Source organism: Kibdelosporangium aridum, assembly GCF_900176515.1.
Lineage (GTDB): Bacteria > Actinomycetota > Actinomycetes > Mycobacteriales > Pseudonocardiaceae > Kibdelosporangium > Kibdelosporangium aridum.
The window spans coordinates 1257612-1315282 of the sequence record NZ_FWXV01000001.1 but is presented as its reverse complement, the minus strand read 5'-3'; the positions used below and the strand labels follow the sequence as shown (position 1 = coordinate 1315282).

37 protein-coding genes and 1 pseudogene (1 of these 38 only partly in view) are annotated in these 57671 nt (G+C 66.8%); 11 read left to right on the top strand and 27 right to left on the bottom strand.

Going from position 1 to position 57671, the window contains the following annotated elements; translation table 11 throughout:
• The 8 genes from B9C43_RS05510 to dapA all read right to left on the bottom strand — a co-directional run.
• Positions 1-8456, bottom strand: partial view of a non-ribosomal peptide synthetase gene (locus B9C43_RS05510; protein WP_084424930.1) — the 5' portion only. It extends 3655 nt beyond the left edge of the window; 8456 of the gene's 12111 nt are visible here — the first part of the coding sequence; its start codon is at positions 8454-8456; its stop codon lies off the left edge, out of view.
• Positions 8457-8485: 29 nt separating this feature from the next.
• Positions 8486-9571, bottom strand: coding sequence for an SAM-dependent methyltransferase (locus B9C43_RS05505; RefSeq protein WP_084424929.1), 1086 nt, complete (start codon positions 9569-9571; stop codon positions 8486-8488).
• 15 nt (positions 9572-9586) lie between these two features.
• Positions 9587-18883 carry a non-ribosomal peptide synthetase gene (locus B9C43_RS05500; RefSeq protein ID WP_084424928.1) on the bottom strand — a complete coding sequence of 3099 codons (9297 nt, stop codon included), beginning with the start codon at positions 18881-18883 and terminating at the stop codon, positions 9587-9589.
• A 30-nt stretch (positions 18884-18913) separates the two neighbouring features.
• Entirely contained in the window at positions 18914-19126 is a 213-nt protein-coding gene (locus B9C43_RS05495; RefSeq protein ID WP_084424927.1) for an MbtH family protein, read from the bottom strand.
• Complete coding sequence (locus B9C43_RS05490) at positions 19123-20151, bottom strand: class I SAM-dependent methyltransferase (RefSeq protein WP_084424926.1); 1029 nt, start codon at positions 20149-20151, stop codon at positions 19123-19125. The genes B9C43_RS05495 and B9C43_RS05490 overlap by 4 nt, the downstream gene beginning before the upstream one ends.
• A 217-nt stretch (positions 20152-20368) precedes the next feature.
• A complete protein-coding gene (locus tag B9C43_RS05485) occupies positions 20369-21223 on the bottom strand; it encodes an ArsR/SmtB family transcription factor (RefSeq protein ID WP_084424925.1) in 855 nt (284 codons plus the stop codon).
• Positions 21220-22479, bottom strand: a complete 1260-nt coding sequence (locus B9C43_RS05480; protein WP_084424924.1) for a serine hydrolase domain-containing protein — start codon at positions 22477-22479, stop codon at positions 21220-21222. Before B9C43_RS05480 ends, B9C43_RS05485 begins: the two co-directional genes overlap by 4 nt.
• A 136-nt stretch (positions 22480-22615) precedes the next feature.
• The gene (dapA, locus tag B9C43_RS05475) at positions 22616-23479 is read right to left on the bottom strand and encodes a 4-hydroxy-tetrahydrodipicolinate synthase (RefSeq protein WP_084424923.1); all 864 of its coding nucleotides are present in this window, start codon (positions 23477-23479) and stop codon (positions 22616-22618) included.
• Between the two features lie 70 nt (positions 23480-23549).
• Here dapA and B9C43_RS05470 point away from each other — a divergent pair, with 70 nt between their 5' ends.
• On the top strand, positions 23550-24434 hold the full coding sequence (locus B9C43_RS05470; protein ID WP_084424922.1) for a LysR family transcriptional regulator: 885 nt from the start codon (positions 23550-23552) through the stop codon (positions 24432-24434).
• Positions 24435-24438: 4 nt separating this feature from the next.
• Here the strand turns inward: B9C43_RS05470 and B9C43_RS05465 are convergent, their stop codons facing one another.
• The 6 genes from B9C43_RS05465 to B9C43_RS05440 form a co-directional block, all read right to left on the bottom strand.
• Positions 24439-24918, bottom strand: a complete 480-nt coding sequence (locus B9C43_RS05465) for an iron chaperone (RefSeq protein WP_084424921.1) — start codon at positions 24916-24918, stop codon at positions 24439-24441.
• Between the two features lie 79 nt (positions 24919-24997).
• The gene (locus B9C43_RS05460) at positions 24998-25936 is read right to left on the bottom strand and encodes a formylglycine-generating enzyme family protein (protein ID WP_084424920.1); all 939 of its coding nucleotides are present in this window, start codon (positions 25934-25936) and stop codon (positions 24998-25000) included.
• A 33-nt stretch (positions 25937-25969) separates the two neighbouring features.
• Positions 25970-26806: a DUF4097 family beta strand repeat-containing protein gene (locus B9C43_RS05455; RefSeq protein ID WP_084424919.1), complete on the bottom strand. Its 837-nt coding sequence runs from the start codon at positions 26804-26806 to the stop codon at positions 25970-25972.
• A gap of 38 nt (positions 26807-26844) precedes the next feature.
• Positions 26845-27330 carry a hypothetical protein gene (locus B9C43_RS05450; protein ID WP_084424918.1) on the bottom strand — a complete coding sequence of 162 codons (486 nt, stop codon included), beginning with the start codon at positions 27328-27330 and terminating at the stop codon, positions 26845-26847.
• Between the two features lie 108 nt (positions 27331-27438).
• Entirely contained in the window at positions 27439-28656 is a 1218-nt protein-coding gene (locus B9C43_RS05445) for a glycosyltransferase 87 family protein (protein ID WP_160096337.1), read from the bottom strand.
• Positions 28657-28803: 147 nt separating this feature from the next.
• Positions 28804-29646 carry a helix-turn-helix domain-containing protein gene (locus B9C43_RS05440; RefSeq protein ID WP_084424916.1) on the bottom strand — a complete coding sequence of 281 codons (843 nt, stop codon included), beginning with the start codon at positions 29644-29646 and terminating at the stop codon, positions 28804-28806.
• A gap of 104 nt (positions 29647-29750) precedes the next feature.
• Between B9C43_RS05440 and B9C43_RS05435 the strand changes: the two genes are divergently transcribed.
• Positions 29751-31217 (top strand): MFS transporter, encoded by a 1467-nt coding sequence (locus B9C43_RS05435; RefSeq protein WP_084425600.1) that lies wholly within the window; start codon positions 29751-29753, stop codon positions 31215-31217.
• On the opposite strand, the gene B9C43_RS05430 is transcribed toward B9C43_RS05435, so the two are convergent.
• Positions 31198-32700 carry a carotenoid oxygenase family protein gene (locus B9C43_RS05430; RefSeq protein WP_084424915.1) on the bottom strand — a complete coding sequence of 501 codons (1503 nt, stop codon included), beginning with the start codon at positions 32698-32700 and terminating at the stop codon, positions 31198-31200. The two genes, B9C43_RS05435 and B9C43_RS05430, sit on opposite strands and share 20 nt — an antisense overlap.
• Before the next feature lie 160 nt (positions 32701-32860).
• Here B9C43_RS05430 and B9C43_RS05425 point away from each other — a divergent pair, with 160 nt between their 5' ends.
• The gene (locus tag B9C43_RS05425; RefSeq protein WP_084424914.1) at positions 32861-33790 is read left to right on the top strand and encodes a winged helix-turn-helix transcriptional regulator; all 930 of its coding nucleotides are present in this window, start codon (positions 32861-32863) and stop codon (positions 33788-33790) included.
• On the opposite strand, the gene B9C43_RS05420 is transcribed toward B9C43_RS05425, so the two are convergent.
• Together B9C43_RS05420 and B9C43_RS05415 are read right to left on the bottom strand one after the other, a co-directional pair.
• On the bottom strand, positions 33768-34415 hold the full coding sequence (locus B9C43_RS05420) for a response regulator transcription factor (RefSeq protein ID WP_084424913.1): 648 nt from the start codon (positions 34413-34415) through the stop codon (positions 33768-33770). The two genes, B9C43_RS05425 and B9C43_RS05420, sit on opposite strands and share 23 nt — an antisense overlap.
• Positions 34400-35599 (bottom strand): sensor histidine kinase, encoded by a 1200-nt coding sequence (locus B9C43_RS05415; RefSeq protein ID WP_084424912.1) that lies wholly within the window; start codon positions 35597-35599, stop codon positions 34400-34402. The genes B9C43_RS05420 and B9C43_RS05415 overlap by 16 nt, the downstream gene beginning before the upstream one ends.
• Before the next feature lie 144 nt (positions 35600-35743).
• Here B9C43_RS05415 and B9C43_RS05410 point away from each other — a divergent pair, with 144 nt between their 5' ends.
• Both B9C43_RS05410 and B9C43_RS05405 read left to right on the top strand, forming a co-directional pair.
• Positions 35744-36136 carry a hypothetical protein gene (locus B9C43_RS05410; RefSeq protein ID WP_084424911.1) on the top strand — a complete coding sequence of 131 codons (393 nt, stop codon included), beginning with the start codon at positions 35744-35746 and terminating at the stop codon, positions 36134-36136.
• Positions 36137-36265: 129 nt separating this feature from the next.
• On the top strand, positions 36266-37723 hold the full coding sequence (locus tag B9C43_RS05405; protein ID WP_084425599.1) for an MDR family MFS transporter: 1458 nt from the start codon (positions 36266-36268) through the stop codon (positions 37721-37723).
• A 50-nt stretch (positions 37724-37773) separates the two neighbouring features.
• Here the strand turns inward: B9C43_RS05405 and B9C43_RS05400 are convergent, their stop codons facing one another.
• On the bottom strand, positions 37774-39267 hold the full coding sequence (locus B9C43_RS05400) for an amidohydrolase family protein (RefSeq protein ID WP_160096335.1): 1494 nt from the start codon (positions 39265-39267) through the stop codon (positions 37774-37776).
• A 123-nt stretch (positions 39268-39390) separates the two neighbouring features.
• Here B9C43_RS05400 and B9C43_RS05395 point away from each other — a divergent pair, with 123 nt between their 5' ends.
• Positions 39391-40371 (top strand): methyltransferase, encoded by a 981-nt coding sequence (locus B9C43_RS05395; RefSeq protein ID WP_084424909.1) that lies wholly within the window; start codon positions 39391-39393, stop codon positions 40369-40371.
• A 73-nt stretch (positions 40372-40444) separates the two neighbouring features.
• On the opposite strand, the gene B9C43_RS05390 is transcribed toward B9C43_RS05395, so the two are convergent.
• The 3 genes from B9C43_RS05390 to B9C43_RS05380 form a co-directional block, all read right to left on the bottom strand.
• Entirely contained in the window at positions 40445-44923 is a 4479-nt protein-coding gene (locus B9C43_RS05390) for a polymorphic toxin type 4 domain-containing protein (protein WP_084424908.1), read from the bottom strand.
• Between the two features lie 176 nt (positions 44924-45099).
• Positions 45100-45486, bottom strand: coding sequence for a VOC family protein (locus tag B9C43_RS05385; protein ID WP_084424907.1), 387 nt, complete (start codon positions 45484-45486; stop codon positions 45100-45102).
• The gene (locus B9C43_RS05380) at positions 45473-46240 is read right to left on the bottom strand and encodes an arsenate reductase/protein-tyrosine-phosphatase family protein (RefSeq protein WP_033385573.1); all 768 of its coding nucleotides are present in this window, start codon (positions 46238-46240) and stop codon (positions 45473-45475) included. The genes B9C43_RS05385 and B9C43_RS05380 overlap by 14 nt, the downstream gene beginning before the upstream one ends.
• 67 nt (positions 46241-46307) lie before the next feature.
• Between B9C43_RS05380 and B9C43_RS05375 the strand changes: the two genes are divergently transcribed.
• Positions 46308-47537, top strand: coding sequence for an APC family permease (locus tag B9C43_RS05375; protein ID WP_084424906.1), 1230 nt, complete (start codon positions 46308-46310; stop codon positions 47535-47537).
• Here B9C43_RS05375 and B9C43_RS05370 read toward each other — a convergent pair.
• Positions 47521-47805 (bottom strand): hypothetical protein, encoded by a 285-nt coding sequence (locus B9C43_RS05370; protein ID WP_084424905.1) that lies wholly within the window; start codon positions 47803-47805, stop codon positions 47521-47523. The genes B9C43_RS05375 and B9C43_RS05370 overlap by 17 nt on opposite strands.
• A gap of 304 nt (positions 47806-48109) precedes the next feature.
• Positions 48110-48583, bottom strand: a pseudogene (locus B9C43_RS60080) (NACHT N-terminal Helical domain 1-containing protein); the annotation flags it as partial.
• 224 nt (positions 48584-48807) lie between these two features.
• Between B9C43_RS60080 and B9C43_RS05360 the strand changes: the two are divergent.
• The 3 genes from B9C43_RS05360 (at position 48808) to B9C43_RS05350 (ending at position 52984) form a co-directional block, all read left to right on the top strand.
• Positions 48808-50154 carry an FAD-dependent oxidoreductase gene (locus tag B9C43_RS05360; protein ID WP_235038443.1) on the top strand — a complete coding sequence of 449 codons (1347 nt, stop codon included), beginning with the start codon at positions 48808-48810 and terminating at the stop codon, positions 50152-50154.
• A gap of 85 nt (positions 50155-50239) precedes the next feature.
• Positions 50240-51805 (top strand): class I adenylate-forming enzyme family protein, encoded by a 1566-nt coding sequence (locus tag B9C43_RS05355; RefSeq protein WP_084424902.1) that lies wholly within the window; start codon positions 50240-50242, stop codon positions 51803-51805.
• A gap of 3 nt (positions 51806-51808) precedes the next feature.
• Positions 51809-52984 carry an iron-containing alcohol dehydrogenase gene (locus B9C43_RS05350; RefSeq protein WP_084424901.1) on the top strand — a complete coding sequence of 392 codons (1176 nt, stop codon included), beginning with the start codon at positions 51809-51811 and terminating at the stop codon, positions 52982-52984.
• Here the strand turns inward: B9C43_RS05350 and B9C43_RS05345 are convergent, their stop codons facing one another.
• The 4 genes from B9C43_RS05345 to B9C43_RS55415 form a co-directional block, all read right to left on the bottom strand.
• Positions 52985-54136, bottom strand: coding sequence for an acyl-CoA dehydrogenase family protein (locus B9C43_RS05345; protein ID WP_084424900.1), 1152 nt, complete (start codon positions 54134-54136; stop codon positions 52985-52987). It abuts the gene before it with no gap.
• A 9-nt stretch (positions 54137-54145) separates the two neighbouring features.
• Positions 54146-54880, bottom strand: a complete 735-nt coding sequence (locus B9C43_RS05340; RefSeq protein WP_084424899.1) for an SDR family NAD(P)-dependent oxidoreductase — start codon at positions 54878-54880, stop codon at positions 54146-54148.
• A gap of 1 nt (position 54881) precedes the next feature.
• A complete protein-coding gene (locus B9C43_RS05335; protein WP_084424898.1) occupies positions 54882-56060 on the bottom strand; it encodes a thiolase family protein in 1179 nt (392 codons plus the stop codon).
• A gap of 67 nt (positions 56061-56127) precedes the next feature.
• Positions 56128-56409, bottom strand: a complete 282-nt coding sequence (locus B9C43_RS55415; protein ID WP_143446132.1) for a hypothetical protein — start codon at positions 56407-56409, stop codon at positions 56128-56130.
• 153 nt (positions 56410-56562) lie between these two features.
• On the opposite strand from B9C43_RS55415, the gene B9C43_RS57440 reads away from it, so the two are divergent.
• A partial coding sequence (locus B9C43_RS57440) for an HNH endonuclease signature motif containing protein (RefSeq protein WP_200825425.1) occupies positions 56563-57671 on the top strand: 1109 nt, incomplete at its 3' end.

Sequence of the window (57671 nt, the reverse complement as noted above, 5' to 3'; positions counted from 1 at the left end):
TGGGTCGCCGCGGCGAGGGTCATGAACAGGGTGCTGTCGCAGGACCTGCCGATCTCCTTGAGCCTAGCGAGCAGCGCCGCGGACACCTCGAACCGGTGCACAGCGCCGTTGGACGTCTTGATCGGCGGTCGTGGCCGGTCCGTGGGCAGCTCCAACGGCTCAAGCGCGGCGAGTTTGTCCTTCCAGTAATCGAGGTGGTCCGCACCGACCTCACGATCCCGTTGCCACACGGCGTAATCCGCGTACTGGATCGGCAGCGGTGCCAGTTCACGGCCCGCGTAGAGCGTGGCGAGCTCGTCGGCGAGTATGCCCATCGACCACCCGTCGGTGACGATGTGGTGCATGCTCAGGACAAGCAGGTGGTCCTGTTCGGACAGACGCACGAGCAGCGCACGGAACAACGGCCCAGTGCGCAGGTCGAACGGAGTCTGCACCTCTGCGGCAAGGATCTCGCGTGCGTGGGTCTCGTCCGATGCCTCGACAGTCCTGATGTGCACGTTGTAGGGCTCGTGCACACGCTGCACGCCGTGGCCGTCCAGCGAATCGAAGGTGGTCCGCAGCGATTCGTGCCGCTCCACCAGGGCGTTCAACGCGTCACCGAGAGCTTCGACGTCCAGCTTTCCGGTCAACCGCAGGCCGGAGCAGCTGTTGTACTCGGCACTGCCTGGGGAGAATTCGTCCAGGAACCACAGCCGCTGCTGCGCGAACGACAACGGCAGGTCGCCGTCACGTGGCGCGACGGGGATGACATCTGCCTGCTGGGCCTTCGGGAGGGCCGCGGCCAGTCCTTCGATCGTCGGAGTCGTGAACAACGCCCTCGGCGTGAGGTCCGCACCGAGTGCCGAGCGGATCCGGGACACCACTCGGATGCTCAGGATCGAGTCGCCGCCGAGGTCGAAGAAGTTGTCGTGCACTCCGATCTCGTCCAGACCGAGTACCGCACCCCAGATCTCGGCGAGCGTTTGCTCCACCTGGTCACGCGGCAGCACCTTCGTCACACCTGTCTCGGCGCGGCCTGGTTCGGGCAACGCCTTGCGATCGACTTTCCCGTTCGGCGTCAACGGAAGGGCCGCAAGCTCCACGAACAAGGCCGGTGTCATGTAGTCCGGCAGGGACTGCTTGAGATACGCCCGCAGCTCGGACACCTGCGCGGTCGTCACGACGTAGGCCACGAGCCTGCGGATGTCCCCGTCCTGCCTTGCCACCACGGCCGCCTCAGCGACCTGCGGATGCCGCGACAGCGCGGACTCGATCTCGCCGAGCTCGATCCGGAATCCCCGGATCTTCACCTGGTCGTCCATCCGGCCCAGGTACTCCAGGTTCCCATCGGCGAGATACCGGACCCGGTCCCCGGTCCGGTACAGCCTGCCGAAGCGGGTACGGACAAAGCGTTCCTCGGTCAGCGCGGGCCGGTTCAGATAACCACGAGCCACTCCAGCCCCACCGAGCCACAACTCCCCCGGCACGCCGATCGGAACGGGGTCGCCATCGGCGTCCAGGACATGCGCGCGAACGCCGAGCATCGGCTTGCCGATCGGCGTGAAGGACCTGCCGTTCACCTCGGAAGCGGTGAACAGCAACGAGTCGATCGTCGCCTCGGTGACACCGTACGAGTTGACGACGATGGCATCGGGGCTGACCCGAGCCAGCAGTGCCTCGCAGTCCGCGCCACGCCAAGTCTCCGACCCGATCGACAGGATCTTCAGCTGTGCCAAGGTGTCGTCGGTCAGCTCGGCCAGCACCGCGTTGGCCATTGTCGGCACGAGCTCCAAGGCTGTGGCGCCGGTCCGGCGTAGTTCGGCCAGCAGCCGCCGGGGATCACCGGTCGCGTCGGCCGGGCACACGATCAGCGTTCCGCCGAAGCACAGCGCGCGCAGCAAGTCCCCGTGGAACACGTCGAACGACACGCTGGCCACCGAAAGGTGCCGTGGCCTGCGTTCGCGCAAGCCATAGCGGGCATCCCAGGCCACCGCGACCGAGGCGAGGTTGCGGTGCTCGACCAGCACGCCCTTCGGCCTGCCGGTCGATCCGGACGTGTATATGACGTACGCCAGGCTCTCCGGACCGGTGTCCCGGGCCGGTGCGGTCACGGGGAATTCCGACGAGTCCACCTCGACGGCTACCCGGCCGTCGAACTGGGCTCCGATGACCACCGACGCTCCGGTGTCGTCGAGCATGAACGCCAACCGGTCAGCCGGATAGCCGGGATCCAGCGGAACGTATGCACCGCCCGCCTTCCACACCGCGAGCAGAGCGACGACGAGGTCCATTCCACGCGGCAGGCACACGGCGACCAAGCTCTCGGCACCGACGCCGTGCCCGATCAGCTTGTGCGCCAACTGGTTGGCGCGAGCGTCCAACTCGGCATAGGTCAGCTGCGAATCACCGAAGACCAGCGCTACGTGGCCCGGGGTGTGCCGGACGTGCTCGTCGAAGAAGTCCAGCACGTGCCGGGCCACGCCGGTCTGTGGACCGTGCCAGGTTTCGAGCAGTTTCACGTCGCTGTCGCTCAGCGCGGGGAGTGTCCCAATACGACGGTCTGGTTGCTCGGTCATCGTGGCCAGCAAGGCGTCCAGGTGCGCGAGCATCCGCCGGATCATCGACGCGTCGAACAGGTCACGGTCGTAGGCCAGCTCCAGCCCGAACCGTTCGCGGGGATACGCGCTGAGGGTCAACGGGAAGCTGGTCTCGTCCAGCGCGGTGATGTTCCACACCGACACGCCGTGCCCTGTCGCGCTGCCGTCGAAGGGGAAGTTCTCGAACACCACGATGCTGTCGAACAGGTTCGTGCCCGCGTCGAGGTCACTCCAGCCCTGCATCTGGGCCAGTGAGACGTGCTCGAACTGACGGGACTCCACCTGCGCTGCTTGAAGGTCACGCAGCCACGGCACCAGTTCGGCATCGCGATCCACACGCACACGGACCGGGATCGTGTTGATGAAGATGCCGTCGATCTCATCGGCACCGGGCAAGTCAGCTGGGCGTCCGGACACCGTGGCACCGAAGACCACGTCCGATCCCCCGCCATAACGGGACAACAGCAGCGCCCATGCGCCCTGGACCACCGCGTTGACCGTCAGTCGGTTCCGTTTGGCGAACTCGGTCAGCTGCGCGGTCCGGGCGGGCGACAGGTCCACCTTGGTCTTGTCGGTGGAGCGGCTGGTGTGCGCGGACTTCGGCGGCCGGTCGTACGGCAGCGGGGTCGGCGAGTCGAATCCGTTGAGCACCCCGCGCCAATGCCGCTCGGCCTTCGCCGGATCCTGCGCGGTCAGCCAATCGAGATAGGCCCGGAACGGCTTCCTGGCGGGCAGGTTTCGCTGCCTGCCGTCACGAATCGCCGCGTACTCCTCGAAGACGTCCGTCAGGATCTGCGCGTTGCTCCAGCCGTCAAGCAAGATGTGGTGCGACGTCCGCACCAGCCACACGCTTCGGTTGTCCGTCCGGATGATCGCCACGCGCAGCAGCGGTCCAGCGCTGAGATCCATTCCGACGGCCGCGTCCTCGTCCAGCAGGCGCCGCAGTTCACGCTGCCGCACGACCTCCGAGAAATGCCGCCAGTCATGGTGCACCACAGGCACTTCGACGTGCCGGTGCACTGCCTGCAACGGCTCGTCCACGCCTTGCCAGTGGATCGATGTCCGCAGGATCGCGGTCCGGTCGACCACCCGCTGCCACGCCACCGCGAGACTGTCCGGATCGGACACTCCGTCGAGCAGCAACGTCATCTGGTCGAAGTACGTGTCCGCACCGGATTGGTCGTCGACCAGGCTGTGGAAGAGCATCCCGTGCTGCATCGGGGTGAGCGGATACAGGTCTTCCAGGTCACGGCCGCCGCGGAACACCTCGTCCAGCGTTCGCTGGTCGATCCCGGCCAGCGGGAAGTCCGACGGGGTCCGCCCGCCCGCGCCGGGACGCCCGCAGTGTTCGACGATTTGCCGGAGGTGGTCGGCGAACCGGTCAGCCAGCTGCTGGATGGTCTGCTGCGCGAAGACGTTCGGCGAGTAGAACCAGCTGACTTCGAGGCGGCCGGCGTTGGTGATGCCCACGACGTCGATCAGGTACGGCCGGGCCTCGTCGGGTCCCATGTCCTGTCCGAGATCCCCGAAGTCAGCGGCCCGCGCCAGTCCGGTCGTACTGCCACCGTCCCATTGGCCGTGGTAGTTGAAGCTGATCTGGGGAACTGCCTCGTCGCCCAGCGACCGGCGAAGGTAGCGCAACGCGTCGAACCCGAGCCCACGCCCGGGCAGCGCCCGTAGTTGTTCCTTGACCGACTTGAGGATCTCGCCCCAGTCCTCGACCCGCCGGGACGCGGGAACGGTCAACGAGACCGGGTAGTGCGTGGTGAACCAGCCGACCGTGCGAGACAGGTCGACGCCGTCGACGATCTCCTCCCGGCCGTGGCCCTCCATGCCGAGCAGCACGTTCTGCGTGCCCGTCCAGTCGGCGAGCACCGCGCCCATCGCGCTGATCAGGACGTCGTTGACCTGTGTGCGATAGATCGGAGGCACGGTGTGCAGCAACGCTTGCGTGGTCTCGGCGTCGAGTGTCACAGTCAGGCGCTGTGCCGAACCCGATGTGTTCGGCCCGTCGTGGTCGACCGGCAGGCTCGGATGTCCGCCAATGGCCGACCAGTACTCGAGTTCGTGGTCGAGCCCGCCACCGCGCACGTGGTCGTTGAGCCTGCGGGCCCACTCGGGGAACGATGTCGACTTCGGGCCGAGGTCGACCGGCTGTCCCGCATGCGCCTGCTGGTAGGCACGGTCGAGGTCGTCCAGCAGGATCCGCCATGAGACGCCATCGACCACGAGGTGGTGGATGGCCAGGAACAGCACCGCCGGCCGCGAGCCACGGTCGAACAGGATCGCCCGGGTCAACCGCCCGGTTTGAAGATCCATGCCTGACTGCGCGGCCAGTGCCGCGTCTGACATGTCCGCGCGCTCGGACGCTTCGACCCGGGAGAACACCGCGTGTTCGTCGACCGGGGCGATGTCCTGCTGCCACTCGCCGTCGATCTTCCGGAACCGTGTCCGCAAGGCGTCGTGGTGTGTCACCACGGCCAGAACGGCGACTCGCAACGCGTCTTCGTCGACGTCCTCGGCGAGTTCCAGCGAGGCCGACATCGCGTAGTGATGCGGCTGTTCGGTGTGGGTTTCGAGGAACCAGTGCTGTACCGGCGTCAACGGCCCGGAGCCGACCGCGTTCGTCACGGTACGCGTCGGTGCCGTGCCCACCACCGCTGCCAGTGCACTGACTGTCTGGTGGACGAAGAGGTCCTTGGCCACCAGGCGCAGTCCCGCGCGGCGGGCCTTGGAGACGACCTGGATGCTCAGGATCGAGTCGCCGCCGAGCTCGAAGAAGTTGTCCTCGACGCCGACCCGGTCGGCCTTGAGCACCTCGGCCCAGATCTTCGCGAGTTTCTCCTCGGTAGCCGTGTGTGGTGGCACGTAACCGGTCTCGCTGCGGGTTTCCGGGTCCGGCAGCGCACGCCGGTCGATCTTGCCGTTCGGGGTGGTCGGCAGGTCGTCGAGAACGACGAACGCCGACGGCACCATGTACTCGGGCAGCCTCTGCTCCACAAAGGACCGCAGCGGCGCCGTGCCGCGGACATCGCCGACGACATACGCCACCAGCCGTGGCCGCCCGGACTCGTCGTTGCGGACAACGACCGCGACCTGGCGCAAGGCCGGGTGCTCGGCGAGCACGGCTTCCACCTCGCCGGGCTCGATCCGGAAGCCCCGGATCTTGACCTGGTCGTCCACCCGGCCGAGGAATTCCAGTGTGCCGTCAGGCAGATGACGGCCCCGGTCGCCGGTCCGGTACACCCTGGCGCCCGGTACGAACGGGTCCTCGACGAACCGCTGCGCGGTCAGGTCCGGGCGCCGCCAGTAGCCACGGCCGACCCCGTCACCGCCGATCACCAGCTCACCTGGAATGCCCGCGGCCACCGGCCGCAGATCCCGGTCCACCACGTAGACGCGGGTGTTGGGCAGCGGACGACCGATCGGCACGATCGGAGTGCTGACCTGACCGTCCTTGTCCAGCACGTGCACGGTCGAGTCCACAGTGATCTCAGTGGAGCCGTAGGCGTTGACCACGACCGAACCCGGCTCGACGCGCTCAAGCAGACGGGCGCAGTCCTCAGCCCGCCAGCCCTCGGAGCCCACCGACACCAGACCCATCCGCGGCAGCTTCGCGTTCCGCTCGTGCAGTTCGCTCACCAGTGCGTTCGCCAGAGTCGGGACGAGCTCGATCGCGGTGCCCGACTTCTGGTCGATCAGGTCGAGCAGCCTGGCCGGATCGGTGACGACGTCCGCAGGCGCGATGATCATCGTGCCGCCGAAGAACACCGAGCGCAGCAGGTCCGAGAAGAACAGGTCGACCGCGAGCGTGGTCACTGAGACGAAGCGCAGCCGCTTGGCGGCGAGGTCGTACTTGCGGTTCCAGGCGTCCGCGATGTACGCGAGGTTGCGGTGCTCGATCATCACCCCCTTCGGCGTCCCGGACGAGCCGGAGGTGTAGACGACGTAAGCCAGATCGTCCGGTCCCACAGTGGTTTGTGGTGCCGTCACCGGATGCCGTCCGGCCGCTGGCCACAGCTCGTCCAGGCACAGCACCTCGCATTCGGGCTCGGGCAGCCGTTCCAGCAGTGGTCGTTGGGTGAGCAGGACCGGCGCCGCCGAGTCGGCCATCATGAACGCAAGCCGGTCGCCGGGATAGCCGGGATCGAGCGGCACATAGGCGGCACCCGCCTTCAGCACGCCAAGCAGGCCGACGACCATGTCCAGTCCCCGGTCGACGCACAGTCCGACCAAGCTGCCGGGCTCGACACCGCGGCTGACGAGTTCGTGCGCCACCTGGTTGGCGCGCGCGTCGAGTTCGGCGAACGTCAGCGAGCTGTCCTGATAGGACACAGCGACCTGGTCCGGCCGCAGTCGCACCTGCCGCTCGAACAACTCGTGGATGGCGTTGGGCTTTTCGTAGTCGACGGTCGTCTCGTTCAGTTCGACGACCAGCCGGTGCTGCTCGGCGGTGGTGAGCCAAGGCAGGTCGCTGAGCGGTCGCGCCGGATCGGCGACGATCCCTTCGAGCAGAACGTGCAGGTGTTCGGTGAACCGGTGGATGGTGCTCTCGTCGAACAGGTCCGTGCTGTACTCCAGTGCACCGAGGACACCGTCGTCGCCGTCCTGGAACTCCAGGCTGAGGTCGAATGGGGACGACTCACGCGGCAGGTGGTACTCCTGCACGGTCAACCCAGGCAGATCCAGCACGGCCTGCTGAGCACCCCGGTATGCGAGCATCGCCTGGAACAGCGGCGTCCTGCTCGGGTCACGGTCCAGGTGCAGCGCGTCGACCAGCCGGTCGAAGGGCACTTCGTCGTGCGCGATCGCGTCCAGCGTGGTCGTCTTGACCTCGCTCAGGAAATCCAGGAACGTCCGGTTCCACGCCAGTTCGGACCGCAGCACCACAGTGTTGGTGAAGAACCCGACCGTGTTGTTGAGCTCAGGCCGGTTGCGGGCGGCGGTCGGCATACCGACGGCGATGTCGTCCTGACCTGAGTACCGGCCGAACAACACCTTGCAGGCGGCGAGCAGAACCGTGAACAGAGTCGTGTCGTGCTCTCGGCTCAGCGCCCGCAGACCGGCGGTGACCGAGTCAGGAAGCCAGAACGTGTGCAGCGCGCCTGCGTCCGTGCGGACGGGTGGCCGCGGCCGGTCGGTGGCCAGTTCGAGTGGGGCGATCGCGGCCAGCCGTTGCTTCCAGTACGCCAGTTGCTGGTCCAGTGCCGCACCCGACATCCGGTTTCGTTGCCAGACGGCGTAGTCCGCGTACTGCACCTCGGCATCCGGCAGCTTCGGCGCGACCCCTCGCACGCGCGCCGAATAGAGGGAACCCAGTTCCCGCAGCAGGATCTCCAGCGACCATCCGTCGATCGTGATGTGGTGCATGCCGAGCACCAATAAGTGCTCCGCTTCGGACAGTCTGAGCAGCATGGCACGGAACAACGGGCCACGCCGCAGGTCGAACGGCTGGTAGAACTCCTCGATGACCGGACGGACCTGGTTCTCGTCCACATCGCGCACGGTCACTTCGAGGTCGTACGGCGGCTGGACGATCTGGACAGCGGACCCGTCGACCGTGTCGAACGTGGTACGGAGTGCTTCGTGCCGGACCACGAGTTCGTTCAGGCTCGCGGTCAGCGCGTCGAGGTCCAAGACTCCTTTGAGGCGTGCGGCGAAGCCGCTGTTGTACTCGATCCCGCCACCGTCGAGTTCGTTGAGGAACCACAGGCGCTGCTGGGCGAAGGACAACGGCAGCGGGCCGGTGCGTTCACCGGCACTCACCCGGCCGATCCGGTCGCCGTCCGGGCCGCCTTGACCGGCCAGCCGCTGCCGCAGCCGCTCCTGCAGATGGGCGGGGAGCGCGGCGATCCGATCGGCGCGTGACGTGCTGTCCACGTGGTCCTCCTCGTGGTGCGGCAGGTTCTTCAGGTGGTGGGGAACAGTCGGCGGTACACCGGGTGCGCGCCGAACGTGCCCGGCTGGTGCGGGACGTGGAACTCCGCGGTCTCACCGGCGAGCCGCGCGGTGACGAAGTAGTCCGGATGCACGCCGTCGCCAGACGGCTGGTAGGTGAAGTCGATGTGCATCTCGTCGCCAGGCTTGACCGCGCGGGGCGGGTCGAACAGCGGCAGGTACACGGGCATCCAGTTGGTACGCATGGTCAACGAGTTCACCGGGTCGGTACCGGGCAGGCACCACAGCTCGATCCACAGCAGCAACCCGTCCACCCGGCCTGGACGCGACACCGTCAACGTCGCTGACGTGTCGCCATCGACCGCGAGATCACCGTTGAAGTACAACGATTCCACCGGCGCGTAGTCCGTGAGCAGGTGCTCGGGGCCGACATTGGCCAGCCCGAGCAGGACGTCGAACGGTCCGCTGTGGACAGTGAAGGCCTGCGTCAGCAGATCTGTCGACTGGGCGAGAAAGCCCGCGCCGTCCGGGAAGATGTCGGCGAAGCAGGTGGCACCGGCGTAGGTGATGCAGCTGTCCGGCACGAACACCGCGTCGGGCGTGGTGAGCCTGCGGCGCGCGTCGGCGAGCACCGCGGCCGCGCCTTCCGCGCCACCGATGTCGCCGATGATCTCCGAGACGCACAGCTCGGCCCGGCGATCGAGGGTGACGTCGGTGGACAGCCCGTGGCACAGCTTGATCCGGCTGCTCCACTCGATCTCGGCGAGCCGCTGCTTGGCCATCTGGTAGGTCTCCGGCATGCCTTCGATCGCGACAACTTCAGTCGCACCGCTGGTGACGGCCTCGATCGCCCAGTTCAGGTCCCGGCCGGTGCCGATGTCCAACGCGATCCGGCCGGGTGCGGTGCGCTCCAACGCCTTGCGGTACGCGCTGTTGCGCACCTCGTCCATGGACATCAGGTCGTACAGCAGTTCGTCGTAGCACGGGTACATCCCCACCGACGGCCACAACTGCGGCCGATCGGCGCCCCAGCCGGAGTGGTCGACGACCACACTGACTGCTCGGCCGGCGATGTCGAGCCGGTCGTTCTGCAGCAACTTCGGTCCTTCCGCTCAGGTCCGGCCGGTGTGCACGGACCGCTCGATGTCCTCGAGGACGGCCAGCTCCACGGCTTCGGACAAGGCACGTACGGTCGGCCTGTCGAACACCACACGCGGGGACAGCCGGACGCCGAACAGCCCGCGGATCTCCGACAGCAACCGGATGGTCAGAATCGAGTCCCCGCCGAGGTCGAAGAAGTCGTCCTCGGCGCTGACCCGGTCGACACCGAGTACCGAGCCCCACAGGCCCGCGATGCCTTCCTCGGTGGGTGTGCGGGGTGGGACGTAGTCCGCCGCCGCCAACTCCGGCCTGCCTTCCGGCACGGGTAACGCCGCGCGGTCGACCTTGCCGGTCGAGGTCAACGGCAGCGCGTCGAGCACGACGAAAGCGGTGGGCACGAGGTATTCCGGCAGCCGTTCGGCCAGGAAGTCCCGTACCTTGGCCGCGTCACACGCCCCGACGAGGTAACCGGTCAACCGTTTGCTGCCCGGTTGATCCTCACGGACCACAACGCTCGCCGCGGTCACGTCCGGATGGGTCAGCAGCACGGTCTCGATCTCGCCCGGTTCGACCCGGTGGCCCCTGATCTTGACCTGCTCGTCGACCCGGCCGAGGATCTCCATCGTCCCGTCCGCACGCCAGCGCACCAGGTCACCGGTCCGGTACAGCCGGGATCCGGGCGGTCCGTAGGGATCGGCCACGAACCGCTCGGCGGTCAGGTCCGGCCTGCCGAGGTAACCGCGTGCCAGGCCGTCTCCGCCGATGTACCACTCCCCCGCCACGCCGACCGGAACCTGCCTGAGGTTCGCGTCCAGTGCGTAACCGCGGGTGTTGGGCATGGGTCCACCGATCGGGATCAACGGTCCCGTGTCCTGGTGGGTGATTTCGTGCGTGTGCGCGAAAACCATGCTCTCGACGGGGCCGCACCCGTGCACCAGCTTGAGGTTCGGATGGCGTTGCCGTGCCGCGCGGATGTGCGGTGTCGACGCTGCTTCACCGCCCGTCGCGACCTGCTTCACGGTGTCGAGGACGTGCGGGTGGTTGTCCACGACCGCGTTGAACAGGCTGGCCGACAGCCACAGCGTGGTCACGCGGTGCCGCTCGATCAGCTCGACGAGCAACGGCAGATCCAGGGAATGACTGGGGCACAAGACGGTCGTGCCGCCGTGCAGCGGACCGCCCCAGAGCTCCATCTGCCCCGCGTCCCACGACACCGGCGAGTACTGCAGGAACACCTCGTCCGGCCCGAAGTCCAGGAAATCCTGCCCGGTGAACGTCCGGACCATCGCGCGATGCGACGCGCTCACACCCTTGGGGCGCCCGGTGGAACCGGACGTGAACATGATGCACGCGAGGTTGTCCGGCGATGCCTTGCCGTCCGGCCTGTCGCTTGGCCGTGTTGCGATCCGGCCGGCGTTGTCAGCCAACCACTCCTCGGTGACCACAGCTGCCGGGACGAGGTCGTCCAGCATTTGCCGGACGCGGTCCTCGGGGTACTGCGGATCGATCATGGCGTACGCGCCACCGGCTTTGTGGGTGGCGAGCATGCTCACCACCATGTCGATGCTCCGCCACATCTTGATCGCGACAACCGAGTCCGGCCGGACGCCTTCGGCGATCAGGTGATGCGCCAAGCGGTTCGCGCGCTCGTCGAGCTCGCGGTAGGTGATCGCGCCAAGACTTCCGGGCAGCCGTCGTCGCGACTCGCCAGGGGGACCCCCGAATCTCACGTTACCAGTGGGGTACGACAGTTCCGGGTCGTCGCAGATCAGCGCCGTCCGGTCAGGTGTCCGAGCCGCCTGTGCCTCGAACAACTCGTGCATCGTGCGATCGGCCGGGTAGTCGGCCTTCGTGTCGTTCCACCGCGCGAAGGTCGCGCGCTCGGTCTCGGTCAGGATGTCCAGCCCGGCCAGCGTGCCGGTCTTCTTGTCGACAATGGACTCAAGCACCGTGGTGAGGTGACCTGCCATGCGTTCGATCGTGGCGACGTCGAACAGCTCGCTGTCGTACGCCAGCATGAAGGACGGTTCCTGCGCGGTCATGTAGACCAGCGTCAGCGGGAAGTTGTTGGCGTCGGCGGCATTCAGGTCGCGAATGGCGAGGCCGTTCTGCGTCGCGACGTCGTAGCGGACTGGGTAGTTCTCGAAGACGACCGCGCTGTCGAACATCTCCGCAGCGGGCTTGTCCCCGCCGATCCAACCGGCCATCCGGGACAGTGACACGTATCCGAATTGCCGGGACTTCGCCTGCGCTGCTTGCAGATCCGTCAGCCAGCCGAGCACGCCACGGGTGTCGTCGCAGTCGACCCGGACCGGGATCGTGTTGATCACCATGCCGCAGACCTCGTCGACGCCAGGCAGGTCACCGTCTCGGCCGGACACCACCGACCCGAAGACCACGTCCTGCTGACCGGAGTACCGCGACAACAGCAGCGCCCACGCGCCCTGCACCACCGCGTTCACCGTGAGCAGTTCGCGTTTGGCCAGCGCGGCCAAGCCGTCCTTGAGTCGTTCCGGCAGGATTCGCCGGACTTGCGCGGTCCCCCTGGCCCGGTGGGCTTGGACCGGCGGCCGGTCATAGGGCAGTGCGGGAGCGTCCGGCAAGTCCGCCAGAGTGCTCTGCCAGTGTTCTTTGGCCGCGTTCTCGTCCTGTTCGGCAAGCCAGGCTACGTAGTCGCCGAACGACCGCCGCGTGGGTGCCACGCTTCCCTGTGCGTAGGCGGCGAACAGTTCGGCCAGTACGTGCTGCACGCTCCACCCGTCCAGCAGCACGTGGTGGAAGGTGAACACCACCGCGACGCTGTCGGCGGAGAGCTTGCCGATCGCCACCCTGGCCACGGACGGCTCGGCCAACGTGAACTTCGCGGCCCGGTCATCGGCGAGGTAGTCCTGCAGTCTCCTGTGTTGCTCGTCCGCGGGAAGCGCGGACCAGTCGAACGTCCTGACCGGCAGCTCCACCCCGCGCCGGACCACCTGGACCGGGATGTCGACGTCCTGCCACACCAGGGAAGTACGCAGGATGTCCAGCCGCGCTGCCACCGTTCGCCACGCGTCGGCCAGCCGTCGCACATCGGAGACACCGTCGAGCACGAAGTCGACCTGCGCGTGGTACACGTCCTCCTGCGGCTCGGCCAGGCTGTGGAAGAGCATGCCGCGCTGCATGTCGGTCAGCGGGTAGATGTCCTGCACGTCCCGCCCGGTCCCGGCGATCCGGTCGACGGCGTCCTGGCTCAGCTTGGCCAGCGGGAAGTCCGATGGCGTACGGCCGCCCGCATCGGGGCGCGCGCAGTGCTTGATCACGCCGCGCACCGTGTCGAGCATGCCGTTGGCCAACTGCGCGACCGTAGTCTCGTGGTGCACTCCGGGAGAGAACGTCCACCGCACGGTCAGCTGTCCTGATTGGACGGATGCGACCACGTCGAGCAAGTGATCGCGTTCGTGGTCAGGGTGCTGGTTCAAGCCCATGGTCAGCGAGGAACCGACGTAGAGCTCGTTGTCCTGCTCGGCGTTGTCCCACTGGCCGAGGTAGTTGAAGCTGATCTCCGGGTTCGTGCTGACGCCGAGCGCACCGAAGCCGATGCCTCGGTGCGGGATCGCGCGAACCTGCTCCTTCACTGCCTTGAGCAACGCCCCCTTGTCACTGTTTGTGGGCAGGACGAGCGCGACTGGGTAGAGCGTGGTGAACCAGCCGACGGTCCTGGAGAGGTCCGCTGCGGCGATGTCCTCGCGGCCGTGCCCCTCCACGTCGACGATCACACTGCGGTCGCCCGTCCATGACGCCAGCGTCGAGGACAAGGCGCCGAGCAGCACCTCGTCGGTGCGTGTCAGGTAGGCCGCCGGGACCTGGCGCAGCAGGGCCTCGGTCTCGGTGGCGTCAAGGCTGACTGTGATCGTCCGCGCGGCGCCTGCGGTGACGTCGCCATGTCCGTCCTGTGGCAACGGCTGCGGTTCTGGCAAGGCCTGCCAGTAGCCGAGTTCGTCGTCGAACCGGCCTGGTTCAGCGACGATCTCGGCCCACGCCCGGAACGACGTCGTCTTCGCGGGCAGCTCAGGCGTCTTGCCTGAGACGATCGCGCTGTACGCGGTCACGAGGTCCGCAAGGAGGATCCGCCAAGACACCGCGTCGATCACCAAGTGGTGTGCTTCCAACGTCAAAGTGCCATCGACCAGCTCGGCCCGCAGCAACGGTCCGGACGCCAGGTCGAAATCAGTCGGTCCCCAGTGGACAGTGTCGCCGTCAGCCGTCTGGCGCTGGTTGTTGCCCGGGAAACGAAGGCGCAACGCGTCGTGATGCTCGCCGACGACCCGCAGAGCCTGCTGGAGCGCGCTGGCGTCCACGTCCGGCGAAAGCTCGACACTGACCCATTGGTTGAAGCGCTCGGGGTGGTCGGGATGCCTGTCGAGGAACCACTTCTGGATGGGCAGCAACGGCACCGGGCCAGGCGGGACGCTCTTCTCGGGCGTGGTGACCGCGATTCCGGTCACGCCGGCGAGCTCGGCGATGGTCTGGTGGCGGAACACATCCTGCGAGCTGAGCGAGAACCCGGCCTGCCGCGCCTTGGCGACCACCTGCAGGCTCAGAATCGAGTCACCGCCGAGCCGGAAGAAGTTGTCCGTGACGCCGACCGAGTCCGTGCCGAGCACCTCGGCCCAGATCCGGGCAAGCTCCGACTCCTGCGTGGTCCTCGGCGCCGCATAGTCGTCAGCACCGACGGACCGGCCGGGCACTGGCAGCGCGGCCCGGTCGAGTTTCCCGTTGCGGGTCAACGGGATCTCCGGCAGCACCACGATGTCCGCGGGCACCATGTAATCCGGCAGTCGTGCCGCGGCCATTTCCCGCAGACCGGCCACATCCAGGTCCGGCGGCGCGACCACGTACGCGGTCAGGCGCTTGACACCAGGCGTGTCCTCCCGAACGATCACCGCGGCCTGGCCGACCCGCTCGTCGGCGGCCAGCACCACCTTGATCTCCCCCGGCTCGATCCGGTAGCCCCGGACCTTGACCTGCTTGTCGGCCCTGCCAAGGAATTCCAGGATGCCCCCGGCGGTCCACCTGACCAGGTCACCGGTCCGGTACAGCCGGTCGCCGGGTGCGCCGAACGGGTCGGCGACGAACCGCTCGGCGGTCAGGCCCGGGCGGTTGACGTAGCCGTACGCGACACCAGGGCCGCCGACGTAAAGCTCGCCTGCCACACCGATCGGGCATGGCTGCAGCAAGCCGTCGAGAACGTACAGCCGCCGGTTGCGCAGCGGTGGTCCGATCGGAACCATCGCACGGTCCTCGGCGACATCCTGGCCGCGTATCTGGTGGCACGCGACCACGACCATCGTTTCCACCGGCCCGTAGCCGTTGACCAGCCGCAGATCCGGATGCGCGCGGACGATTTCGCGCAGGTGTGCCATCGAGGCGACGTCACCGCCGACGAGCGCCTGGGACACCGAGCCGAACACCTCGGCGTTGCTCTCAGCGAGGACATTGAACAGACCGGCCGCCAGACACATCGTGGTGACACCGTGCCGCCGTACCTCGGCGGCCAGAACATCGGCGTCGATCGAGTCCCCGGGGTAGAACACGAGAGAAGCGCCATGCAGCAACGCCGACCACAGTTCGAGGGAGAGCCCGTCCCAGGACGTGCCCATGCTCTGCAGGATGACCTCGCGTGGGCTCAGCTCGAAGAAGTCCGTCTGGCACAACGCGTGCACGGTCGCTTTGTGCGGGGACGCGGCGCCCTTCGGCTTACCGGTCGATCCCGACGTGAACAGCACACACGCCACGTCCTCGCCAGTCACGGTGACAGCCGGGGCATCACTCGGCATGTCCGGCCAGTCGGTGTCCAGGACGACCGGATCGCGGTACCGCCCAGCGTGTACGCCGCGGACCAACGTCGTTGTGGCACCGGCCTCCTCGAGCATGAACGCGGTGCGTTCGTCCGGCTGGCTCGGGTCGATCGTCAGGTAGGCCGCGCCAGTCTTGAGGATGCCCAGCAGCCCGACCGGCAGGTCCAGTCCGCGCTCGGCGTGGATCGCGACGACGTCACCCGGTCGTACCCCGAGCGCTTTGAGGTGGTGGGCAAGCCGGTTCGACTTGGCGTCGAGCTCGCCGTAGGTCAGCAGGCCGCTGTCGAAGATCACCGCCGTCGCGTCGGGGTTCCTCTGCGCGTGCTGGGCGAACAGCTCGTGCAGGGGTACGTCAAGCGGTTGTGGTCCCGCGGAGTTGTTGTACTGCACGGTGATCCGGTCGAGCTCGGTCGGGTGCACCAGCGGTGAACGTGAGACCACGGTGTCGGGCTGCCGGGTCACCGCTTCGAGCAGGGTCAGCAGGTTGGCGGCCATCCGCTCGATGGTCGCGGCGTCGAACAGGCTGGTGTCGTATCCCAGGTGGCCGGTCAGGACGCCTGAGCTCTCCTCGAAGTCGAAGATCAGGTCCGTGACGGCCGTGACGTCCGGCAGCGGCTCGCGGCGGACCTGCATCCCGGCCACTTCGCGGTCGGTGAACCAGGCGTCCTGCAGTACGACGAAAGCCTGGAACAGCGGCGTCCTGCTGGTGTCCCTCGGTACGCCCGCGGCGTCGACGATCCGGTGGAACGGCACGTCCTGGTGCGCGAACCCGTCGCGGATCGTGCCTTTGACCGAACGCAGGAACTGCGTGAACGTGGCCTCGGGGTCCACATGGGAGCGCAGCACGAGTGTGTTGATGAAGAAGCCGAGCATCCGCTCCAGCTCGGGCCGGTTGCGGCCGTCGGTCACGGTGCCGACCGCGATGTCCTGCTGGCCGGTGTAGCGCGCGAGCAGCACCTGCACCGCGGCCACGAGTGTCGCGAACAACGTCGTGTCTGTCTCGGAGCTCAACGCCCTGAGACGTTCGGTGATCTCCTGCGGGATCTCGTAGGTGTGCCTGGCGCCTGCGCCGCCGCGCACCGCTGGCCGTGGGTGATCAGTCGGTACCTCGACGACCTGCAGGTCGGCGAGTTGCTCGCGCCAGTAGTCCACATGCGGGGAATCGCTCCACTGATTACGTTGCCAGACCGCGTAATCCGGGTACCGCACCGGCTGCTCCGGAGGCCTGACACCCTCGTAGCGTGCGCACAGTTCGTCGGCGAGCAGCCTGATCGACGTGCCGTCGGTGACGATGTGATGCACCGAGAACACCAGCACGTGTTCGTTCTCGGCGAGCCGAACCAGCCACCATCGGCTCGGGTCGTCGTGCCGCAGGTCGAACGGGCGGGTCAGTTCGGCCCGGATCCACCGCTCGAACTCCGCCCGACGGCCAGTGAAGTCCTCATTGGACAGCGCGACCGGCCCGGGTGCGGACACGAGCTGGTAGCCGGTGCCGGAGTCCGCGTCGAACTTGGTGTGCAACGAGTCGTGCGCCGCGACCAAGTCCTCGATCACGCCGTGCAGCCGGTCGACGTCCAGGTCACCGGTGAACCGCAGGCCGCCGGCGACGTTGTACTCGTAGGACCCTGGGTCGTACTCCTGGAGGAACCACAGGCGTTCTTGGACCGGGGACAACGGGATCGGGCCGTCGAGCGCGACCGGCTCGATCGTGGACATCGCGTTGCCTGCGAGTGCGTCGACGGCAGCGGCGAGTCCGGCGACGGTCGGCTCGTCGAACAACACGGCGGGCGAGAGCTCGACGTCGAAGATCGACATCGTCCTGCGGAGCACCCGCAGGGCGCGCAGGGAATCACCGCCCAGTGCGAAGAACCCGTCCTCGGCGCCGACCGAGTCCAGTTCCAGGACCTCCTGCCAGATCTCGGCGATCTGCCGTTCGGTGCCGGTCCGCGGCTCGACCCGGGCGACCTGGGCCGTGAGCAAACGGGCGCCCGACGGCTCAGGCAGCGCTTCCCGGTCGATCTTTCCGTGCGGGGTCAACGGAAACTCGTCGTGCACGGCGAACAGCGCGGGCACCATGTACGCGGGCAGTCGTTCGCCGAGGAAGTCCCGCAGTTCGTCGCGGTCGACGTCGCCCACCGCGACGAGGTGCGCGACCAGCTGTGGATCGCCCTGGGCGTCCCGGTGCACCACGACCGCAGCCCGGTCGACGCTCCGGTGTGCGGCCAACGCGAGCTCGATCTCCCCGAGCTCGACGCGGAACCCGCGGATTTTCACCTGGTCGTCGGCGCGGCCGACGAACTGCCACTCGCCTTGCCCGGTCAGCCGGACCAAGTCCCCGGTCCGGTACATCCGCGCCCCTGGCGTGGGGTCGAAGGGGTTGGCCACGAACCGTTCCGCGGTGAGGTCGGGCCGGTTCACGTAACCACGGGCCAGCCCGGTTCCGGCGAGGTAGCACTCGCCGATCTCACCTGGCTGGACCGGCCGCAACGCCGCGTCCAGGACGTACATGTCGGTGCCGTCGACCGGTGTGCCCAACGGCGGCACGATCGCGCCCTGCAGCGGACGGCTGACCGTGGTGCAGATCGTCGCCTCGGTCGCGCCGTAGCCGTTGACCACGATCCGGCCTTCCGACCACTTCTCCAGCAGGGTCGGCGCGAACGCCTCGCCTGCCAGGTACAGCGCCACGTCCGGCGGGAAGCTGCCGGGTGACATCGCGGCAAGGGCGGCAGGCGGAATGGTCGCGTGCGTGACGCCCTGCTCGGCCAACAGCCTGGCCAGCGCGATGTCCGAGTTTGTCCGCTCGGCGGGCGCAGCGACGATGGCACCGCCGGTGAGCAAAGGCGTGAAGATGTCCCATAGCGCGGCGTCGAATCCGGTCGGGGCGAACTGCAACGCCCGGCTGTGTTCGTCGAGCCCGAACCGTTCGGCCAGCTTGATCACGGTCGGCGCGCCGGCATGGCTGATGATCACGCCCTTGGGACGGCCGGTGGACCCGGACGTGTAGATCACGTACGCCATGTTGTCCACAGTGGCCGGACGGCTGCGGTCGGCGTCGGTCAGGTCGTCCGCCGGATATCCGTCCAGTTCCAGGTCTTCAAGCCGGATCCGGTTCACGCCCGCAGGCGCCGCGTCTTCGGTCGTGGCGGTGCACACCGCCAGCCGGGGCGCGGCGTCCGCGAACATGAACCGGATCCGGTCGGCCGGATAGCTCGCGTCGATGGGCAGGAAGGGCGCGCCTGCCTTGAGCGCGGCCAAGACGCTCACGACGAACTCCGGCCCGCGCGGTAAGACGAGAGCTATCAGGTTCTCCGGTTCGGCTCCCTGCGCCACGAGGGCCCGTGCGAGCCGGTTCGCCCGTGCGTTCAGGTCCGAGTAGGACCAGGAGGTGTCCTCGTACACCAGTGCGGTCGCGTCACCGGACCGCGCGACCTGCGCTTCGAACAGCTCTGTGAACGAACGGGCGGTGCCCACTCCACACCTCCGGGACGATTTCTCGGGCTTTTATCGGTCGGCCATGCGGGTGACGAGACTGGCCGGCCGCAGATCGGTCCAGTTCTCGTTCACGTAATCGAGGCAGGATGCCCGGCTCGCCGAGCCGTGCACGATCTGCCAGCCGTGCGGGACGTCGACGAAATCCCGCCACAAGGAATGCTGGTTCTCGTCATTGCAGAGCACGAAATAGCTGCCTTCTTCGTTGTCGAACGGATTCGTCATGCGTGTTCCAGTTCGAAGACGACGGACAGCGTCAGCGATTCGATGAGGTGCTTTTTCACACAGCGCCATCCGCCTTCTGCGAATACGCCGTCCCATTCGTCCATCGTCGGCAGGTAGACGTCCATCATCGCGTGGCCGAGTTCGAAGCCCAGCGTGAAGACGGGCACGTCGTCCTCGTTCACCGCGTGCTCGGAGCGCACGCCGTCCAGCAGGATCCTGGTGGCGTCGCCAAGCAGGAACCGGCGGACCTTCGGGAAGGCCTCACGCAGCCGCCGCAGCGTGGCGACGCAGTTCTCCCGTGGCCAGAAGTCGTGCCCCATCATGAAGCACGTCAGCAGGTCGACCTCGGCGAACTCGTCGCGGTAGCCGATCTGGCGCACGTCGCCCTCGGCGAACGAAAGCCGGTCGCCGAAGCCGCGTCCGGCCGCCTCCGCCGCGGCCACCTTGATCGCCGGACCGGCCAGGTCGACGCCGATACCGGTGGTGCCCGGGTAGCGGTCGAGGATCTGCATCAGCCGCTCGCCGCTGCCGCAGCCGAGGTCCACGACCGAGGAGAACGTGTAGTCCAGGCCGTCCATCGCGGCCCAGAACGCCGGGTCGAAGTACTGGCGGTTGATGTCGCGGCAGGCGTAGGCGATCGCCGCGGAGTCGCGGCGGTAGAAGTCTCCAGTGCGGTTCTCGTTGCGCAGCACGTACTGCATCCGCGAGAACAGGTCGCCCGAACCGAGGCTGAGCCAGTGGAACAGCGACTTCGTCCGGTACGCCTCGTCGAACAGCGGCCCCGCCACCACGGTGTCCCTGGCCCGCTCGACCACGTCGACGACGGCCAGCGCGGTGACCAGGCCCTGTGTCGAGCGGACGTCGAGGTCGTGCTGCAGCGCGAAGCTCTGCACGTCCAGCTTCTTGTTGTCCCGCAGTTCGTCGAGCACCCCGAGTTCCCACGCGGCACCGATCGCCGCGGCCGCGACCGCCGAGTTGAATATGTTCGCGACGGCGCGTTCTGAATTGACAATCGTAGAAGTCATCTGCACTCACTCCAGTAACGGGAAATTCATCGAGTACGGCAGAAACAGGAGTGACCAGCCCGACTCCCCAGCTCCGTGGTCAATCCTTTGGCTACTTCGACCATAGGATTGCCACCTGGCCGTGTCAAAGACATTTAGACGTGCCTAAAAAGCCGAAAACCCGGCCTCGCTAGGGCAAGGCCGGGCGTATTCGGAGTGAACAAAACGGGAAAAACCGTCAGACGCGGGCGAGCACCAATTGCTCGCCGAGGACGGTCAGGCTGTGCTGCACGGTGTTGCGTTCCCGCGCGGTGGTGATCAGGCCGGCGTCGCGCAGCACGCCGATGTGCTGGCTGACTGCCCCAGCCGACACCCCAGCGCGTTTGGCCAGCTCACCGGTCGAGCACGCGTCGCGCAGCAGTCTCAGCAACGTTGCTCTTGTCTTGCCTAGCAACGCGCTCAACGCGGTGCTGGACAAGTCCTCGGCACGCCACCACTGCGTGGACATCGGCGGCACAGCGGACACGATCAGTTTGGGCCGTTCGGCATCGACCACCACAGCCGGTCTCGACGACAGGAACGCCGAGCGTGCGATCGCCAATCCGTTGCGCCCCAGCCGGATGTCGGCCCTGTCACCGTCCATGATGTGCAGAACGGTGTCCTGCAAGCGGACTTGTGGGTGCAACGTGCTCAGCAATCCGTGGACATCCTGGTGCTGCGTCCGCTCGACAGCCTTGAGATGACCGCGGATCGCCGTCCAGCACGGCACCACCGCGATCTCGGCGAACGCGTCGACCAGCTCGACCATGTGCCGTCTGGTCAACCCGAAACCGACTGGCCGGTGATCGTCCTCGACGGAGCCGTCCAGCAGCCACAACAAGTCCGGGACCGGCCGCAGCACGCGGAACACACGCGCGATGTCACGGTTCATGTCGCCAAGCCGCCGCACGGCTTCCCTGCGCCAGGGCGCGAGTGCCATGTTCCGCTCGTCGGCCAAGGCGTTGAGCGCGAACACCGCTTCCGCACGCGGTGTCAGTGATTCGACCGGATGAGTCCGTGCGATGTCGTCGAAAGTGAAGTGGATCCTCGTCATGACCTCACCCGCCGGGCGATCCGCCCACTGAACTGCAGCGCGGCGACCCGGCCGGCATCGTCCCGAAGGAACCTCCCGACGTGCGCGAACCCGGTTCCAGCCGAGTCCACGAGCTTGAACAAGTCGTCATCGCCCACCGCGAACGCGGCGGTGAACCCCGTCCCATCGGTGAGTTCGAGACCGTCCGACTGTTCGCGGACCGTGAAGCACGTGCTGTCGTTGAAGTACTCGCCGAGCAGTTCGGACGCGTCGACTGGACACTCGTCGACCGAGGGCGGCGCGTAACTGCCGATCCCCCAAGCCCCAGCGAGCTCGGTCCACAGATCCAAGCCCGTGGAACCGTTGGTGACCAACGCGACCACAGTCCGGCTCTCGGCGTGCGCCCGGATCGAACAGCTCGTGCCCGCGAGCGTGCCGTCGTGCCCGAACCACGAACCATGCGTCGCCCAGCCGAGTCCCCACCCGTCGGCGATGCCGAACGGCTTCGCCGCAACAGGTTCCCGCATGAGCCGGGCGTACTCGTCCGGCAGGACACGGCCATCCAGATGAGCGAGGACGAACTCGACCAAGCTCTCGGCCGTCGCCGCGAGTCCACCGGCAGGTTCCCAGCCTGCGGGCAGATCGACATCCACCGGGTTGGTCAGCACGTGCGGAACTGCCATCCCGGATGCGTCGAGCCGGGCGACCCGAAGGCCCAGCGGTTCGACCACGAACGACTCGACGGCCTCCCACCACGACAGTCCGGTCAGCTCCTCGATCAGGGATCCGACGAGGACATATCCCGTGTTGGAGTAGGAAAAGCCGCTGCCCGGCACCCAGACGTCCGGCCGGTCCAGCAGCGCACGGACGTAACCCCTCAGCGAGACGACGTCGGTGGCCTCGTAGTCGGACACCAGGCCACCTGTGTGGCTCAACGCCTGCCTCAGCGTGATCTCCCTGAGCGCGCGCGAACGGGCCCGCGCGAGCTCCGGCATGTGATCGGCCATGGGCACGTCCAGCTCGACGTCCCCGTCCGCCACCAGTTGCATGGCAACCGTGGCGGTGAAACTCTTCGTGGCCGAGCCAAGGGGGAACATCGTCCCCGGCCCGACCTTGTCACCCCCCGTGTGCTCAACCAGCCCGTACGGCACCGAGACGGTCCCACCGTCGGTGTGCACGGCCAGTTGGGCCCCCGGAACACCACTCCTCTCTGCGGAAATGCCGAACAGCTCACCCACCCCGGTGCCGCTGTCCCCCCACCACTGTGTCGGTTCCATGCCCCAGCGCAAGGACCACCCTCGCCTTCGAGTCCCCAGTCGCGGCCGGATCGGCCACACGTTGCTTCAGCGATGTAACCCCAGTGTTACGACACGCTCTGTATCCACGCTGTAGCAATCCTGTAAGCCCAGGCCATCAGCACGATTCGAGAGCGGCCGATGTGGCTGCCGCGCTCGCGGCGAGCAGCGGAAGGCGGACGTCAGGGGTGGGGATCCGGCCGTGGGCCGCCAGAACGGCTTTGATCACGGCGGGGTTCGGCTCGGCGAACAGGGCGCGGGCCAGTGGCACGAGCCGATTGTGCAGGTGGCGCGCGTGGTCGGTGGGACCGTCCCGCCACGCGGCGATCAGCTCGACATAGGCCCGCGTTGCGACATTGCCGCAGGCCAGGATCGCGCCGGTGGCACCGAGTGCGACCAGTGGGCCGGCGTAGAGGTCGTCGCCGGAGAGAACCGCGACGTCGTCCGGCACGCTGCTCATGAACGCCACCGTGGCGTCGTCAATGCCGCCGACAGCGTGCTTGAACCCGGCGACGTTCGGTATTTCGGCAAGGCGGACGAGGGTGTCGGCCGCCAATGCCCTGCCTGTGCGGGCTGGGACGTTGTAGACGAGCAACGGCACCGGGCTGGCGGCCGCGAGGCGACGGAAGTGCTCGACCACGCCGTCCTCGGATGGGCGGGTGTAGTAGGGAACGACGGTCAGTGTGGCGGTGGCTCGGGGATCGAGATCGGCGAACACATCGAGCGAACCAGCTGTCGAGTTCGACCCGGCGCCGATGATCAACTGCGCGCCGCGTTGCACGCATACGTCGGCACAGATGTCGACGACCTTGCGGCGTTCCTCGGGTGCCAGGGTCGCGGGTTCGCCAGTCGTGCCCAACGCGACGATTCCGGCCGCGCCCTCATCGATCACGTTGTGAGCGAGCGCCTCCAACGCGTCGGCAGCGAGTTCGTCGGACGCAGTGAACGGTGTGACAAGCGGAACGAAGAGACCCGTGAACATGACTCGACCATCGCGCGCCCAGCTGTTCAGGTCCAGTTCGCGTTTCTGTCGTGGAGCATAAGGTGTACTTATGCTCGACGTACGCAAGCTCCGCCTCCTGCGGGAACTGTCCCGGCGCGGGACGATCGCGGCAGTCGCCGAAGCGCTCACCTTCACCCCATCGGCGGTGTCCCAACAGCTCACCGCCCTGGAACGCGAGACCGGCGTACCGCTGCTGGAACGCACTGGTCGACGCGTGACGCTGACCCCGGCGGCCCACCGGCTCGTCGAGCGCACCGAGGAAGTCCTCGCGACGCTGCACGAAGCAGCCGCCGAACTGGCAGCGACCACGACAGCGCTCACCGGCACCCTGCGTATCGGCGTCTTCCCCACCGCGATACCCACGATCCTCACGCCGGCCCTCGTCGCGCTGAGCACCGACCATCCGGGGCTGGACCTGACCGTCACGGAACTGGATCCGGTGTCCGTGCCCGATGCGCTGCGCGACGAAAGCCTGGACATCGCTCTGATCCAGGAATACGACTACGTGCCGGCCGCCGAAGATCCGGCGCTGCAGACGGAGCCGTTGCTGGAAGAGACCGTCCACCTCGCCGCACTGTCGGCCGAACCGTTGGCAGTCCGACGCGACGCCCCCTGGATCGCTGGCACGCCAGGCACTCTCTGCCACGCCATGACGATCAGGGCCTGTGAGGCCGAGGGGTTCACACCGCACATCCGCCACCACGCCGACGACTTCGGCACCGTGCTCGCGTTGGTGGCGGCCGGCCAAGGCGTCGCTTTCGTTCCCGATCTGGGTGTTGTCGCGCCGCATGCTGCTGTTGTGCTGACTCCGTTGCCTATCCGGCGCAGAACACATCTTGCCTACCGCCGGGGCACACGCGACCATCCGGCGATCTCGGCCGCACGAACCGCCTTGCATGACGCCGCCGAGGTACCGCCGATCGACGGCATTTAGTCCACTATGGACGTGCGGCTGCCTTCTTGATCAGCTTGGTGATCAACGCCGCGTGCTGGTCGGTCATGGCCGTCAAGGCAAAGGATGTCGGCCACATCGTGCCGTCGTCGAGGGTTGCCACAGCGTTGAACCCCAGAGTGCCGTAGCGTTCCTTTTCCTTCTCCGCACTCAGGTAGAAGCACAACACCTTCCCCTTCAGCGCGTAGGCGGGCATCCCGTACCACAGCCGCGGCGCCAGATGCGGGGCTTCGGTGGTGACGATGGCGTGGATGCGTTCCGCGATCTCGCGATCCGGTTGCGACATCGTGGCGATCACATCGAGCACGTCCTGAGCGTCGGCGGCCGCCTTTTGTTTGCCACTCCCCCGGCTTGCGGCCTTTCTGACCTCCGCGGCACGCTCCTTCATCGCGGCTTTTTCCGCGTCGGTCCAGCCACCGTCCGCTGGTTCGACCCGCTTGCCGGACTTCTTCTCATGCGGTGTCATGTCCCAACGCTAGCCGCGGCGGACACAGGCTGGCTTCTCGATTCCTGATCGGTTCGCCGAGGCTCCACTTGGGACAGGGTCAGCCGTCGGCGCCGCAGCGGAAGCCGATGTGGTGGTGTCCGGCGAACGGGTCGCGTGAGTATCCGTCACGGTCGGTCGAGCGCATGTTCACCGCGCGCTCGTCGTGGGCGCCGCCGCGGGTGATGCGAAGGTCGCGCGATTGAGCGTCCTCGCGCCCATCGTCGGCGACATACGGGTAAGGGCGGTCGAGAGAACTGGTCCACTCGTAAAGGTTTCCGGCGAGGTCGTAGACGCCTTGCGGTGTGGTGCCACGGGGATGGGCTGTCACTGGACTGGTTTCTCCGTAGCGTTTGCCGAACTGGGCGCGTGATGCGTCCGGTTCGTCGTTGCCCCAGGGATACGTGCGGCCCTCAGCGCCCCGGGCCGCGGCTTCCCATTCCGCTTCGGTGAGCAGGCGCGCCCCACGTGCCTGGCAGTAGAGGTGCGCGCCCCACCAGTAGACCTCGTTCACGGGGTGGTCCGCGAAGCCGTCTTCGACGGCGAATCGGCCATCTCGCCGGACGATGTGGGAATCGTCGTCACTGTCGTCGGTCGTGAAGATCTCACGTCCACTTTGGTCACGAACCGCGTCGCTTTCCGCCGGATGCAGTGGCCCGTCCCAGCGTTGACGATCCCCGCCACGTGCGTTGATCAGCGTCTGACCGTTGGCCCAGTCGACGAACTGCTGGGTCGTCACGGGATAGGCGTCGATGTAATACGGCTTGATGGTGACCTGATGCGCGGGCCGTTCCTCGGCCGGACCGTCATTACGCCCCAGCGGGTATGAGCCCTGCGGTATCAGCACCATGCCTGCCCGCGGCTGCTGCGGGGACGGCGTTGACACACCAGTGACAGCCGGAGGTTGCGACGGGGCGACTGCCCCGTCTTGGGCGGTGCACCCTGCGGTGATGATCGCCGCCATGGCGATCACCGTCTTCACGTGCGAATTGCGGTTCACAGATCACAGCATATAGGTATGCGTATACACGTTCTAGTGAGTGGCGCGATGGATGACGATGTCGTCGAGCCGGGTACGGGCGTAGATCTTGACCTTGTTGTCGAACCCATCGGCGTTGTCCTGCGACGGAAGAGCGCTGCGCACCGCACCTTTCGTGCTCTTGGCGTCCACCCAGGCAACGGTGCCCTCGCTGATGCCGACCTCGATGCCGCCGGAGGCGTTCAACAACTCCGCCTGGCCACGCGTCATCTGGCCGACCCGGATAGGACAGTCGCTCCCCCTGGCGACGACACTGCTCTCAGCACAGTCGATGTCGAACCTGCCGCCGGAGCCACTGAGATCCACGTCGGACAAGGCATGCCCGACCCAGACCTCTCCGCTCGATCCTTGGTACCGCACGACACCCTCGACCTCACCGATCCGCACCGAAGCCGCGCCGCCCTCGATGTCGACGGTCCCCGCGATGTGCCCGACCTCGACCGAACCGGCCGCGAGGTTCCCGCGCAGCGCGGCGATCCGGTCAAGCTCCACTCGCCCCGATGCCATGTGCAGTTCACAGTCGCCGAGCAGGCCATCACTGTGCACGTCCGTCCACGCCGTGTTCAGCACCAGTTTGGAACCGACCGGCAGTTCGATCGTGATGGCGACCGACCCGGCCTGGTCCCCCGCTTTGACCGTCTCGACCGACAGCGCACCGGCGGAAAATTCGACCTTCGTCTTCTCGACCACCTTCGCGTCCGTCTTGCTCGCCGCATTGACCGGCTCGACCAGCACCACCGTGTCCGACCGCTCGCTCGCGGCGATCCGCACCTGGGCACCACCGGTGGTCAACCTGGCCGTGATCGGCTCAGGCGTGGCGAATGTGGGCATGACAAATCTCCCCATGTTCGTGTGTGGCGGCGGGCGGCTCAGCCGACCCAGCCGGTGAAGTGCCCGTCCTTGCGCCCGCGTCGCTTCCGCTGGTCACCGGCGAGTGCCGCGCTGACCACACGGACCAGCCAGGCGTTGGTCGACAGCCCTTCTTGGTTGGCCGCCGCCTCAATGCGTTGCTTGAGTTGCTCCGGCGGCCGGAAGTTGATCCGCGACACCGCGCCGTCCATGCCGGTGAGCGGAACCTGATGCTCGACGACCGGCTCTTCGTCCGGTCCCTCGTCGACCTCCGGCGGGGTGACCACGAAGACCGGTTCACGCCCGCGGAGCCTGACCTCGACCGAACCCGGCGCCATCTCCCTGGTGACCTCGTCCATGGCCGCCGTCAGGACATCCAACATGGTCAAGCGGGTCGCGGACACGACCGAGGCGGCCAGACGCTGCGCCAGCGCCGTTGCCTCGCCCGGCTCGGCAGCCGCCAGCAGCTCCTGGCGAAGGCTCTCGACGTATGGCGTGAGGTCCATGCGCCAACTATGACGCCATAGTGGCGCCATGTCAACCGTGTGGCGCCACAGGAGGCAAAACAAAAGAGGCCGCCCTGGTGGACGGCCTCCTCGAGCGATTATCCAAGCTTACCGCAGCGCTGACTCCAGCTCGGCCAGCCGGGCGTTCTCCCTGCGGATACGCAGCAGGACCACGACGAAGATCGCGACCACCAGCCATACGTAAACGTTGTGATAGATGACGCCAAGATGGCGCCACGACGGGAAGTCCATCACCGTGGGCACGGGCGCGCCGAGAAGCGGGAGCACACCGCCCATGCTGGCCACCCAGGTCACCGCCAGCGCGAACCGGTCGAACACGGCGCCGCGCCGCAACGACAGGTGCAGCAGGTACACCAGCAGCAAGCCCAGCCACACCCAGTGGTGCGGCCAGCTGAACGGCGACACCGCAGTCGACACCAGGCCGCACACCAGCACAGCCGCCAGTTCCCGGCCGCCGAGCGACAGCCGGCGAGCGAGCAGGAGGCCGATCACCGCGACGGCCCCGGCGACCGCGACCCACAGCAGCTGCTGCGCCGGGCCTACGCCGAGGGTCCGGGCGATCATGCCCTTCAACGTCTCGTTGGCCGGGTGGTCCGGCACACCGACCCGTGCCGGGTCGAGGAAGGCGCCGGTCCAGAACTGCCACGAGTCCTTCGGCAAGAACAGGAACCCCAGCACCACGGTCCCGACGAACGCGGCCCCAGCCACCGCAGCCGCCCGGAACCGTTTGGTGACCAGCAGGTACAGCACGAAAAACGCGGGGATGAGCTTGATTCCCGCGGCGATCCCGATCAGCGCGCCCTTCCAGCGCACGCGGTCCGGCAACGCCAGATCCACCAGCACGAGCGCGAGCAGCACCAGGTTGACCTGGCCGAAGATCACCGTCTGGCGGATCGGCTCGCACCACAACAGCACGCCGGCGACGGCCACGCTGACCACCGCGAGCCGGGCGTCGCGCACGTAACCCAGCCAGCTGAAGGCCAGCCACACCACACCGGCCATGATCGCGAAGTTGATCAGGCTGCCGATCACGGTGAACCAAGTGCCCGACAGGGCGACGACCGGGATGAACGCCAAGGCGGAGAACGGCGAGTAGACGAACTCGAAGACACCTTTGGTGGTGCCGATCAGCGGGGTGTCATAGAGCGAGACGCCGTCCAGGACGCGTTCCCCAGCGACCCGGTAGGCGAAAAGGTCGATCTGATGTGCCCGGACTACGGGTTCCTCGAAGACCTGGATCAGGTAGTAACCGATGGCGATGACGCCGAGCACGACGACGGTCCAGAGCACCGGCGGCGGGATCACGCGACCTCGGGGCACAGGGGGTGCATGGCTGGAGCCGCGCTCACCAACCGCCCATAATGACACGCTCACTCAGATGATTTTCTGATACGCCCATCTCCGCGGTTGAGCCGGGGCCCCGAAGGGTGCCAAACCCCCAGTTGAGAGCCCCTATTCGGCGAACTGCTGGGTCAGCAGCCGCAGAGCGTCCGCCGAGCTCGCGTCGTTCGGGGTGTAGATCTCCAGCCGATGGTCGGGGCTGTCGGGCTGCAACCACACCTGGTAGTCGACGTTCGCCGCGCCGACGGTCGGGTGCTGCAGCCGCATGGTCCCGACCGTGCAGTCGGCGACGTCACCGGTCGCCCACATCGCCGCGAACTCGTCGCTGCGCATCGTCAGCTCGCCGATCAGCTCGGCCAGGCGCGCGTCCGTGGGGTAGCGGCCCGCGGTGAGCCGGAGGAAGGCGACGTGGATGCGGGCGACCTCGTCCCAGTTGCGGTGCAGGTCGCGGGTGAGCGGATCGAGGAAGAACATCCGTGGGATCGACGGCCGGTGCGTCGGATCCTGTGGCGCGTCAAAGGGGATGTGCTCGGCTTTGAGCGCGTGTCCGGCACGGTTCCACGCGAGCACGTCGTCGCGTCTGCCGAGCACGATCGCAGGCGTCCGGTCGCCGAGGGATTCCAGCAGCGCGAGGACGCGCGGGTGCGGGTGTTCTTGTGGTGGTTCGGAAAGCCCTGGATTCGCGGGTTGCCGTGCGAGGTTGTGCAAGTGGACGGTCTCGACTGGATCGAGGCGCAGCACCCGTGCGAGGGCGTCGAGGACCTGTTTGGAGGCGGTCTCGGACTGCCCCTGCTCCAGGCGTGTGTAGTAGCCCGCACTCACGCCTGCGAGGTGGGCGAGCTCTTCCCGGCGCAGTCCGGGCACCCGGCGGGCGGTCCCGTACGTGCGTAGTCCGATGTCGGCTGGGGTGACTCGATCACGGCGATTCTTCAGGAACGCACCAAGGCTCTCCACGACTTCGAGCCTATGTCGCCCGGGTACGCGGGTGGGTGTACCTGCTGGGTGTACCCACGGCGCGGGGATGGTTGGCGGGCGCGTCCTGCCGGACTGTCCAAGGCATGTCTCAACAGCACTCCCCTGGTTTGCGGGCCTGGCTTGGCCTCGTGGTCCTGCTCGGTCCGGTCCTGCTGGTCTCGATGGACGGGTCGATCCTGTTCCTGGCGATGCCCCGGATCAGCCAGGCCCTCACGCCGACCGCCGACCAGGCCCTGTGGATCTTGGACAGCTACGGCTTCGCGGTCGGTTCCCTGCTGATCGCGTTCGGCACCATCGGCGACCGGTACGGTCGGCTGAAGCTGCTGACGATCGGCGCGACCGTGTTCGGCATCGGCTCGGTCGCAGCAGCCTTCGCGCCGAGCGCGGAGTTCCTCATCGCCGCGCGTGCGCTGATGGGAGTCGCCGGCGCGACGCTGCTGCCGTCGGCGTTGGCGGTATTGAGCGAACTGTTCGCCGATCCGCGGCGACGGGCGCAGGCCATCGGCATCTTCGCTGCCGCGTTCGCCGCGGGGTTCGCCATCGGTCCGGTCGTCGGTGGCGTCCTGCTGGAGAAGTTCTGGTGGGGCTCGGTCTTTCTGATCAACCTGCCGGTCATCGGCGTGTTCCTGGTGTTCGCGCCGGTCTTGCTGCGTGAGGTGCGCGCGACTCGGCCAGGTCGAGTCGACGTCACCAGTGTCGTGCTGTCCGCCGCGGGCCTGCTGCTCGGGATCTACGCACTGAAACACGCCGCCACCGAGGGGCTGACGCTCGGCCCCGCTGCCGTGGGCATCGCGGGCGTGGTGCTGCTGGTGTGGTTCGCGCGACGGCAGAAGCGCCTGGAGCATCCGTTGATGGAGTTCTCGCTCTTCCGTGACCGCGTTTTCACGGTCGCGATCATCACCGGACTGGTGCCGTTGGCGGCGTGGTCGGCGACCGCGTTCCTCTCGGGGATCTACCTTCAGTCCGTCCTTGGTTTGTCGGTACTGTCCGCGGCGCTGCTCGCGCTGCCTGGTGCCGCGGTGCTCACGATCACCTGCATCGTCACGCCGGTCGTGGTCGACCGCATCGGCAAACGAACTGCGCTCGTCGTCTGTCACTTCTCCATCGCGGCCGGTCTGTCGTTGTTGCTCGCCACCACGATCACAGGTGGGATCGGCTGGTACATCGCGTCAACGGCCATCGCAGGCGTCGGCTACGGCATCTCCTTCGCGGTTGTCGCCGACACCGCTGTCGGAGCTGTGCCGGTCGAGCGTGCTGGCTCTGCTGGGGCAATCGCGGAGACCAGCAACGAAATCGGCAACGCACTGGGCATCGCGCTTCTCGGTTCTCTTGCAGCCCTGGTGTTCCGGCTCTCCGGACCGGACCTGGCACCCACCCTCGACGGAACGCTCCAGCTTCCCGATCTCGCGCCCGTGCTGGTCGAGGAAGCCAAGACGGCCTTCGTCACCGGCCTGCACGTGATCGCCGCGGCGGCCAGTCTTCTGCACATCGCGCTCGGCACCGTTGCCCTGCGTTGGATATCCGTACGCGCTACAAGCCCAGTGCCGTAGTGGGATCGTCCCAGCCCGAGATCAGGCAACCCGGTGCCCACGTGGAGTGCGTGCCGCTGCTGACCCGCTCAGGCAGCTGGATCCGGGCAACCGGGCCCGCGCTGACGTCGTTCGCATGGAAGATCAGGCATTCGGAGAGGTCGCGGTTCATGTCCGAGGTGATGGTGACGAGATAGCCGTCATCCTCGGCCGTCGAACCGATCCGGGGCGCCATCGCGGTCTCGCTGCCGAACACGCCTTCGCCGAACTCGTAGCGTTCGGCCGAACCGGTCAGCGAGTCGTGTTTGACCAGGCCATCGAACAGGAACCAGCCGGCAGGCGACGTCGCGGCATAGCTGTAGCGGTGTCGCCTGCCGGCGTACTGCTGGTTGATCATGCCGAACTCGCTGGTGACGTCGGTCAGCCGCTCTTCCTTGGACAGCCCGGTGGTCAGGTTGAGACGCCAGCGGTGCAGGTGCGTGCCGAGCTGGTTGCTGTCCAGGAAACGGAACATGCGCTGGTAGAGCGTGCCACCGCCGGACGGAGGCACGGGGTTGGTCTGGAAGAAGCCTTCGAGGACGATCTCGTCGCCTTCCTCGTAGGCGTTGGTCCAGTGCAGCACGTAAGTCGGGTCGGCCTCGAACCACTTGATGTCCGCGGTCGTGCCGTGCCGCGGGATCACCGCCAGCCGAGTCGGGATGTCCGGGTAGAACCGCGACGCGTACTTGCCTTTCGCCAGCGCTTCCGGCGCCCAGAACAGCGGGAGGTCGTTGAGGATCGCGTAGTTCTCGGTGAAAGCCATGTCGTGCGGCAACCGAGGTCCAGGCAACGGCACGTCGATGTACGTGACGAGGTTGTCATTCCCGTCCACCACGCCGTAGTGCATGTACGGCGCCTCGGTGCTGTAGTTGAAGAACATCAGCTCGCCGGTGCGCTCGTCGTACTTCGGGTGCGCGGAAACGCCTACGTCGCTGGGGAATTTGCCGTTCCAGGTGGCTTTGCCGAGGGTCTCCAGCGTGGTCGGGCTGAGCCGGTACAGGTCTCCGCACTGGTAGAAGCTGGTCAGCGCGACACCGTTGTGCAGCACGACATCCGTGCTGGATGCGTCCTTCATCCGGCCGCGTGCACCCCAACCCGTCTGCCTCGGCGAACGCCCGGGGTCTTCGGCCAGGCCCGCCCACAACGCGTGCCCGGCTTCCTGTTCGGCGACGAACCCGTCGGTACGGATGAACCTGTTGCGGTAGAAGGCTTTCCCGTCACGGAAGCCGACCGCGTGCACCATCCCGTCACCGTCGAACGGGTGGTAGATCTCCATCGCCGGGTGCACCGGGTTCTCGGTGTTGCGCAGGTAAACACCATCGAGGTCGGCCGGGATCTCGCCGATCACCTCCAGGTCGACCGCGGCACGCTCAACGTGCTGAGGCCGCCACGGCCCCGTGCGATACGGGTGGTCGTCGTCCGGCGGCAGGGTTGTCAGTGCACGGCCCAGTATTTCGATGTCCATCCTGCTCCCCTACGCCTTGACCACGAAACTGGCGCACGTCGTGGTGCTGCCGCCGATGAGGCCACCGCTCGAGTTGACCGGGATCCGGCCGCCGATCTCCAGATCCCCGCTCACCCTCCATTACTACAACAAACAGAGTTGATGCGCTACAACTAACAGAGTGATCACCCGACTCGAAGCCGGCGGGCCCAACGCGATCGCCGTGACCAACGGGATCGTCGGTGACGAGTGGACGCTGTGGATAGTGGAACTGGCGCTGACCGACGGCCTGACCCAGTACAACGAGTGGCTCAACGCGGGCCCGATCTCCACCGCGGTGCTCACGACCCGCCTGACGCGGCTGGTGCAGGCAGACGTCCTGAACCGGGAGTCGGGTCACTACCGCCTGACCAAGCGTGGCAGGCAGATGTGGCCGATCCTGCTGTCGATGTGGGCATGGGAGCAGAAGTGGGTCAACGACCCGGAAGCGAACCTGCCCGAGATGCGGCACGGCAAGTGCGGCAACATCTTCAGCCCGCTGCTGGCCTGCGAGGCGTGCGACTCGGTCGTGGCAGCCCGGGACGTGCGGGGCAAGTTCGGACCGAGCGGCGGCTGGGAACGCAGCATCCCCACCGGAGTCACCCGCCGCCGGGCGCATTCAGGCAGCAGACCGACCGAACTGGTCACCCAGACCATGGCGCTGATCGGCAACCGCTGGTCAATGGCGTTGCTCGGCGCGGCTTTCCTTGGAGCTACCCGCTTCGGCGAGTTCGAGCAACGGATGGGCGCGCCACCCACGATCGTCGCCGACCGGCTGCGAACGTTCTGCGATATCGGCGTACTCGTCGCTTCGCCGAACCCGCAACGACCGAACTGGGTCGTGTACCGCCTGACCGAAAAGGGCCGGGCGTTCTTCCCAGTGGTGGCAACCGTGATCGACTGGGGACACCGCTGGTTCCACGCACCGGAAGGCCCTGCCCTACGACTCACCCACGCGGGCTGTGGCCGCACCTTCCACCCAAGGTTGCGGTGTAGCGAGTGCGGAGAGCGGCTCCGTGGCGCCTCGGTACAAGTCGAACGTTCACCCGTCAAGGCTTGTTCAGGTACGTAAGAACGGCCAGGACGCGGCGGTTGACGTGATCGTCATCGGTGATGCCGAGTTTGCCGAACAAGGCCGTTGTGTACTTGCTGATGGCGCTCTCGCTCAGGAAAAGCCGTTGGCCGATGGCCTGATTGGACAGTCCTTCGGCCATCAGGCTCAGCACTGACCGTTCGCGGTCGGTCAGCCCTTCGAGTCGGCGGTTCGTGGTTCCGTTGGCGAACAGTTTGGTGATGACGACCGGGTCCATCGCCGTCCCGCCTTGGGCGACGCGTTCCAAGGCATCCATGAACTGATCGGCGGCGAACACGCTCTCCTTCAGGAAGTAGCCGATGCCGCTGGCCCCGCCGGCCAGTAGTTCACGGGCATACAACTGCTCGACGTGCTGGGACAGGATCAGGACCGGCAGTCCAGGCAGTTCGCGACGGGCCGCGAGAGCCGCGCGCAGGCCTTCGTCCGACTGGGTCGGTGGCATCCGGACGTCGACGATGGACACATCCGGCCGCCACTTCAGCATCGCGTCGAGCGTCTCCGCGCCGGTGGTCGCCGTTGCCACGACCTCGTGTCCGTATGCCTCGATGAGGCGAACCATGCCGTCACGCAGGAGGTATAGGTCTTCGGCTACAACGACTCGCATGGCACCACCATTGTGGCACGCGTCGGACCGCCAGCAGGGCTGGTGATCTCACACGTTCCGTCGAACGCTGCGAGGCGACGGCGCAATCCGGCGAGTCCCCCATCGGCGCGCACAATGGCTCCGCCCTGGCCGTTGTCTGCGACCTCGACGACGAGGCCGGTGTCGTCACGGGCAATGGTGATCCGCGCACGGGTCGCGTGAGCGTGTTTGACCGCGTTGGTGAGCAATTCGACGACGCCGAAGTACACGGCGGACTCGATCGGCGGGTCCAGGCGCACGTCACCGTGGGCGCTGACGGTGGTTTCCAGCGGACTGTCCAAGGCAAAGGCGCGGACGGCATCGACGAGCCCTCGTTCGGTCAGCACGGGTGGACTGATTCCCTTGACCAGGTCGCGCAATTCGGTCAGTGATGTAGCTGCACCAACCCGTGCGTCCTGCAGCAGTGCCTTGGCCTGGGCAGGGTCGGTTTCCATCAGCTTTTCCGCGGTCGCCAGGGAGAGTCCCAGTGCGACGAGCCGGGCCTGTGCTCCGTCGTGCAGGTCCCGCTCGATCCGGCGGATCTCGGCGGCCTGCGCGATGGTGGTGTCGGCGCGCTGGGCTGTCAACTCATCCACCCGCATAGCCGGTGACGGACGCAACAAACGTACGGCAACCGGTGCGACACACCGCCAGGCGTAGGGAGCGCTGGCGACGGTCACGACCACAAAACCTGGAAACCAGAAAACAGCTGCCACGACCGCAGCCAGCGGAATGGCCACGACCACCCCGATGGTGAACGGCGCGATCACCGTGAACCGCAGGTCACGCCACGTCGCGGGGTCACTCCGCCAGGTCCGCCACCGCAGTTCCTGGCGGGCGTCCTTGCTGCTGCGCGAATATGAGAAACCGTTCCACCAATAACCCGTCGACATCCGTGTCACCGGCCCGGTTTGCCGGTATCCGCCGGGAATGACGGTGTTTGTCCACTGTGTAACGAGAGCGCGGATCATCCGGCACACCGGGCGGGACAGGGCAAAAGTGGCGATACCAGCCCAAATGACCGGCGCTATCCATGACCACGGGTTGGCGCCCCACCAGATCCACAGCGCCACGGCCGCCGCCCATACGGCCGGAACCAGCATGACAACGGCAAAAGCGACACACGCTCGCACGAAGCCCACACACGCGCTCGTCACCCATCTCATGGGTCCACTGTGCACCGCGCGCCAGCCGAATCGGGCCAGATCGGCGCGGAAGTAGGTCTAGCCCCACCCCACAGTGCGTCCAGACGCATACCGAGCCATCCGTGCGCTTCCTAGTTTCGATTCCACACAAGGAAAGAAGGAGCCATGGAAATCCGACAAGCCTTCAGCAAGGTGAAGAAGTTCGTTGCCGCTTACGGCGCGCTCAGCGTTGTAGGCCTCGTCGTGGTGGTCGTCCTTTCGGTCGAAGGCGGCGAGGTCACGTCGTTCATGTGGGGCCGCACAGGCGGGATGTTCGCGAGCGCGGTGGTCGCCTACTGGCTGACTGTCGTCGCCGCTAAGGGCACACGATGGGCTTACGTTCGCGTGCGCATCATCTGCGTGGTCGTCCCGATCGCGATCGTGGCCATTGACAGCATCCCCGGTGCTCTCCCGCCGTGGATGATCGTGATCCAGATCGCAGGCGCGCTCGCCCTCGTCCCGGCTGCGATCATCGTCAACCGCTCCGACCTGCGCGTTTCGTTCTCCGCGAAACAGTGAACCGGATTGGGTAATTCGGATGAGATCGATGCCGTGATGCGGAAGACTCGATAATGCCGATGAGTTCCGCCAGGCGTGCCGGTCTGTATCGGTGACATCACCCAAGCCGGACCCAGCGAGGAGCAATCCATGCCAAGTGCGACCCAGGAACGACCGGCCGTATCGGCGGGCCGCACGCCAGCCGTGGTGCGATTGTTGGTCCTTGCCACATTCGTGGTGATCCTCAACGAGACCATCATGATCAACGCCATCCCGCGCCTGATGGAGTCGTTGCAGGTCACCGAGCAGCTGGCGCAGTGGGTGTCCACCGCGTTCATGCTGACCATGGCCGCGGTGATCCCGATGACCGGCTGGTTCCTGCAGCGAGTGACCACGCGTCAGGCCTACGCGATCGCGATGGGCGTGTTCCTCGCGGGAACCCTGTTGTCAGCCGTCGCGCCGTCGTTCGGGGTGCTGCTGGTCGGCCGCATCGTGCAGGCCTCCGGTACGGCCGTGATGATGCCTCTGCTGATGACCACATTGATGGTCGTAGTGCCCGAGCAGGATCGTGGCCGCGTGATGGGCAACGTCACCCTGGCGATATCGGTGGCGCCCGCGCTCGGGCCGACAGTGTCCGGCTTGATCCTGCAGGTCGGGTCGTGGCGGCTGCTGTTCCTGGTGGTTCTGCCGATCGCCGCGCTGGTGACGGTGTTCGGGCTGCGCAAGATGGAGAACATCGGCGAGCCCGAGATCAGCTCCATCGACTGGCTCAGTGTCGTCGTCGCGGCGCTCGGCTTCGGCGGTCTGGTGTACGGCCTGAGCCTGTTCGGTGAGGGCGCGGGCCACATCGGGCTCGGTATCGGCATCGTTGTCGCCGGCTGCGCGACGATCGGGCTGTTCGTGGTCCGCCAGCTCAGGCTGCAGCGCAAGGATGGGCCGTTGATGGACCTGCGTGTCCTGCGGCACCGTGCGTACGGGCTCTCGCTGGCGCTGCTGTCCCTCGGGTTCCTCGCGCTGCTCGGTTCGATGATCCTGTTGCCGCTCTACCTGCAGAACCTGCGCAGCCTCAGCCCGCTGCAGACCGGCTTGCTGGTGATGCCGGGCGGTCTGGCCATGGGGCTGCTGGGACCGACCGTTGGCAAGGTGTTCGACCGGTTCGGCAGCCGCGTGCTGGTGCTGCCCGGCTCAATTGGCACGGTGATCGGCCTCGCCGGGCTCACCCAGGTGTCGACGACGATGCCGTACTGGCAGATCCTGGGCCTGCACACACTGCTGATGGTGTCGCTGGCGGCGACGTTCACGCCCGCCTTCACGCTGGGCATGGGTGCGCTGCCGCGGCACCTGTACTCGCACGGCAGCTCGATGCTCGGAACGTTGCAGCAGGTGGCCGCGGCGTTCGGGACCGCGCTCGTGGTGACCGTGCTGTCGGCGCGCGCCGGAGACCTCGTGTCCGAGGGCGTCGCCCCCGCGGCCGCGCAGTTGAGCGGGATGCGACTGGCCTTCTTGGTCGCGGCCGTCCTCGCCCTGCTGACGGTCATCATCGCCTTGATGCTGCCGAACCGCATCGACCATAGCGAAGACGAAGACAAACCGATCATCGCGCACTAGCGGTCATCGGCATGGCGTCCAGCTCCGCCGGGAGCTGGACGCCATGCCTTTCAGTACCTCAGCGCCGATGGCCCGCAGCATGGTGCGGCGCGCAGCGCGGTCGGGGGCGGCGGGATCCGTTTGGCATCCTCTTCGACCTTGGCGAGCATGCGTTCCCGCTCGGCACGGTCGATCAGCCGTCCATTCGCGACAACCGCGTGAATCCGTTGGGTATTGCGGATGTCGGCGAGCGGGTTGCCGTCCACGACCAGCAAGTCGGCGAACTTCCCTGGCGAAACCGTTCCGCTGACGTGCCCCAGGCCGACTGTGCGGGCGGCGTCCCGGGTCGCGGACTGGATGGCCTGCATGGGGCTGAACCCGATGCGCACCATCAGCTCCAGCTCGTCGTGCAGGCAGAACCCCGCGAGGATGTACGGCGCCAGGAAACCGCCGTCGGTCCCGGCGACCATGGTCACGCCCGCCTCGGCAGCGTCACGCACCAGGCGCACGGACGCTTCGTAGAACGCGCGATTCGCCTCTTGCTGATCCGGTGGTACCGACTGCAGGGCCCAACGCTGCTCTACCACCCACTTCGGCACGTACTTCTCAAGTTCCGGCTTGCGGACGAGCTCAGGCGGGAACGTGAAGAGCTTCAGCACAACCAGCGTCGGGGTCAGCGCGGTTCGATTGCGTGCCAAGGCAGCGAACACCTCAGCCGCGCGACCCGGGTCGTAGGACTTGATCGCCTGCCGCTCGAGCGCGCGCATCGCGAAGAAGTAACCGAAGGGATCATTCGGGTCTACGGGCGTGTTCTGGATGATGGTCCGGATCTCGTCGCGGGCGCTGGATACGTCCACGTACAGCGCGTACAGGTGCTCCTGAGTACGCATGCCCAAGTCGCTGCCCCGGACAACCGAAAGCTTGTCCGGTACGTGGCCCGCGATCGGCAGGCGCAGCCGTCGCGCCTCGTCGGCGATCGCGGACAACGTGTCGTCGTCAAGGTGGGAGTACACCTTGACGAAGTCGGCGCCGTCGCGTTTCGCCTTGCGTACCGCGGCCTTGGCTTCGTCCTTCGTCCGCACCTGCTCGGGGCTGACCTTGCCCCACAGGTTGACCAGCATCGAGTGCGGTCCGTCGACGACATTGCTCGCCACGACCATCCGTGGACCGAGCACCTGTCCCGAAGCGATTCGTTGGTGCACCTGGCGTACGTACGCGGTGCCCCACATCTCACGCACCGACGTGACGCCGTTGGCGATGTACAGCGGGAGCAGGAGTTGCTCCAGATCCATGGTGTGCGTGTGCATGTCCCACAGTCCAGGTAGGACATACTTGCCCCGCAGATCCACCACGCGGACTCCAGCCGGTGGCGCGATTCCGTGCCGCCCCACGGCGATGATCCGTTTGCCGGCCACAACGATTGTCGTGCCTGGCTGCGGGCCCGTTCCGGTCCCGTCGATCAATGTCGCGTTGGTGAAGACGAGAACATCTTGCTGATCGGCTTCAGCAGTCCGCCCCACGACAGTCGTGCCCGCGGCGGCCAGCACCAAGCCGCTTTTCGACAACCATGAAAGAAACGTCCGTCTGCTCGGTTCCACGATCGACATCACCCCCAGTGACCCGGATCACGATAGCGGCTGCGGTAATTCGTTTCCAGTGGTCTGGTGGACATCGATAGCGTCGGCCCAATGGATCTGCCCATTCTCGCCATGGCCGATTTGGCCACTCCGATGGCCATCCGAGTCGCTGCCACCCTCAACCTGGTCGAACACGCCGGAACCGAGGGAGCGACGACCGAGCAACTCGCAGCCAAGAGCGGTGCGTCCGTGCTGGGCCTGCAACGCCTGCTTGATCACCTCGTCGCGATCGGTGTCTTCGACGTCGAAGACGACCAATACCGCCCGACGAAGCTCGGTGCCCAGATGCACAAGGACGCACCGGAAGGGTTCAAGCGGCTGCTCGACATCAACAGTGCGGGCGGTCGCGCCGACCTCGCCTTCGTCGATCTGCTGGAGACGATCACCACCGGCGCGTCGGCTTACGTCCACCGATACGGCCAGGACTTCTGGACGGATATCGACGCCGAGGAGAAACTGCGGCGCTCGTTCGACGCGCAGATGCAGTGGCGATTCCAGAAGCACGCCCCACAGATAGCCGAAGACTTCGACTGGAGCCGGTTCCCCGACATCGTGGACGTGGGCGGCGGTGACGGCAATCTGCTCACCATGATCCTGCAGGCCCATCCCGGCGTTCGCGGACGAGTCGTGGACCTGCCTCCGTCGGCCCAGGCGGCGGCCGAGCGGTTCGCGGCGGCAGGCCTCAGTGATCGAGCCAGTGCCATTCCCGGCAGCTTCTTCGATCCCCTGCCCGTGGGGGCCGACGCCTACATCCTGTCGGACATCCTGCACGACTGGGACGACGACCACTGCCGCAAGATCCTGGCCGAGTGCCATAAGGCCGCCGCACCGAATGGCACCGTGGTGGTGATCGAGCCGGTACGAGGGCACGGTTCGAACACCGGGATCGACCTGTTCATGCTGATGTGCTTCAACGGTCGCGAAAGGACGGTCGAAGAGCTGGCCGAGCTGGCAGCCGAATGCGGACTCGTGCTGCAGGCCTCGGCCGCGGTCACTGACGGGCGGATGGCGCTGGAGTTCAAGGTCCAGTGATCTCCGCGAATGACATCGTGCGCGGGCGCAAGACCCGGCCACGGCCACGCAGACGGTGCCCCGTGGGCACCGGTCAGCGACCGGTGATATCGGCGAGTACGTCGGCCAAATCGGCGTTTTCCAGTGCCAGATCCCGCGGAGTGACGCTGATCGGCGGCGACGTCGACGACCTCGTACCCGGACGGCCGATCGGGCCGATGTCCACCTCGAACGCGGCACGGATGGTGCCGTCCGGCGCCTGCAGACTCACTTTGTAGTGCGCTTCGGCCAGCAGGATCGGCTCGCCCGCGACCCGTGGATGGCTGGTCACCTCCACTGACACCACCACGCGACCGCCTTGGGCCTGCGCGACCTTGTGCAACTCACGGATCGCGTTCTCCACACCGCTGTTCTGCAGTTTCAGGTTCACGTCGCGGTGCGCCATCATGATGCCGTCGGCCAGTTCGTCACCGAAGCCCGGACCCCACATGTGCGCACGCTGGTAGTCCGGCAACCCGACTTTCGAGCCAGGCTCGGTGTAGTTCTCGTAGCCCGGCGCGTCGTCACGCGGAATGGCGTTCTCGATCTCGCCCGTGGCCTTGACCGTCACCGAGTTGTCCTCGTTCGGTACTGCCTCCGGACGACCGGCCGCCTGCGGCGTCGACGGGAAGTGACCGGGCACATCCCCTTGTGGGGCACCCATCCCGGCCATCCAGTTGTGATATTCCTCCATGGTCTTGAACCGGTGCTCGATCCGGATTCCGTCACCGGCAGGCACTTCCACCCAGAACGGCTCCGGGTTGCCCGGATCGACGCCGAACGAGGTGTGCTCCGGGCCGTTCGGGGTCATGTAGTGGATCTCCGACGACCTCGGGCCGTTGGCCCGGAACGCCTCGCCGTAGAGCACGCCCATGTCGCCGTTGCCGCCGCTTGGCCACATGTTCACCGGATCGACCACGTTGGTGTCCGGGTTGCTGGGGTGGCTGTGCGCCATCAGTTCCCACGCACCGAGGTCCTGGCCGTCGAGGATTTCCTTCCACCGCTGGTGGTTCCCGGCGGGCGCGGGTCCCTCGCCCGGCGCCACCTGTACCGTCGAACTGTCGCCCTGGATCACGATGTACTCGCCGGTCTCGGTGTTGCGGTAGATCGCCGCCTCGCGCAGTGGATCCTCGGCGATCGAGTTGCGGTACATCGTCTCGGCGTCGGCGCGGTTCTTCGGATCGGCCGGCTGCATGACGGTCTGGTCAGGCATGTCGATGACGCCGCGCTGGTTCCACGCCTCCGCGACGCCGCCGACGACAGCTCCAGTGCCGAAGCCCACGGCCGCACCGGTACCGCCCGCACGCAAGATGGTCCCGAGCGGGTCGCCGCTCTTCCAGGTGCTTTCGCTGAGGATCGCGCCGGCCATCCCGGACGGCAGGCCACCGATCGCGCCTTCGATCCCGCCCTCAACGCTCTTCAACGCGATGGTGCCCAACGCCCCGGTCTTGGCGGCACCGATCAGCGACGCGAACGCTGGGTACTTCAACAAGGCGTCCAGCGCCTTCCCACCCATACCAGCCGTCGCCGCGGCAACAAGACCGTCCACGACACCCTGTGCCATGTCGACGGCCAAGTCTTCTGCGCCATAGGCTGCGCCCTTACCGCCCCACTTGACGGTGACGCTGGCCGCTGTCGCCGCGACCGCGCCTGCCACAGCGGCTACAACCGTTGCGCTGGTACCGAAGTAGGCCGCCGCGGCGGCAACTGCCGGGCCAGCGGCACCAGCGGTGAGCACGGTGACAGCGACACCTGCGGCGACTGCGGCCGCCGTGGCCATCTTGTCGGTGATGCTGTCCACGGCGGCGCGGTGTTCCTCAATGTCCTTGTCGCCGTAGCCGAACCAGCGTTCCATCCGCTGCTGGGCGGCGTCGATCTCGGCCTGGGACGCGCCTGAGGCGACCAGGCGCTGGTATTCGTCGTACGCGCGGCGGGCTTCGTCGGTTGTCGCGTTGAGGACGTCCTCTTCCTCGTCCTCGAACATCTCCGAGAGCACACCGGTGCCTTCGTTGACTTCCCAGTCCCGCCGCGCGTTCAGGTAGGCCATCTGCTCGGCAGGCGTCTTCGTGCCGTTCAGCAACGCCGACGTGTCCGCCCAGTCGCGGCCGGACAGGTCACCTTCGAGATCCTCGACGAGGTCCTGACCGGTCAGCGCGCGGTACTGGGCCTTGAGCGCCTCGACCTCCTCGCGTGACTTGCCGCGCAGCGTCTGCCGGATCGTCGCTTCGTTGGTGCCGCCGCCGGCGACCGCGTAGTGCAACTCCTGCGCGTCGGTGAGATGGCCGCCCTGGCGGATCAGATCGTTGGCCTCGTCCTGGGAGTAGCCGGACGTCTCGAAGGCGATCACCGCGCGGAAGGCACCCGGGCCCCACATCGGGTTGTTGGCGTCGTATCGGGCTTCCAGGTCACGCATGTTCTGCGCGGCCTGTTGTTCCACTGTGGACTGGGCCTGCGCACGCAGTGCCTCGAGCCGTTCCTGGCGTTGCGCCGGGGACAACAGCTGGTTGGCCGGATCGGCCATGAAGGACACTTCCAGATCGCGCATCACATCACGCCGTGCACGGCCGTATTGGTTACGCAGCACGGCGTTCACGGCGTCGTCGTCGGTGTAGAACGACTCGTGCTCGATCTGGATCTTGGCCGCGTCCATACCGGTCAGGTCGTACGCGTGTTCGGCCTGCGCCAGCCGCAGTTCCCCGCCGGAGAGCTCGTCCTCGATGTCCGCGTCGAACCCGGAACCGTACGCCGAACGCACCGCCTCGGTCCGGCGCCTGACCTCGGCGGCGATCTGCTCAGTCGTCATGCCTTTCGCCGCTGCCTCGGCTTCCACCTCGGCCTGGATCTGCGAGTACACGCCGTGAATCGCGCCTTCGTCGGTGCCGACGCCGTCCATCGCCTCGCGCAGCGCGGCAGCGTCCGCCGCCGCGGTGTCACCGCTGAGCAACGCGTTGGCTTGGGCGAGTTCGTTGTCTCCCAACTCTCCCGACAGCTCCGAAGCCAGATCGACGCCGTAGCGTTCGCGGTACCCGCGCACGATCGCTTCGCGTTCGGCGGGTGTGCGGTTGCGCAGGGTCTGCATGATCGTGGCTTCGCTGGTGCCCGCACCGGCCATCGCGTCGTTCAGCGTCGCGATGGCACCGGCCACCGGGTCGCCGGTCATCAGCGCCTGTGCCCGTTCGAGGTTTTCATCGCTCAGGTCGTCGGCGATGTCCTCGTCCATGTCGCGGCCGTCATATGTTGCGGCGTAAGCCTTCCGCATAGCCGCGATCTGGATCGGGGTGCGTCCGGTCAACGCCGTGAAGAGACGGTCCTCGTCGGTTCCGGCGCCTTTCACCGCGCCGCGGACGTCCCGGATGAGCACGCCCGCGTCGAAGCCCGGCGACTGGCTCGCACCGAGCGCGTTCAGGTCCTCCCAGCCGAACTCCGCGATCGCACGGCGCTCCAAAGTCGCCGAGATGTCCGGTACCCGCCGTTCACGCAGCCCGTTGACCACGTTCGCCGCGACAGCCGCGATCGGATCCTGGCCGCCGGACTGCAGGAACTGGATCACCAGCGCGCGCTGCTGCGCGGACAGACTGGCCATCTGTTCGGCCAGCGCGGCCCGGTTGCCCGCCGCGGCCTGTTCTTTGACCCGGGCCAGCAGCTGCAAGTCGGAGCTGATGGTGTCGCGGGTCTGGGCGTTGCGCAGGTTGCGCCACGTGTCCAGAACGCCGCCGATCATGTCGGCGAAGCTCATCGAAGCCTGCTCGGTGGCCTGGATGTCCTGGTCTCCGCGGGCACACACCTGGTCGGCCGCCACGCTCGCCTGCGCGTCGAGGTCGATGATCGCGGTATCGGCCTGAGCGTTCGCGTCAGCGGCGAGTTGATCGACCTTCGCAGCCAGCTGTTCGGCCGTCACGCCCGCGGCCGCGGCCACACCGTCGATCTCGGTGTTCAGCCCGCCTTCCTCGGGTTCGGCGACCTCGTCCCGCATCGCCGCCAGAGCCGCGACCCGGCCGCCTGGGTCGAGCCTGGCTATCGCGGCGTCCGCGAATTCGCGGGCGTAGCGGGGCACGTCTTGCTTGACCTTGGCCAGCACGTCACCGATCTGCTCCGCTTGCGGGGCAGGCGGTTGCGGCGGCGCCTGGGTCACCGCGACAGGTGCCGGGGCGGGTGACCGAACGGGCGTTCCGCTGTCGGCCACCGCCCTTGCCTCGGTCGCCGGATCACTGGTTTCCGAGCGCCGCTGGGAAACCAGCGTCCGAGCCTGGGACGAGAGTTCCCTCGGCGCCTCGCACAACGGTCGTGGATCGGGCGCTGGGATGGTGTCAATCGCTTGCCCCGCCGCGGACTGCCAGCGAGCCACGTCCGGATTCAACAGGGCGTTCACCGCTTGGTTTCCGCCGAGTTGTTGCAAGCCAAGCAAGGACGCCGGAGTCATCGGCGCGGCCGCGCCCTGCGGGGTGAACAGCGTGGGCACTGTGTCCCTGGCGACGGCGGGCGATGCGGGGGCCGCAGGTGTCTGGTCCTGCGCTTGTACCCGCTCGTCGCCCACCGGTCCCCCAGAGAATATGGTCGGGTTCCAGTCGTACAACGGCAGATGCCGCCAGACAAGATCGTCGGGACAACAGTGCCCTTTGAGGAAGTGTGTTACGCCTTAGGTGCCAGCCCGGCGTCAACCCAAGACGGTCCGTACCGGCAATGGACGCCCGAACCGGCGTACCAGAACCCTCATCGGGCCGCGGGCTGGAACAATTCGACGAAGTTGCCCGAGGGGTCCTGCAGCAGGATCTGTTGTCCGCCAGGACCGCTGAGGATGTCGTTGCGGAAGGTCAGTCCGGCGGCTCGTAACCGGTCGACCTCCGCGGCGAGGTCCTCGAAGACGAGCTGGATGCGGTTCCAACCGCCTGGTTGCGGCACGACGCCGTCCGGCATCGGGCGGCCCGCCGAGCTCTTCGGCCCGGCCAGCAGCAGACGCACCGGGCCACGGCTGACCGAGGCGAAGGCGGGGCTGGCGTCGAGGTCGACGGTGAAGCCGAGGTGTTTGGTGTAGAACTCCACGGCCGCGGCCACATCGCTGATCATGTAACGGAAATTGGCTTGCTCAGTTGTCGCCATGATGGACACTCCTCGCCGTTGAGGTCACCAGGTTCAGCAAGAACTGGTTGCGGATGTCGATTTCCGCCGCCACGCGGCGGAATTCGGGATAGCTGTCGTGATCGTTCGCTGCCGCGGCGGGCGGATCGGGCAGACTCCAGTGCACGGTGGTGGCCGATCCATGGTCGCGAGGAACCTCGCGAACCTTGTCGCACAACGTGATCACGTAATCGAAACTGCGGCCGGCCAAGGCTGACAGCGCCGTGGTGTGGTGACCGCTGAGGTCAATGCCGTACTCCTCCCCCATCACACGCACGGTGTTCGGGTGCAGAGCGGGCTTCGGATGGCTGCCCGCACTGGCTACTTCGACCCTGCCGCCACTGCGGTGCCGCAGCAGCGCCTCCGCCATCGGCGAACGCGCGCTGTTTCCCGTGCACAGGAACAAAACCGCGCCACCGGTCACTTCTTGCGACGCTGCCGGGACCAATGCCGGGTGCAGCGCGGTCGCGGCCTCGGCGAAAGCCGTGCCACAACTGGGAAGGTCGAGGTGGTAATACGTGTCACGGCCGTCGAAATTGCTGCGCCGCGCGGTGATCAGCCCAGCCGAGCGCAGCAGCCGCAGGTGGTAGGAAACCAGGTTCTGCGGTTCCCCAACCGCTGCGACGAGTTCCCGCACCCGGCGGTCGCTGGCGGCCAGTTCAGTCAGCAGCGCCCACCGCAGCGGGTGTGCCGCCATCTGCATCAACACCGGTACTGGTGTCTTCTCGACTGCCATGACCTAAAGTACATCAAACAGGTTTGATGTATCAACCCGATTTGATGGATTAGCGGCAGGAGAGGCCATGACAGAACTGCGCCGCCAGCTCGGCGTTTCCGACGCGGTGACGATCGGACTGGGTTCGATGATCGGCGCGGGCATCTTCGCCGCACTGGCCCCGGCGGCGGGAGCAGCGGGATCCGGCCTGCTGGTGGGGTTGGCGGTAGCGGCGGTGGTCGCCTACTGCAACGCGACCTCCTCCGCCCGGCTGGCAGCCCGATACCCGGCCTCCGGCGGCACGTACGTGTATGGACGCGAACGACTCGGCGAGTTCTGGGGCTACCTCGCGGGCTGGAGCTTCGTGGTCGGCAAGACCGCCTCGTGCGCAGCGATGGCATTGACCGTCGGCGCCTACGTATGGCCATCGCACGCGCATGCCGTCGCGGTTGCCGCCGTGGTCGCACTGACCGCGGTCAACTATGGCGGCATACAGAAATCGGCATGGCTCACGCGCGCGATTGTCGCGGTCGTACTCGCTGTCCTCGCTGCCGTTGTCGTGACCGCCTTCGCGTCGGACCACGCCGCCGTCGGCCGGCTTTCCCTTGGCAGCGACGTCACCCCGTTCGGCGTGTTGCAGGCGGCCGGCCTGTTGTTCTTCGCCTTCGCCGGTTACGCGCGCATCGCCACCCTCGGCGAGGAAGTACGCGACCCAGCCCGAACGATCCCCCGAGCCGTCCCCATCGCCCTCGGAATCACGCTCGTCGTCTACGCACTGGTCGCCGCTGCCACCCTGGGCATACTCGGACCGCAGCAGCTCGCGCAGGCGACAGCGCCACTGTCAGAGGTGGCACGAGCCGCAGGCGCACCCTGGCTCGAACCCGTCGTCCGAATCGGCGCCGCCTGCGCCGCCCTCGGCTCACTGCTGGCATTGATCCTGGGTGTTTCGCGCACAACCTTTGCCATGGCACGGGATCGGTACTTGCCACCCGCGCTTTCGGCCGTACATCCCCGTTTCGGAGTGCCACACCGAGCCGAGGTCACCATCGGCGTGATCGTCGCAGTGGTCGCGGCCGTGGCGGATGTGCGATCGGCGATCGGGTTCTCGTCCTTCGGCGTATTGCTGTACTACGCCATCGCCAACGCCTCCGCGTGGACACTCACCCGCGCCGAGAACCGGCCGCCCCGCGTGATTCCCGCGGTCGGGCTGGCAGGCTGCTTGCTGCTCGCCTGCACGCTGCCGTGGACTTCGGTGGCTTCCGGCGCGGCCGTCATCGCCGTCGGGGCGGCGGTGTACGTCTTCACTCGACGTACTTGAGTTTCACGCGAGGGCCGAGGTTTTCCAGCCCGAGGTGCTTGTCGTCGCGCGACAAGCCAAGTGTCAGCATTCGACCTGCCAACGGCGTCAGGTCCACAGCCTTCTGGTTGCCGTAGACGCCGAGCAGTTCCAGCGGCAAGGCGGAAAGCGGCTCGACGCTGCCGACCGGCGAGTTGTACAGCCACAAGTCGTGCAGGTTGGGGAACAATTCGGCGACTCGCCGCAGGTCCAGGTGCTGATTGCCGATGAGCCGGAGGGACGTGACCACTGTGTTCGGCGGGCTGACCGAACCAGTTCCGCTCAGGGCGGTCCGGCTGTGAACGCGGCCGGTTGTCCGAAACAGTCATGCTCAAATACGCCGTGCTGAGCGCGAGGCGGGGCTGTTGCCTGGCACTCAAGCCCAGCAGTTCCAGTCGGTCAAGGGACACCGACAGGTACTCGAGGTACGTTGCTTTGAACGCGCCGTCACGATCGGCTGCGCTGGGAGCGTGCAGGCCGGTTCGCGGAATTCGAGCCAGGAGTTCCTCGAGTTGGGCCGACTGGTTGGACATCCGGGTCAGGATTTCGGCCAACGCGCGTGCCGGAAAGGCGGGCAAGTGCCGCAGCACTTGAACAAGCAGGCGACATGCTTGGTCAAGAGCCAGCTGATAGGCCGGGACAGCCTCGGCGGACAAGCCCGCGCTGCGAACCTGGTCCGGCGAGCGGTCACGGACGTACCGCGCCAGCCGGTCAGGGTTCGCGTCGGTGGCGAAGAGCACGTCGTCAGAGAGGTCGGCGGCATCCAACGCGTCGGTGGCCGCGTTCAGGGCGGCTTGGACCTCGTAGTCCGGCAGCGCGCCGAACCGCTGGGCGATCGTCTGGCTGAGGTGCTCGGCGACTTGCAGCCCGATGTTCTCGACCAGGTGGTTCATCTTGTGGATCTGCAGCGGATCGCTCAGTTCCGCCGCGGCGAGTTCGGTCAGCGAGGTGGAGCGCTCCTTGCGGGCCTGCCGGTGCCGTAACCACGCCGCCGCGGCTTTGGTGGCCACTGTCTGGCCGAGCTTCATGACTTCCAGACCGGTGATGGCGTCCTCCCCGGGCGCGATCCGACGTGCTCACCGTACTCAGCGCCGGACACTTCCCCTGGTCGACCCCACCTTTTCGGCTCATCGCCGGTCAACGTTGGTCCACATTGGACCCTGATGGACCGTAATCATGATCACAATGAAAGTAAGGATAGCCTTACCTTACTCTCGACATGGTGAATGTCGTCAGTGAGGAGAGGGTGTTCGTGAGTCGTTCCCTGCGGGTGGCCATCGTCGGGGCGGGACCGGCCGGTATTTACGCGGCCGACTTCCTGTGCAAGGCCGACGTTCCGGTCGACGTCGACATCTTCGAGCGGATGCCCGCCCCGTTCGGGCTGATCCGATACGGCGTCGCACCCGACCACCCACGGATCAAGGGCATCGTCGACGCCTTGCACCGCGTGCTGGACAAACCGGGCGTGCGGCTGTTCGGGAACGTCGATTACGGCACCGATCTCAAACTCGACGACCTGCGTGAGTTCTACGACGCGGTCATCTTCGCAACCGGCGCAACTCAGGACCGGCCGCTGGACATCCCAGGCATCGACCTGGACGGCAGTTACGGCGCCGCCGACTTCGTGTCGTGGTACGACGGCCACCCCAGCGTGCCGCGCACGTGGCCGCTGCACGCGACCAGTGTCGCGGTGCTCGGCGTGGGCAACGTCGCGCTCGACATCTCCCGGGTGCTCGCCAAATCGGCCGAAGAACTGCTGTCCACGGAAATCCCGGACAACGTCTTCACCGGACTGCACGGCAGCGCGGTGACCGACGTGCACGTCTTCGGCAGGCGCGGGCCCGCGCAGGCCAAGTTCACGCCGCTGGAGCTGCGCGAACTGGACCATTCGCGCCACTTCGAGGTCGTCGTCGACCCCGAGGACATCGAGTTCGACGATGGGTCGATGGCCGCGATCCGTGGCTCCAAGCAGGTCGACATGGTCGTGAAGACGTTGCAGGAGTGGGCGATCCGCGACCGCCGCGCGCATCCCCGGCGGCTGCACCTGCACTTCTTCCACTCCCCCGTCGAGGTGCTCGGCACGGATGGCGTGGTCACCGGGCTGCGAACCGAGCGCACCGAACTGACCGGAGACGGCCACGTCCGCGGCACCGGCCGGTTCCACGACTGGGACGTCCAAGCCGTGTACCGCGCGGTCGGCTATCTGCCGTCGCATCTGGCCGGCCTGCCCTTCGACCACGAGTCCGGGACAGTTCCGCACGAGTCCGGCCGGGTCCTGGACATAGACGAGAACCAGATCGAGGGCGTCTACGTCACCGGATGGATCAAACGTGGCCCAGTCGGCCTGATCGGACACACCAAGGGTGACGCGGCCGAGACCGTCAACAGCCTTCTCACTGACGCGCCCAACATGGCCTCGGCACCTCAGCGCCACCCCGGTGCCGTCGAGGAATTCCTGGTTGCCCGCGGGATCACGTACACCACGTGGGACGGCTGGCTGAAGCTTGACGCGCACGAGCGCGCTCTCGGTGAGCAACGCGGCCGTCAGCGACTCAAGGTGGTCGACCACGAGGAAATGGTCCACATCTCCCGCACATGACTGTCCTGTACCGATTGATCCAGCGCCATAGTCAAGCTCGCCCGATACTGTGGACTGGTCGGTACAAAGCGGGTACTGTGCAGTGATGCTCAGCGGTACAGCGCAGTTGGATCATCGGCGGCGCGCAGCGCATGTCACGGTCGCGGACCTCTACGAGCGGGCGTACCAGCAGTACGCCTCACGAGTCGCCGTCCGCGCAGACGAGTACGAGCTCACCTACGCCCAGCTAGGCGAACGGGTCCACCGGATCATCGGTGCGTTGCGAAACCTGGGGATGCGGCCCGGCGATCGCGGAGTTCTCCTGCTGGACAACTGCCCGGAGTTCTTCGAGTTCGAGCAGGCGCTCTTCGTCGGCGGGTTCGTGCGCACCGCGCTGAGCGTGCGGCTGCACCTGAAGGAAGTCGTGCACATCCTCAACGACTGCACGGCCTCGGTCGTCTTCGCCTCCCCCGCTTGGGCGGAGCGACTGACGAGCGTGCGCGATCAACTTCCGGCGCTCCGCCACGTGATCAGTGACATGGAGGTACTCCGCGCCGCCGAGCCCGCGCCGCGCGGCACCCCGACGGCCGCTGATCCCGCCGCGATCCTCTACACGAGCGGGACGACCGGGCTGCCCAAGGGCGCGACGCTCAGTCATGCGAACTGGGCCGCGATGATCCGTGGCGAGTTGCTCGAACTGCCGCCGGTGACCGACCGGGATCTCGTGCTGCATGTCGCACCGCTGAGCCATTTGAGTGGTTACATCGCGCCTTCGTATTTCGTGCGGGGCGCGACGCACCGCATGCTGTCCAAGTTCGACAGCGACGAGACGCTCGCGCTGATCGAGCGGCATCGGGTGACCATCCTGCCGATGGCGCCCACGATGCTGAACCTGCTCGTTCTCGCTGCCGAGCAACGCCAAGGCGACTATTCGTCGCTGCACACCATCGTCTACGCGGGCTCCCCCATCGCTCCCGATCGTCTTGCTCGTGCGCGCGAGGTGTTCGGCGATGTGTTCGTCCAGTTCTACGGGCTCAGCGAAGTGCCCATCCCCATCGCGTGCCTTTCCGCCAAGGACCACAGCGGGGCCATTCCGGCGCGGCTCGCGTCGGCTGGCAGGGTCAGTCCGTTCGTTGAGGTCAAGCTGGTCGACGAGACCGGGACCGAGGTGCCGCGCGGTGAGGTCGGCGAGATCGTCGTACGCGGTGAGCAGACGATGATGGGCTACTGGGGCCGTCCCGACGCCACCACCGAGATGATCGACGCCGACGGCTGGGTGGCAACCGGAGACGTGGGCAGGCTGGACGACGACGGATTCCTGTATATCGTTGACCGCAAGAAGGACATGGTCGTCACTGGCGGATTCAACGTGTACCCGACGGAGATCGAGCAAGTCGTGTCCCGCCTCCCCGCGGTGGCCGAGGTCGCGGTGATCGGAGTGCCGGACGAGACTTGGGGCGAGTCGCTCAAAGCCGTCGTCGTGATCCGTGACGGCCACGGCCTGACTGCGGACGAGGTGGTGGCCGTGTGCACGGAAAACCTCGCGGGCTACAAGAAGCCGCGATCGGTCGAGTTCGTCGCCGAACTGCCCAAGACCGGTTCCGGCAAGATCATGCGACGCGCACTGCGGGACAAGTACTGGGCTGGGGCTGAGCGCCGCGTCGGAGGTTGAACGATGAGCGACAGCGAGATCCGTCCGCTGGCAGGCAAGTTCACCACGGCACCGACCGAGTCTGTCCACTTCGGCCCCGGATCGATCGGCGCGCTGGCCGAGGAGTGCGATCGGCTCGGCGTGACCCGGCTGCTCGTGGTCGCCTCGCCGAGCCTCATGGCCAGATTCGACGTCGAGCAATGTCTTCAGCGGGCAACTGGCGGACGGGTCGCCGCGGTCTTCGACGGTAGCCGTCCACACGTGCCCCACGATGCCGTCCTCGCAGGCGTACGGACAGCAGCCGACGCGAACGTTGACGGGCTTCTGAGCATCGGCGGTGGCAGCGCGATCGACCTGACCAAAGCGATCGCCATGGGCGTCACAAGAAATGTGGTGACCCGCGACGATCTTCTCGCCTGCCGCCCGTATTCGGCCGATGGGACGTCGAGCGTGCCGCAGCTCTCGGTCAGCACAACACTTTCGGCAGGCGAGTTCACCGGCTTCATCGGCGTCACGGACACCGTGCGTCAAGTGAAGGACATCTACGGTGCCCAATGCTTCGCCCCGCGTGCGGTGATACTCGACCCGGAGATCACCGTCCACACACCACGTCCGGTGTGGGTCGCCACCGGCTTCAAAGCGATCGACCACGCGATCGAAGCGCTCTGCTCGGCCGACGCACAACCTGTTGTGGACGCGCTCGCCACGGACGCCCTGCGCCGTCTCGTCCGACACCTTCCCTCCTCCTACGAAGACGCCTGGAACCACCATGCCGTAGGCCAATGCCAGGTCGGGGCATGGGAGTCCATCTTCGGCCTGCCCAATGTCCGCTTCGGACTGAGCCACGGCCTCGGCCACCAGCTCGGTGCACGGCTTGGCATCCCGCACGGGATCACATCGTGCGTGCTGTTGCCGTCGGTTCTGGAGTTCAACCTCGAGTACACCCGCGCCCCACAGCAAGTCATCGCCGGAATTCTGGCGACAGGCACCGGCGCCGATCCGCGTCTCGGCGCGGCGGAGTTGTTGCGGCGCTTCATCACCACCCAGAATCTGCCGACCAGGCTCCGCGAGTTGGACATCCGGCAGGCGGACTTGCCCGCGCTCGCCAGGGAATCCGCCGCCGATGTGCTCGGAGCGGCGAATCCCAGGCCGGTGACGAGCGAAGCCGAAGTGATCGAGGTCCTGCGGCGAGCGTGGTGACTACCCGGCGACGCGGTCGAAGGCATCCTGGAAGGTGTAGCCGTTCAACAGTTCCCGCGCGGCCACCATGTACTGGATGGTCGGCGTGCCTTCCTCAAGCCAGTTGAGCCGTGCGTCGCGGTAGAGCCGTTCGATCGGGTACTTGCGCGTGTAGCCGATGCCGCCGTGGACCAGCAGCGCCCGGTCGGTCACCCGGCCGACCGCTTCCAGCCCGAACTGCTTGAGCAGCGACGATTCGGCGGGAATACGTCGGCCGTCGTCCCACTTGGCCGCCGCGTCGGCGAGCATGCCACGCAACGCGTACACGTCCGCCGCCATCTCGGCCAGGTAGCGCTGGATCGCTTGCCGTTGCCCGATCGGCTTGCCGAACGTCACCCGTTCCTTGGCGTACTTCAGCGAAAGCTCAAGCGCCCTGGTCGCTGTGCCGAGCGAGGAGGCGGCGATGAACACGCGGCTGATCTCCAACGCACGCTCGAGGTGGGCGCCACCCTCACCTTCGGCCCCGACAAGCGCTGATGCGGGCACCCGCACATCCTGGAACGTCAGTTCGCCGTGTTCAGCGCCTTTGCAGCCCATCGTCTCGGGCAGCGGCGCGATGGTGAACCCAGGGGTGTCACGCGGCACGATGAGCGCCGAGACCTCCTTGGCCGATGTCTTGGCGAACACCAGGAAGTGCGACGCGATATCGGAGTTGGTGATCAGCCACTTCCGGCCGTTGACCACGTACTCGTCACCGTCGCGACGCGCGGTGGTCGACAGGTCGGCCCCGGTGCCGTTCCCCGGCTCGGTCAACGCGAACGCGAGCGACTTCTCCCCAGTCGCGGCGCCAGGCAGGATCTCCTTGCGCTGTTGCTCACTGCCGATCTCGGACAAGGCGTGCGCGAACGAGTTGTGCACGTGCACCATCGCCCGGATCCCGCCCTGGATCTTGGCGAACTCACTGAGGATTGGCAGGTACTGCACCATCGACAGGCCCGCGCCGCCGTACTCCTGCGGCACGATCAGCCCGAACACACCGCACTCCCGCAGTGCGGGCAACACGATGTCGTACGGGATCTTCTCGGTCTCCTCGATCTGCTGCTCAAGCGGATCGAGAACGTCCCAGATGGTCGCGAAGATGGTCGCGCGCAGCTTCAGGTACGCGTCGGACATGGTTTCCTCCTAGAGAGTCCATCCGCCATCGGCGGCCAATACCGCGCCGGTGCAGAACGTGGCGTCTTCGGACAGGAATACGGCGGCACGGGCGATCTCCTCGACCGTGCCGAACCGGCCGAGCAACGTCGCGTCGGCGATCTTGCGGCGCGAGCGGTCAGAAATAGCCGACGTCATGTCGGTGTCGACGAAACCGGGCGCGAGCACGTTGACCCGGACCCTGTCCTGAGCCAGCTCCTTGGCCAGCGACCGGGCAAACCCCACGGCCGCCGCCTTCGCGCTCGCATACGCCGTGTCGCCGGGAAAGCCGATGGAACCAACCGCGGATCCAACGATCACGACACTGGGGTTCTCCGCTCGAACCAGCCAGGGAATCGCCGCGCGCACGATCGCCGCCGTGCTGCGCAGGTTCGCGTCGATGACGCTCCACCAGGCGTCGAGGTCGATTGTGGCGAGCTTGCCGCCGTTCCAGACCGCGGCGTTCAACACGAGTGCGTCGAGCCGGCCCCAGCGCTGGTCGACGGCCTTGATCGCGGCCTCGGCGGTGTCCAGATCGGCAAGGTCGAGATGAACCGGCAGCACCTGGTCGGCGGGCCCTAGCCGCTCAACGTTCTCCCGGCCGGTGCGATACGTACCGGCGACCCGAACGCCCCGATCGAGCAACTGCCGAGCGGCTCCTGCCCCAATGCCCCGTGACGCACCGGTCACCAAGACAACCCGGCCGGTTTGTACCGTTCGATCCATTTCAGACCCGTTCAATGATCGTGGCGTTGGCCATCCCGCCCCACTCGCACATCGTCTGAAGCCCGTAGCGGGCACCGTGATGCTCCAGCGCGCCGACGAGCGTGGTCATGATGCGCGCGCCGCTGGCGCCGAGCGGATGACCGAGCGCTATCGCCCCGCCGTGCACGTTCAGCCGTTCGTGCTCGACCTTGAGGTCGTTCATCCAGGCGACCGGCACAGGCGCGAAGGCTTCGTTGACCTCGAAGAGATCGATGTCATCGACGGTAAGACCTGCACGGTCGAGCACAGCGCGCGTCGCGGGCACGACACCCATCAACATGACGATGGGGTCGTCGCCGACAACGGCCGTCGCGTGCACGCGAGCACGCGGCGACAACCCGAGCTGCTCAGCCTTGTCAGCGCTCATCATCAGAACTCCGGCTGCGCCATCGCTCAGCGGCGACGAGTTGCCCGGGGTGATCTTCCAGTCGATCTCCGGAAACCGCCCGGCCGCTTTCTCGTCCACAAAGGATGGGTTTAGGGCGGCGAGCCCTTCGACGGTGGTCGTTGGGCGGACTGTTTCGTCGGTGGTCAGGTCCGGGGCCTCGGCGACAGTGACGAGGTCCGGCCGGAACAGTTCCTGCGAGGCCGCCGCGCGTTGATGGGACGTCGCCGAGAACTCGTCGAGTTCGGCGCGGTCCAGGCCCCAACGGGCGCAGATCAGCTCGGCCGAGAGACCTTGCCCGATGAGTCCGCCCGGGAAGCGTTCCGGGATTCGCGGGCCAACGTGGTCAGCGCCTTGGGCGTCGGAATGCATTGGCACGCGGGACATCGACTCGACTCCGCACGCGATGACGACGTCCGCGGCTCCGGCCTGGATGGCATGGGCTGCGAAGTGCACCGCCTGTTGGCTCGAGCCACACTGGCGGTCGATGGTTGTCGCGGGCACCGAAAGCGGGAAGCCTGCCGCCAGGACTGCGGTGCGGGTGGGGTTTATGGCCTGTTCTCCCGCTTTGGTCACACAGCCGCCGATGACGTCGTCGACGAGGGCGGGGTTGAGGGCGTTTCGGTCGACGAGGGCTTTGAGGACGTCGGCGAGGAGGTGGACCGGGTGGACGTGGGACAGGGCGCCGCCTGGTTTCCCTTTGCCTGCTGGGGTTCTCAGGACGTCGACGATGACTGCTTCGCGGTGGGTGGCCATGCGCGCCTCCGTTGATCGGTCTTTCGACGATAGCTCTTTGGACCGATCGGTACAAGGATGATGGAGGTCACAGGGGGTGGCGGGTTCGGCTTGGCTTCTTTGGCTTCGGGTGGCGACGGGTTTCTTTTTGCTTCAGGCTCTGGTGCGTTTCCTTGACTTCGGCTTCCAGCTTGACTCTTTTCCTTTTGCTTTGGGTTCCAGCTGGGTTCTTTTGCTTCGTTTTCCAGCTTGGTTCTTTCGCTTTTTCTTTTGTTTCAGGGTTCTTCGGTGCCCGCCACGGCTCGATTTGACTTGGGGCCCCTGCGGCGCGCTCGGGGAGGAAGCCGGGGAGACCCCCATCGTTCCGCATCATTTATCCTTCGTGGCGCGAGGGGCCTCCCCGCACCGGACAGTTTAAGCGCGCCGCTACCCCAAGTAAAATCGAGCCTTCGCCCGGGGACGGGTTGCTTTTCTTTCGTGGCTTTCTTCTGCTTCGTCACGCTGTTTCTGATACACTGGACGTATGTTCGAAACGCGCTCCATGGATCGCGAGCAAGTCCTTTCCCGACTTGCCCGCAACGCCCGGGTACGCGCTTCACTCGACGCCGAGGACGCTTGCTTGTTGGCGCGGTTCGCGGAATTGTCACCACCCAACCGGGACGGTATTCGGGTTGCGGATGGCGCTGCCGAGGAGATCGCTATCGAGACCCGGGTGAGTCCGCGGGTGGCGTTGGCGAAACTGTTGCAGGCTCAGGAGATGGTCAACCGGTTGCCTGCCACCTTGGCTGCGTTGGAGGCTGGGGATATCGACGCTGACCGTGCCGCCACCATGACCAAACAGACTGCGGTGCTGTCGGATGACCAGGCGCGGTGGGTGGAACAGCGGGTGTTGGAACGGGGGCCGAGGGCTGATCACTCCCGGTTTCGGCGTGCGGTGCGTGACACCGTCACCCGCGCCGACGTCACAGCCGCCGACCAACGACGCCAGCGCGCCCGCGAGGAAGAGCGTGGCATCACCATGGTCGACCTGCCCGACGGCCTGGCGCAGTTGAAGATCACCCTGGACGCCGCCGAAGCGCTGACCGCGTTCAACCAGATCGACGCGTTGGCTAAGCAGCGCAAGACCAGGGACCGGTCGCTGAAGCAGTGCCGGGCGGATGTGTTCATCGACCTGGTGGTGGGCAAGGACATCAAGCGTCCTGTTATCGCCACCAATGTGGTGGTGCCGATGGCCACCCTGGCCGGGTTGACCGAGCAGCCGGGTGAGCTGTCCGGGTATGGCGCGATCACCGCTGAGCACGCCCGCGAACTAACCCACGACAGCACCTGGCGCCGCATCCTCACCGACCCCGCAGGCCATGTCCTGGAAGTCAGCCACCGCAGGTTCGCGCCACCCTCGCTGAAGCGCCACATCCAACTGCGCGACCGCCAATGCCGACAACCCGGCTGCGAAGAACCCGCCGAACGCACCGAAATCGACCACACCCAACGCCACACCGACCACGGCGAAACCAGCCACGGCAACCTCGCCGCCCTCTGCAAGAAACACAACCTACTGAAAGAGCGAAGCACCTGGAAGATCGAACAACCCCACCCAGGAACACTCACCTTCACCACACCAAGCGGAAAAAC

Bases quoted from the DNA above. Each gene is read 5' to 3' on its own strand.
- B9C43_RS05495 (WP_084424927.1), bottom strand. From the start codon at position 19,126: ATGACGAATCCGTTCGACAACGAAGAAGGCAGCTATTTCGTGCTCTGC.
- B9C43_RS05490 (WP_084424926.1), bottom strand. From the start codon at position 20,151: ATGACTTCTACGATTGTCAATTCAGAACGCGCCGTCGCGAACATATTC.
- B9C43_RS05485 (WP_084424925.1), bottom strand. From the start codon at position 21,223: ATGACGAGGATCCACTTCACTTTCGACGACATCGCACGGACTCATCCG.
- B9C43_RS05480 (WP_084424924.1), bottom strand. From the start codon at position 22,479: ATGGAACCGACACAGTGGTGGGGGGACAGCGGCACCGGGGTGGGTGAG.
- dapA (WP_084424923.1), bottom strand. From the start codon at position 23,479: ATGTTCACGGGTCTCTTCGTTCCGCTTGTCACACCGTTCACTGCGTCC.
- B9C43_RS05470 (WP_084424922.1), top strand. From the start codon at position 23,550: ATGCTCGACGTACGCAAGCTCCGCCTCCTGCGGGAACTGTCCCGGCGC.
- B9C43_RS05465 (WP_084424921.1), bottom strand. From the start codon at position 24,918: ATGACACCGCATGAGAAGAAGTCCGGCAAGCGGGTCGAACCAGCGGAC.
- B9C43_RS05455 (WP_084424919.1), bottom strand. From the start codon at position 26,806: ATGCCCACATTCGCCACGCCTGAGCCGATCACGGCCAGGTTGACCACC.
- B9C43_RS05450 (WP_084424918.1), bottom strand. From the start codon at position 27,330: ATGGACCTCACGCCATACGTCGAGAGCCTTCGCCAGGAGCTGCTGGCG.
- B9C43_RS05435 (WP_084425600.1), top strand. From the start codon at position 29,751: ATGTCTCAACAGCACTCCCCTGGTTTGCGGGCCTGGCTTGGCCTCGTG.
- B9C43_RS05430 (WP_084424915.1), bottom strand. From the start codon at position 32,700: ATGGACATCGAAATACTGGGCCGTGCACTGACAACCCTGCCGCCGGAC.
- B9C43_RS05420 (WP_084424913.1), bottom strand. From the start codon at position 34,415: ATGCGAGTCGTTGTAGCCGAAGACCTATACCTCCTGCGTGACGGCATG.
- B9C43_RS05415 (WP_084424912.1), bottom strand. From the start codon at position 35,599: ATGAGATGGGTGACGAGCGCGTGTGTGGGCTTCGTGCGAGCGTGTGTC.
- B9C43_RS05410 (WP_084424911.1), top strand. From the start codon at position 35,744: ATGGAAATCCGACAAGCCTTCAGCAAGGTGAAGAAGTTCGTTGCCGCT.
- B9C43_RS05405 (WP_084425599.1), top strand. From the start codon at position 36,266: ATGCCAAGTGCGACCCAGGAACGACCGGCCGTATCGGCGGGCCGCACG.
- B9C43_RS05395 (WP_084424909.1), top strand. From the start codon at position 39,391: ATGGATCTGCCCATTCTCGCCATGGCCGATTTGGCCACTCCGATGGCC.
- B9C43_RS05385 (WP_084424907.1), bottom strand. From the start codon at position 45,486: ATGGCGACAACTGAGCAAGCCAATTTCCGTTACATGATCAGCGATGTG.
- B9C43_RS05380 (WP_033385573.1), bottom strand. From the start codon at position 46,240: ATGGCAGTCGAGAAGACACCAGTACCGGTGTTGATGCAGATGGCGGCA.
- B9C43_RS05375 (WP_084424906.1), top strand. From the start codon at position 46,308: ATGACAGAACTGCGCCGCCAGCTCGGCGTTTCCGACGCGGTGACGATC.
- B9C43_RS05355 (WP_084424902.1), top strand. From the start codon at position 50,240: ATGCTCAGCGGTACAGCGCAGTTGGATCATCGGCGGCGCGCAGCGCAT.
- B9C43_RS05350 (WP_084424901.1), top strand. From the start codon at position 51,809: ATGAGCGACAGCGAGATCCGTCCGCTGGCAGGCAAGTTCACCACGGCA.
- B9C43_RS05345 (WP_084424900.1), bottom strand. From the start codon at position 54,136: ATGTCCGACGCGTACCTGAAGCTGCGCGCGACCATCTTCGCGACCATC.
- B9C43_RS05340 (WP_084424899.1), bottom strand. From the start codon at position 54,880: ATGGATCGAACGGTACAAACCGGCCGGGTTGTCTTGGTGACCGGTGCG.
- B9C43_RS05335 (WP_084424898.1), bottom strand. From the start codon at position 56,060: ATGGCCACCCACCGCGAAGCAGTCATCGTCGACGTCCTGAGAACCCCA.
- B9C43_RS55415 (WP_143446132.1), bottom strand. From the start codon at position 56,409: ATGCGGAACGATGGGGGTCTCCCCGGCTTCCTCCCCGAGCGCGCCGCA.